The following is a 42,703-nucleotide window of genomic DNA, read 5'->3' on the forward strand; positions in this document are numbered from 1 at the left end:
CCGCACGATCCGCAGGAACGGGTCCGTGACAGTCTTGAAGAAGCGCCAGATGTAGTTGTCCCAGCTTTCGGGCACGAAGAAACCGAGCAGGAGACGCCCCATCAGCGTGTACATCACCGCGGCGAGGATGAAATTCGGTATGTGGAAATACCAATAGGACCAGAAATCGTTCATGTGGAATTTTCCAAGCAGCGGCGGCGCCGCGTTATGCCAACGCCGCGCCCGAAATGAAAGCGGGGTCCGTCGCCGGACCCCGCTTCGAGCGCCGATCGCTATCCGCAATCAGGCAATCTTTTCTTCCATCATCTGCTTGCCGCGCGGTACGCGGATTTCCTCGATGAAATCCTGCATAGCCCGGGACGGTGCCCTGGTGAGAAGGCTGACGATGATCATTACGGCGAAGCCCACCGGCAGTCCGAAGGTTGCCGACGAGATGTTCTTCACGCCCCACCACAGTTCCATGTTGGGCGTCGCCTTGTCGAAATCGGCACCGTACTGGGTCATCACCAGATAGAAGAGGGTGATGCCGAAGCCTGCGATCATGCCGGCGACAGCGCCGGCCGAGTTGGCCCGCTTCCACCAGACGCCGAGCACCAGGGCTGGGAAGAGCCCGCCGGCGGCAAGCGAGAACGCCCACGACACCATCGACAGGATGTCGGATGGCTTAGTCGACGCGACGTAGGCGGCCAGCACCGCGACCATAACCAGCAGGATGCGGGACACGATCAGACGGCGCGACGTAGGCGCGTTCTGGTCGATCATCTTGTAGTAGATGTCGTGGCTGAGCGCGTTGGCGATGGCCAGCAGCAGGCCGTCCGCCGTCGACAGAGCGGCGGCAAGGCCGCCAGCGGCGACGAGGCCCGAGATGACGTAAGGCATGCCGGCCATTTCCGGCGTCGCCAGCACGATCATGTCGGCGTTGAGGTTGATGTCGGCAAACGAAAGTGCCGTGACGCCCTTTTCGGCGCAGGCCGCGACGATCGCCGCGGTGTCTGTCGCCGCCTTGCCGCAGATCTGCACGAGCGTATTGTCGGCAGCGGCCCAGCGCATCATCCATCCGGCTTTCTCGGCGATGTTTTCAGGCGTCAGGCCCGACGCCACCAGGTCGAGCATCGTCCACTTGGCGAACGCCGCATAGGCGGGCGCGGTGAAGTAGAGGATGAAGATGAACAGCAGCGACCATGCGACCGAGACACGCGCTTCACGCACCGACGGGGTGGTGAAGTATCGCATCAGTACGTGCGGCAGTGACGCCGTTCCAACCATCAGGCAGAGGATGAGCAGGAAGAAGTTCTTCGCATCATAGCCGCCATGCGCGAATGGCGTGATGTGATGCACTGCGATGCCCTGCGCCGTCTCAAGCGCGGTGATGTTCGCCAGCGCCTGGCCTTGCATCAATTGCGGGATAGGAATGCCTGTCTTCACCGTGGACATCCAGATGGCGGGGATCAGGTAGGCGATGATCAGCACGATGTACTGGGCGACCTGCGTCCAGGTGACGGCGCGCATGCCGCCGAGCATAGAGCACACCAGGATGCCAGCGAGGCCGACATAAACTGCTACGTTGAAGTCGATCCCAAGGAAGCGAGCCGAGATCAGCCCGGTGCCGAAAATCTGCGCGACCACATAGGTAAATGAGCAGGAGAACAGAACGATCACGCCGATGAAGCGGGCAAGATTGCCGCCATAGCGCGCCGACAGGAAGTCGGGAACCGTGTAGGCGCCGAACTTGCGCAGATAGGGCGCAACGAGGATGGCCACGAGCACGTAGCCACCGGTCCAGCCGAGCACGAAACCCAGGCCGTCATAGCCAAGCAGGTAGAGCGAGCCGGCCATGCCGATGAAGGAAGCCGCCGACATCCAGTCGGCGCCGGTCGCCATGCCGTTGTAGAGCGCCGGTACGCGACGCCCGGCGACGTAATATTCGCCGACGTGCATGGTGCGGCTCAGGACGCCGATTACCGCATAGATGACGATGGTAAAACCCATGAACAGGTAGCCGATTACAACGTTCTCGACACCCATGGCGCTCAAGATAGCCATCAGGATGATGAAGGCTATGAAGCCGCCGGTGTAGATGCCGTAGATGCGGCCAAGATTGGAGGTGAAGTCGCCTCCGCCTGCCGTAGTCGCTGTCGTGTTAGCCATCGACGTTCCCCCCGATCAATCTTCATTGACATGATGCTCTTCGTCGATCGCGTTCTGGCGCCGTGCGAACCAGAACAGCATGACGACGAAGGCGATGAGCGAACCCTGGGCGGCCATGTAGAAGCCGAGCGGAAAACCAAAAATGACGATGGTGTTGAGTTGCTCCACGAACATGTGGATGACGTAACCGAAGAACACCCACAGGCCCAGCATGACGAACATGAGGCCCTTGGTCTTGTTCCAATAACTTACGCGGTCTGGCGTCGCCATAGCTTGAACCCTCCCTTGGTTGGCAGCTTGCGAACCGTCTCGACCGCAAGGCGCCGTTTAAAGCTTGCCTCTTCCGCTGACGCGGAAGCCCTCCGGCATATGTCGCGGCCAGGTATAGAATCAGCCGACCGTAACTTTGTACGAGTATCACTTTTTGTCGCAGCTGTTCATACGACTTTAGAATCGGTGAGAGGACTGAAGTATCGACGAGAGGACTTGAATCGGCAAGAGGACTGGCGGGGCGGCCTCGCGGAGGCTAAACGGTCAACATCGGTTGGAAACAAAACCGAAGGGAGAGCGCCATGGGCCTGCTGAACGACCTGTTGCCCGAGTTCCTGCGCAAGCCGCAGCCGATCGTCAGAGTCGACGACCTGGCTGACTTCATGGATTCGCGCGCCGCCTTCCTGGCCCAGAAAAGCATCGTCGAGTTCTGCCGGGTCAGGGCAGGGGTATACTGGCAGAAGCTGTTCAGCGAGGAGGAGTTCCAGGCGGTGCTGAACCATTCGCGCTGGCGCGCCTACCCTGCCTGTTACGCCATCATGGCGGAAATGGTGGAGGGCGCGCTGCGCGAACCCGCCGGCTTGCGCCAGCGAGGCCTGCCGGCGGCGCTGGAAAAAGTGGCCTTGGCAAGTTTTTCCAAATATGCCGTTCCGGAGGGCTCGGCGCCGACATTCTGGGCGGACGCCGCCGAGCTCACCCGTCAGCGCCTCGCCGCCACGCAGATCGGTCCGCCGCGGCCGGTGCGCGAAATCCCCGAGCCGCTGGCGCGAACGGTTTTCGAGATGGTCCCGATCCACCCTAATCTCCTGACCAACGACTACGACTACATCTTCAACTTCCTGAGAATGAATCTGCTGCGCGCGCATGAGGACTTCCTAGCGCAGGCTGATCGCAGCGCGCTCGTCGACGAGCTGCTTGGTGCCGCGCGCATCTGAGTTTTGTTCCGGCGCGCCGATTTCCAAGGCTTCCCCTTCGGCCTCGCGCCGTCCGAGCGTCGCCGGCTATGCGAACATCAGGTCCCGTACCAGGTTGGGTGCCGACTGTAAGCGCTTGATGAGACCCTTGAGCTCCGCCTGCTGCTCGCGCGTCAGGGCATTGATCTCGATGCGGTTGGATACCGGTATACCGGCGTAGATGTCATGCGTCTGCTGGCCGAGCAGCAAGCCGACCAGCATGGCATGGCCACTCAGCATCGCTTTCATGTCACGCTCGCCGCCAATATCCCGCGCGACAAGTTTCTCGAGCCGGGCACGCGTGCTCCGCTCGCGGATACCGTGGCGAATTGCAAGCGTGCGTGCGGTCGCAACGATCGGAAAAAGGCCATGCTTCTTGATGTCCAGCCGGCCGTTTTCAAGCTGAAAGCCGCCAAAAACAGTGAAGGGACTACCGGTCGTCATCTGCTCGCCGAGAAGCTTGGCGAACACCGGCTCGGCGTGGCCACGGTCATACGCGTGTTCGATGAACTGCGCGGCCAGCGTCGTGTCGCCATGCACCGGCCGCAGATCGTAGACGATATCGACGTTGAGCAGGTCCTCCGGCCTTAGGCGGCGAACCCAATCCTCGACGCGGCCCTTCCAGGTGTCGAGGCTTCCGCGGAATGCGGCGTTCGCGGCCATTACCCCGCCTTTGCAATACGGCACGCCGGAAATGTCGAGCATGTCGGCGAGCTTGGCGCCGAGATTCTTGAACCAGCTGTCTTCGCGCCCGCCCGGCTCGCCATCTGCAAAGACGATTGCGTTGTCCTGGTCGGGGGCCATCAGGCTTTCGCCACGGCCGCCTGAGCCGAGCACGAGCACGACGTAGGCGCAGGGCGGCGGGCCGTGGCCTTCGATCTGCATCTGCTGTTCGGCAAGCACGGCGGCGCGGCGGGTAAGCGAGCAAAGTTCATCGCTGATAATTTCCGCCACCACGCGCGGGTCGATTGCTTCGCCGATGAGCGAACGTACCACGCCCGGCAGCATCGACCAGGTGGCCGCCAGCTCGGCGTCGTCGTTGGCATGTTCGATCGTGTCGTCGAGATCGATGGCAGCGGCGGCGCGAAGCCTCAGCAGGTCACGCGCCGAAAGCACGCCGACCAGCACGCCCTCGTCGTCGCGGACGGCGAGGTGGCGGACTTTCAGCCGATCCATGCGGCCGATCGCCCGATAAGCGAAGGCGGCGGCGCGGATGCTTATCAGCGGTCGCGTAGCGATGCTTGCGACCGGCATGTCAAAAGCCCGCTCGGCGTCGGACGATATGCGGCGCATCAGGTCACGCTCGGTAACGATGCCATACTCCTCAATTGGCCGATCCGGCGTTCCTCGGTCGGACACGAGGACCGAGCTGATCTTGCGCTTCACCATGAGGTCGATGACCTGCCTTGTCGGTTTGGTCGACTTCACCACGACTGGCGGGCTGCTCATGAGGCTGCCGACGCGATGGCGATAGGCATAGGGATCGACCGGCTGAAACGCGGGAACCTGAGGCCGCGACACCGGCTCGGCCCAGCCGGCGCGATGGCCGGCTTCGAGAGCGTCCGAAAGGGCAAGGCAGGCGATTTCGACCTCTCCGAGTGTTCGGATGTTGCGCTTGCGCAATTCCGGAATCAACGCGGCAAAGATGTCTCCCGCCGCGATCGCATCGCCCAGGGCCGAATGGCGGCCAGCTATCTCCAGGCGAAGCCAGGCGGCGATCGTTTCCAGCGAATGGTCCGCCAGATTGGGATTTGCTATGGTTGCAAGAAGCCGGACGCACAGCGCCCGAGGCTTTGTCCAAGGCAAGCGGGCGCGTCGGCATTCGCGCTCCAATACCGCCAGGTCGAAGCCGATCGAGTGGCCGACGAGGATGCGGTCGCCGACGAACTCCTGGAATTGTGCCCATGCATCCGGGAAGCTGCCGGCTCCGTCAACATCGGCATCCGTGATGCCGTGGACGAGCGAGGACTCGGAGGGGATTGCTTCACCGGGATCGATGAGGAGATCGAGCTGAGCTTGCCGGATGACCTTGCCATGCGCGATGCCGATTGCGCCAATCTGGACCACGCGCGCCTTGGTGGCGTCGGGTCCGGTTGTTTCGGTGTCGACGGCGGCAGCCGCAATTGCTATCAGCGGTGTCGCGCCGGTGGCCGGCTTCATTCCCGTCGCCTTCGGCATGGCCGATTGCCTTTCTCTGCCGGAGGTTCGATCCTGCTTGCCCTGCAGCATAGAGCGCGCCGGCGGGCCGCGTCGATGGCCGAATTTCAGGCTATGGCGTTCGCAACGATGCGTCGGCGAGTTGCACGCCCGTACGTCCGTACCGAATCCCAAAGGTATACCCGTCCAGGCGGCACATTCGCCTTAAAGTGATTTGATACGGTCGCAGCGCTCGCACATTGTCGGCGGGTTTGTTGCCGAGGCGGCCGATGGATGAGATCAGGCGGGTAGCTGTGGGGTGCATCGGGCGCGCCGTCATGTTCGGATCGCTTGCCATCGGCTGCGTCATGGCCGGCTTCTCCTTCAACCCGGTATCCGCCTTCCGTTCCGGCGCGTTCCTGACGCTGACGATGGTCCTGGCACTGATGTGGAAAGCTATGACCGCAGCCAGCAAGAATCCCAAGCACACCGAAGTCTGGCTCTATCTCGATGAGAAATCGCGCCCAGCCGATGGTCCGGCGCGACGGGTGTTCGGCACCGTCATGAGCGACGTTTATAGACTCTATGCCCGGATCGCGCTCGGCGTGGCGGTCGGGTTCTTCCTGGTCTCGCTCGTGCTGATGCTGTTCGGCCTGGAAGCTTACAGGCCGCCCGCCAACTAGGCGGCCGCTCCGCCCAATCCCTGCCCCTCCGCCCGCACGACCTGGCGTTTTGCCATCGGGCCGATCGGCGCTCGGAATGCCGCGCGAAGCAGCAAACAAACCAATTTGTCATCCGGTTGGAGAAAAACATTCTATAGATCGCTGAAAATAGCACTCGACAAAGTCTACTGATTTACTAGAATAACTGCCGAGACGGAGGTCGATATGTCCTATTTACAGAACGCCCACACTGCCCGCAAAGGCCAAAGGCTCGGTTCTGAGCAGACTTGGCGGCCAGCCTATGAGGGCGCCTTTGCCTATCTCGTCTTTGCCCTTGCGTTCGTGTTCACCGGGGCAGTCGTTCTGGGCGTTATCCCCTGATCCTGGAGCCCGGAGTGATCGGTTCCTGACTTACAGGGATAGCGATCTGCCGTTTCGTAATATCGGAGTTGAATGAACCGAATGCCGGGTGTGCTTTTGCGCGCCCCCCTTGACCCCAACGTGATGGAGGAGATGGCGATGCCGATCGAGTTCACGCATGTTCCCGGTAAAACTCACCCTGCCGATTCAACCCTGCCGTTTTTCTACGATTTCGCGGAAACCGCGACAAAGCTGGCGCTGATCGAGGAGATCGGTTTTCAGAAGATCGTCGTCGACGATCCGGCCGGGCTGCTGACCAATATGGATATTGCCGCCCGGGCGCTGGACCGCACGTCCTCACTCGACGTCGTTCTCACGCACTGGGCCGGTGTGATCGAGCCGACGGTGGCGGCACGGCAATTGGCGGGCCTCGACGCAAAAGGTGGCGGTCGGCTGTCGCTCAGGATGCTCAGCGAGCCGCTGAACGACGACGATGCCGAGGCACGTCCGGTCGGCCACACGCTCATCTGGCAGCGGATCGACGAATATCTGGTGCTGCTGAAGCGGTTGTGGTCGAACAACAGGCCGTTCGATCATGAAGGCGCCTTCTATAGCGTCAAAGGCGGCTATGTGCCGCGCAAGGGACCGCATGGCGCCGACATGACCATCCGCATGGGCGGGCAGTCCGGAACGGCGCTCAGGGTCGCCGGGCGGCATGCCGATGTCTTCGAACTGGCGCCGGGTTCGCTCGACGAGATCCGGCAGCTGATGGAGCGGGTGCGCAGTGCCGCCGCCGAACACGGCCGGGCCGGCAAGCTGCGTTTCGCGCTTCCCGTCCGGGTCCGTCCGGCGGACAACGCTGCCTGCCAGAAGGCGGTCGAAATTGCCGGGCCGCCGGCGCAGATTGCGTTGTCATTGTTTCCTTACGCGGCCTTGGGAATCGAGGAATTCATGGTCGTCGGCATCGGCAGGCCGCGCGAGATCGCAACGGCGGGTCGTGAAACGATCGCGCTGATGCGCAACTCTCTGGCGCGCCGCGAGGCCGATGTCCCTCAACCCGGGGCGTTTGCGTCTCGCCCGATCCGGGAAGCACGTGTCAGCTGAGCGCGTGGCAGGACTATACGCTTTGTGGCCGCCAGCCCGAAGCACTTGGGGTGCCGCTCATTGCCGGCCTTTCCACATCAGCACCATGAAATAAGGCCCTCCGACCAGAGCAGCCAGCAAACCCGCCGGAATCTGCCATGGGAAAATGAGCATCCGGCCGGCCCAGTCGGCCGAAACAAGGATCATGCCGCCAAGCATCGCGGATGCGAAAAGCTGCGGCAAGGCGCGTTGAAGGCCGAGCATGCGGGCCAGATGCGGCGCCATCAATCCGACGAAGCTCAGCGGCCCGATGACCAGCGTAGCTATTGTCGTCGGCGCCGAAATAAGCACCAGGAGGATGACCCGGACCCGAAAGAGGCTAAGCCCGAGCCCGCGCGAGGCGGCTTCTCCAAGCGGCAGGATTTCCAGCCAGCGGGTGGTGAGAGGCACGATGGCCAGCAGAGCAGTCGCCGTCACAGCGGCGATTATGGCATCGGCGGCGGAGGCCCGGTAAGTGGAGCCGGATAACCAGCCGATGAGCGTATCGAGCCGAGGATCGCCGCTGGCGAGCATCACCGCCGAGAATGCCGACGCCATCGTCGCCACCGCGACTCCGGAAAGCAACAGTCGATCATTCGCGATGGGCTGCCGGCGGCCGGTCTGCGAAATCATCGCCAGGCTGACCAGAGCCCCGACGAGGCCGGCCGCGATCATTGCCGGGCGGCTGACATCAGAAGTCGCGACGAAAAGCAGCAGGATGCCTAGCGAGGCGCCGCCGGAAACACCCAGAACCTCGGGCGCCGCCATCGGATTGCCGGTCATCCTCTGCATCAGCGTGCCGACCACGCCCAGCATCATACCAGCGCAAACCGCGACAACGATGCGAGGCGTCCTGAGCGGCAGGAGGTCGGCAAATTCGGCGGCCGACGCCGCGTGCCAGCCGGTTGCGCCTCGTCCGACAACAAGCGCGGCGCAGAGAAGAAGTGCCATAGCGAGGAGCCCGGTCAGCAGATAGACCCACCCGCTGCGCCTGCGCACGGAAGACAGCATGGCGCCGTCCCGATCCGGGCTGTTGCGCAATTTCGGCAGAAGAAGAAACAGCAGCGGCGCACCGAGGAATGCAGTCGCCACGCCTGCCGGGATTTCGGAGGTAAACGGCAGGACCTGCACCAGCCGGTCGGTCAGCCACAACAGCGCCGCGCCCGCAAGCGGCGCCCAGATCATGCGCTGGCGCCAGGTCCGTGCGCCGGCGAGCCTGACCAGCGCCGGCGCCGCAAGCGCCACGAAGCTGATGACGCCGACGGCTGCGACCACCATGCTGCTCAGCGCGACGGCGACGCTCATCCCCGCCAGCCGTGTCACCACGGGTTTCGTCCCGAGGCTTTCCGCTCCCTCGTCGCTCAGGTCCAGAAGCCGCAGCGGCCGGAGCAGAAGGAAGGCAGCAATGCCGGCCACCGCGAGCCATGGCGCGAACCCGAGCACCACGGCGTCGCCGTTCTGGATCAGCGAACCGCTCTGCCAGATGAAAAGTTCCTCGGAATATTCGCGATTAGCCGCCATCAGCAGGGCGCTCGCCGAACTGCATGTGAGGCTGACCACCAGGCCGGAAATGATGATCGCGACCGGCGAAAAACTCCGGCCCTGGGCCAGAGCCAAGACCGCCAGTGTCGACAGGGCGCCGCCGGCGAGCGCCACCCATTCGCGACCTTGCTCCAGCAGCCACGGCGCGTAGAGCGTGGCGATCGTCAGGGCGACGGTCGCGCCTGCATTGGTGCCTATGGTCGTCGGCTCGGCGAGCGGATTGCGCAGCACCTGCTGGAGCAGCGTGCCGGTCAGGCCGAGCGCCGCGCCGGCCAGCAGGCTGATCGCCAGACGCGGCAGAAAGGCATGCCGATAAAGCAGCTGCCGCGGGTCGGCAAAGTCCGCCGCCCCGAGCGATTGCCACCACATGTCGGCGGGCAACAGGCGCAAAAGCCCGGCAGCGGTGAGACATGCGGCGAGCACCGCCGGCACGCCGACGAGGGCGACGAGCATCCAACCGCCTGCCACGAAACGAGCACGATGGTCGGCGGTGGACTGCATGATGGTCATGCCCGGACCAGCAAATTTGCAAAGCGCGCAGCGGCGGCAAGTCCGCCAAACGGCCATACCGGCGGGATTGTCCTGACGTTGCCGGCTTTGACGCAGGGAAGGTTCGCCCAGAGGCTGCTCTGGTCAATCCTGATCTTCACATGCGGCGGGATCGGATCGAGGGAAATCACGCGAGCCTCGCCGATCGCAACCAATTCTTCGATACCCAGCATGGAAAAACCCCAGCTATCGGTGGGCGCTGTCCAGGCATTGGTGAGGCTCAACCTGTCGAGCACGTCCTGGAACAGACTGCCCTTGCCGTAGACGCGGACGTGACGGTCGTCGAACATGCTGACCACAGCGAGCGGCTGGTCTGCCCGTCCTGCCAATTGTGTCCTGATCTGGGCGATTGCCGCCGCCGTCTCCTGGATGAGCCGTTGCGCTTCAGCCTCGCGGCCGAGTAGTGAGCCAAGTTTCAGCGTTTCAATTTCGGCCTGGCGATAAGGCGCTTCGGTACCGTCGTAGAACGGTACGGTGTGCACTGGCGCGATCCGCTTGAATGGTGCTTCGTCGAGCCCGAAGCCATAAGCGCCGATGATAAGGTCGGGCTTGAGTTCCAGGAGCAGTTCGAGATTGGGCTCGCCGCGCGAGCCAAGATCGATGCAGCCGGCGGGAAGCGCCGGACCCGCGACCCAGTCCCGGTAGCCCTTGGTGTCGGCGAGCGCGACCGGCCCGATCCCGAGCGAGATGACCATCTCGGCCGAGGTCCATTCAAGGCAGGCGATCCGCGGCGGCCTCGCCGCACGTGCCAGGTCGCTGCGCAGACTGAGGCTCATCGCGGCCAGCCCGGCAAGGCACTGGCGCCGCGTCAGGGGTGCCAATTGGGTCCGAGCCTGCACGCTGGGGTCACCATGTGTACTTCACCGAGCCTTTGATCCGGCGACCCTCGCCATAAAAGCAGCCGAAGCTTTCTGCGAAACAGGAGGCGACATAGCGCTTGTCGAACAGGTTGCTGACATTGAGGTTCAACTCGGCGTTCTGCCATTTGTAGTGCAGCGCGGCATCGACAAGCGTGACGGCCGGCACCTTGAAAGTGTTGGCATCATCGCCGTAGGTCGAGCCGACGTAGCGGATGCCGGCGCCGAGCCCGAGCCCCTCCAGCCTGCCGCTGCCGACAGTGTAGTTTGCCCACAGGGAGGCCGCGTGAGCCGGCACGCCAAAAGGCGTGTTGCCCTGGTTGCTCGTTCCATCCTCGTTGATGCTGGTCGGACTGGTGATCTCGGTATCGAGCCAGGTATAGGCCGCCCGGAAATCGAAGCCTGAATCAAGGCTCGCAACACCTTCCAGCTCGATGCCGCGCGAGCGGATCTCGCCGGTCTGGAAGATGTCGTTGGGCGCGCCAACACCGCCATAGCGCACGACATTCTGCCGGGTCAGATCGAACGCCGAAACGGTGACGAAGGAGTTCCACCCGACCGGCTGGTATTTCAGGCCGACCTCGTACTGCTTGCCGGTTTCAGGCACGAGCGGATTGCCGTTGCTGTCGGGGCCGGACACCGGCTGGAACGATTCGGAATAGCTGACATAAGGGGCAAGGCCGTTGTCGGCGAGATAAAGCAGACCGGCGCGGCTGGTGAAGGCGTCGTCCTTCTGGCGGGGATCGAAAGCGCCGGCCAGATTGTCGTAGACTTTCGAGTCCGCCCAGTCCTGGCGGCCGCCCAGCGTCAGCCGCCAGTTGCCCAGCTTGATCTGGTCCTGCGCGTAGAGGCCGACCTGCGATTGGGTCGTGTCCGTGTCTGTGTACAGCGTCAGATCAGTGATTGGGCTGCCATAGACCGGGTCGAAGAGGTTGATGTCACCGACGGACCCTTCGGAGGCATAGTCGCGATAGGTGTAGCGCTTGTAGTCGAGGCCAATGAGCAGCGTGTGGGCGAGCGGCCCGGTATCGAAATCGGCCTGCGCTTGGTTGTCGATGGTCACGCCGCTGAGCCTTGTGCCGCCGGCATCGGCATAGCGGGAATAGTCGCCCTCATCATTCAGAAGCCCGCCGCCGAAGACGCCTTCCTCATAGTGCTTCAGATAGACGTAGCGGGCATGCTGGCGAACCTGCCATGTCTCGTCGAAACGGTGATCGAACTCGTAACCGATCGACGCCTGGTCGTTGTTGTAGGTGTCGAAGTCCGGTTCGCCGACGAACATGCTGTTCGGCAGATATTTTCCGTCCTTACCCGGCCTGATAGTGCCGTATGCCGGTAGGTACTGCATCGCCCACCCGGACCGGTCGCGCTGATAGTTGGCGAGGATGGTCAGGCTGGTATCGGCATCAGGCTGCCAGGTGAGCGCCGGCGCGATGAAGATGCGGTCGTCTTCGACGAAGTCTGTCTGCGTATCGCCGGTGTGAGCGGCGCCGGTGAGGCGGAACAGCAGCGATTTATCGGCGTTGACAGCCCCGCTGAAGTCGAACTTTCCTTCATAGCGGTCGAAGCTTCCGGCGCCGAGTTCGACCTCGCGGAGGTTCTCCTCGGTCGGGCGCTTGCTGACATAGTTGATGATGCCGCCAGGACTTGCCTGGCCGTAGAGAACCGACGCCGGCCCGCGCAGGATTTCGTAGCGCTCGGCGCCATAGGAATCGAGCGCGGTGAACAGCGTGAAATTGCTTTCCTTGAGCTGCAGCCCGTCCTTGTAGAAGACGCCGCTGGAGTTCGAAATGCCGCGCATCTGCAGGCCGTGGCCACGATTGTCGGTCCCGTAGAGATTGCCGCTTGCGCCTGGCGTATAACGCAGCGCGCTGTTCAGGCTGTCCACCGCCTGCGCCTCCATCTGGTCTTTGGTGATGACCGATATCGACTGCGGCGTCTCGATCAGCGGTGTGTCGGTCTTGGTGGCGGTGGAGCCCTGGGTGGCGACATAGCCGTCGACCGTCCCAAAGGCGCTTTCGACGCGTTCCTGAATGTTGATCGGGTCGAGAGTGGTGGTCGCCTCCTGCGCGACGGCGTGGCCGCCAAGCAGCACCGGCAGCGACATCGCCGCGATCAGCAGGTTTCGGCGCGCGGTCATTTCGTCTCGAATTCTTCCGCGACCAGAATCAACCGCCATCTCGGCACGCTCCACTTTTCCGAATTTCGACGCAAATCCGGCGCGTCACGACATTGTTGACTCATAAGTCATCTTCATTGTTGACTATTAAACTCATGTTTTATAGTCAACCGGGCATCGGCGCCGAAAACCGGGATTGCCGAAAGCCGGATTTCGAGATGCACGCACAAAGCTGGAGGGAGGCCGAGACCGTGGCAGGAACTCATGCCCAGACTGCCTTCCATGTCGAAGCGGTGCGGTTCGCCGTCGGCGAGCGGACGCTGCTCGGACCTGTTACACTCGAGCTGCAACGCTCGCGCCTCTACGGGCTGATCGGGCACAACGGCTCGGGCAAGTCGACGCTGATCAAGCTCTTGGCGCGCCAGCAGCCGGCAAGCTCGGGCGGCATCACCTTCGCGCAGCGGCCGCTGGTGCAGTGGGGCGCGCGCGAACTCGCCCGCGCGCTGGCCTATCTGCCTCAGACGACGCCGGCGGCGACCGGTCTGACCGTGCGCGAACTGGCGACGCTCGGGCGCTATCCCTGGCATGGCGCGCTCGGCCGTTTCGGGTATGAGGACAGGCGCCATGTCGACGAGGCGCTTGTCCTGACCGATATGGCGGATTTTGCCGACCGGCTGGTGGACGAATTGTCGGGCGGCGAGCGCCAGCGCGCATGGCTGGCTATGCTGGTCGCGCAGAATGCCGGCGTCATGCTGCTCGACGAGCCGATTTCGGCGCTCGACATCGCCCATCAGGTCGAGGTGCTGGGGCTGGTCAGGGACCTTAGTCGCAAACGCGACCTGTGCGTCGTCGTCGTGCTGCACGATCCCAACATGGCGGCGCGCTACTGCGACGAATTGATCGCACTGAAGGACGGCAGGCTGCTGACGCGCGGCACGCCGGACCAGATCATGCAGGGCGACGTGCTCAAAGGAATTTTCGGTGTCGAGATGGGCGTGTTTGCGCACCCCGTCACCGGCCAGCCCATCGGCTATGTGCAATGAGGCCACTGGGAGAATAAGGAAGAAGCCCTTGTCCAAACATGGTTTGTTCGCGGCGTTGCTCGCATCCGTCATCCTGTCGGCCGGCGGCGCGGCCGCCCAGGAGCAACCGGGCACGGCCCCGGCGATCGAGGCGCCCGCGCCCGCGCCTGCAGAGGCTGCGCCAGGCGCGGCCGCGCCACCGGCGATGCAGCCCAGCGTGACCACCCCCGCCGCGACCACGCCCATCGAGATGGGTCCTTCGACGGCGACGTCCCTGACCCTGCCGCATGATCTGTCGCCATGGGGCATGTTCATGGCAGCCGATATCGTCGTGAAAGCGGTGATGATCGGGCTGGCTTTTGCGTCCTTCGTCACCTGGACGATATGGCTGGCCAAATCGCTGGAGATCCTTGGCGGCAAGCTGCGCGCCCGCCGCGCGGCACAAGCGATCGGCAATGCCGCGACGTTGAACCAGGCCGGCCGCGCGCTTGGCCACAATAACGGCCCTGGCGCCCTGCTGGTGCGGGCAGCCGAAGAAGAGGCCGCGCTTTCGGTCGGCTCGCTCGACCATGTGTCCGGCGACGGGCTGAAGGAGCGGGTCACCTCGCGCCTGTCGCGCATCGAGGCGGCGGCGGCGCGGCGCATGTCGCGCGGCACCGGCGTCTTGGCGACGATCGGCTCGACCGCGCCCTTTGTCGGCCTTTTCGGCACGGTCTGGGGCATCATGAACGCCTTCATCGGCATCTCGCAGGCGCAGACCACCAATCTCGCCGTCGTAGCCCCGGGCATCGCGGAAGCCTTGCTTGCCACCGCGATGGGCCTTGTCGCCGCGATCCCGGCGGTGGTCATCTACAACGTCTTCGCGCGATCGATAGCCGGCTACAGGCAGATCCTCGCCGACGCGTCTGCAGGGGTCGAACGGCTGGTCAGCCGGGATCTGGATTTCCGCACGGTCGCGCCGGCAAAGCAGATGGCCGCGGAATGAACACGCATTAGCGGAGCGACGGCCATGGCGGCTAGAATTCGAGAGAACATCGATGGCGATCTCGAGGAAAACCACGAAATCAACGTCACGCCGTTCATCGACGTGATCCTGGTCCTGCTGATCATCTTCATGGTTGCGGCGCCGCTGGCGACGGTGGATGTCAATGTCGACCTGCCGGGCTCGACTGCAACGCCGGCTCCCCGGCCGGAGACGCCGCTGTTCCTGACCCTGAAAGACGATCTGAGCCTGGCGATCGGCAACGACGCGATACCGCGCGCAGCTTTCGCCGCCGCGCTCGTCGGCAGGACAAAAGGCGACAGGCAGACGCGCATCTTCCTGCGGGCCGATAAAGCGGTCGGCTACGGCGAACTTATGGAGGTGATGAACCTTTTGCGGGGCGCCGGTTATCTGAAGATCGCGCTGGTCGGCCTCGAGGCGGCGCCCGGCGATGCCGCGGCGCCGCAAATCGGGACGGGCCAATAATGTCGCCGACGGCCGCCCTGCCGATGGCCGATCAGCGGCGTTTCGGCGCGCGCGAGATGGCCTGGTGGGCGGGCGCGGCTGCGCTGGTTCTGGTGGCGCATGCCGCGATTGGGTATGCGATGCAGAGCTGGCGCCCGGCCGAGCCCGATGGCGGGCCACCGCAGGCGCAGGTGATCGAGCTGTCGCCGATGGCGTTCACGCCGGCCGAGCCGGCGCCGCTGCCGGATGAGATAGGGCCCGATCAGCCGGATCCGGCCGAGGAGCCTGACGTAACCGAAACGGAGCCTCCGCCCGAACCGCCCGTCGAGCGGGCAGAGCCGGTCACCGAGCCGTCGGAAGCTGCCCCGGCCGACACAGTCGAGCCGCCGACCGTGGCGGAACGGGTCGACCAGCCGCCGCTCGAGGAAGTCGTGCCCGACGTTGCCGAGGTCGTCACGCCGGAAGTGGTCATTCCGCTGCCGCAGCCGAAACCGATCGACGCACCCCTCGAGGCCAAGACAAAGAAGCAGGCAAAGACTGAGGCAAAGGAGCTGGCTGAGGTCAAGACCATGAAGCCGGTCAGAGAGGCCAGACAGCGTCCGAAAAAGGAGAAAGCCGCACCGCCGCGGACGACGGCCAGTCTCGCTGCGAAACCCGCAGCCAAGGCGGCCGCACCGAAATCGGCCAAAGCATCGGCTTCGAGATCCGGTGTGAGCTCGTCCAAGTGGAACACGCAGCTGCATGCGTGGATCAGGCGACACACGCGTTATCCAAAGGCCGCAAAGGCCCGGCGCGAGGAAGGTAGTCCACGAGTGACCTTTACCGTCGACGGAGCCGGCCGGGTTCTATCCGCCCGGCTGGCTCGTTCCTCCGGCTATCCGGATCTCGATCGCGCGGCGCTCCATGCCTTACAGGGTGCCAAAGTGCCAGCGCCGCCGCCGGAAAAAGCGGGTACATCTGTTGCGGCGCCTTTCACATTCAAGCTGGACTAGCTCGTTCGGTATCAACTGGCCCGTCTTGGCCGAAGTCGGATACGAACCGTTGCAGTCCGCATCCAGCGACGATTTTCGACCATCCATCGTCATTTGTCTGTCATATGTCGGCCATATACATCCATAATTCTGGATTCTGGGGTGCATGATAAGAACACCGCCCTTCTCGCACTGGCAGCGCTTGGCCAGGACACCAGGCTCGAGGTGTTTCGCCTGCTGGTGCGGGCGGGCGCAGATGGTGTTCCTGCCGGCGAGATCGCCTCGCGCCTGGGTACGGTGCAGAACACCATGTCGGCGCATCTGAAGGTTCTCGACCATGCCGGCCTCGTCCGCGCCGAGCGTGACGGCCGGACGATCCGCTACGTCGCCGACATGACCGGTTTTCGCGATCTGCTTGCCTATCTCATGGAGGATTGCTGCAACGGCGCGCCGGAGCTCTGCCAGCTTGTCATCCAGGCGGTGACTTGCAAATGTTAGAGATGGGCACACCCATGGCGGCTGACCTATCCCGTCGCATTGTCGCGGAAGCGCTCGGCACGGCGATGCTCGTCGCGACGGTCGTCGGGTCCGGCATCATGGCCGACAGGCTGACGGGCGACGTCGCTGTTTCCCTGCTCGGCAACACCTTGCCGACTGGAGCGATTCTGGTGGTGCTGATCACCATACTCGGACCAATTTCCGGGGCGCACTTCAATCCGGCGGTGACGCTGGTCTTTGCCCTCAGGCGCGAAATCGATGCAACCGCAGCTTTGGCCTATGTCATCGCTCAGATTGTCGGCGGCGTCGCCGGAACGCTGCTGGCGCACGCCATGTTCGAACTGCCGATTCTACAGATCTCGCAAACCGTGCGGACCGGAAACGGACAATGGATCGCTGAGCTGGTGGCCGCTTTCGGCCTGGTCTTCACCATTCTGGCCGGCCTTCGCTTCCGTTCGGAATCCATCCCTTGGCTGGTCGGCCTCTACATCACCGCGGCTTATTGGTTCACGGCTTCGACCTCGTTTGCCAATCCGGCAGTCGCCATTGCGCGGGCGGTGTCAAACACGTTCGCGGGCATCCGTCCAGTTGACCTGCCGGCGTTCATCGTCGCCGAGCTGCTGGGCGCGCTGCTTGCCATGGCCTTGGCAGGATGGCTGCTCAGCGAGCCCAAACCAGTCAGACAGATGAGAGCCGCGAAATGACCATCACCATCTACCACAATCCCGGCTGCGGCACCTCGCGCAACACGCTCGCCATCATCCGGCAGTCCGGCGAAGAGCCGGATGTGATCGAGTATCTGAAGAATCCGCCGTCGCGCGAACGGCTGGTCGAGCTGATCGCGGCGCTGGGGATGACGCCGCGCGAATTGCTGCGCGAAAAGGGTACGCCGTACGCCGAGCTCAATCTCGGTGACCCCAAATGGACCGACGACGAGATCGTCGATTTCATGCTGGTGCATCCGATCCTGATCAACCGGCCGATCGTGGTGACGCCGCTCGGCACCATGCTTGCCCGGCCGTCCGAAGCGGTTCTCGACATCCTGCCCAATCCGGATATCGGGCCGTTCACCAAGGAAGATGGCGAAGTTGTCGTCGATGCATCGGGGCGGCGCGTCTGAAGGTTTAATCCAGTTCTTCGATAATCTTGGAAATAGCGCTTGACGGCATACGGCGGCGAGAACTACCTTATTTCCATGAAACTCGAACAAGCAGCAAAACAGCTCGAGGCGCTCGGCAATCCGACGCGGCTCAATCTTTATCGCACGCTGGTGAGGGCAGGTGAGGCCGGGCGACCGGTCGGTTATCTGCAGGAAGCCCTCGGCATCGCTGCGTCGACCCTGTCGCATCATCTCCACCGGCTTATACTGACCGGCCTGGTGACCCAGGAGCGGCAGGCAACGACGCTGATCTGCCGTGCCGATTATCCAGTGATGAGCGATCTCCTCGGTTTTCTTGCCGACGAATGTTGTGCCGATGCCGCATGCGGCCCGGCTGTCGGCGAGGCGGCTGCGTAACTCTTTTTTTGAATAGTATTTCTATAATCCTAGAAACATAGAAGGTATACCATGGTTTCTGAAAACGATCTCCCGGTCGCCATCATCGGCGGCGGACCTGTCGGCCTGGCGGCCGCCGCCCAACTTGTCAGCCGCGGCCTTTCGGTCAAGGTTTACGAGGCCGGATCCGCGGTCGGCTCGAACCTTCTGGATTGGGGCCATGTGCGGGTTTTCACGCCGTGGCGCTATTGTGTCGATGCGGTTGCCCGAAACCTTCTGGAGAGCCGCGGCTGGCAGATGCCCGAGCCGGAGGCATTTCCTACGGCCGACGAGATCGTCGACCACTATCTCGCGCCGCTCGCAAAGCTCCCCGGATTGGCACCGTCGATCGAGACCAATGCCCGCGTGGTCGCCATTTCTCGCTGGGGGGCCGACAAGGTTCTGAGCAAGGCGCGGGAGACGCGGCCGTTCATGCTTCTGGTCGAAACGGCCGGGGGCATGCGCCGGGACAGCGCGCGTGCCGTCGTCGATGCGTCCGGCACCTGGCAGACGCCGAACCCGCTCGGCGCGGGCGGCATACCGGCCGAAGGCGAGAGGGAATTTGGAGACCGCATCGCCTACGGCATCCCGGATGTCCTCGGCCGTGACCGTCATGCCTATGCAGGCCGCACGACATTGGTGGTTGGCGCCGGCCATTCCGCCGCCAATGCCTTGCTGGAATTGGCGGAGCTTGCGCAAACCGAACCGGGCACTTCGGCACTATGGGTGACGCGCGGCATCGATCTTGTCCGCATCTACGGCGGCGGCGATGCCGACGCCCTGCCGGCGCGCGGCGAATTTGGTTCGGATGTCCGGCAGCTCGCCGAAAGCGGCCGCGTGCGGCTGGTGACCGGCTTTGCCATGGTTGCCATTCGCGAGGTCGACGGCCGGCTGATTGTCGAAGGCCAGACAAAGGATGGGCTGCGCACGCTCGGCCCCGTCGACCGGATCATCGCCGCGACCGGGCAGCGCCCCGATCTTGCCTTGACCAGGGAGCTTCGGCTGGACCTCGATCCGTGGCTCGAAGGCGTCAAGGCGCTGGGGCCGCTCATCGATCCCAATGAGCACTCTTGCGGCGATGTCCCGCCGCATGGTCATCGCGAGCTCAGCCACCCCGAGCCTGATTTCTACACGGTTGGCGTCAAAAGCTATGGCCGGGCTCCGACGTTTCTGCTGCTGACCGGCTATGAGCAGGTCCGCTCGGTCGCCGCGGCGCTCGCCGGCGACATGGCTGCCGCCGATGCCGTGCAGCTGGTGCTGCCCGAGACCGGCGTCTGTACTGTGCCGGCGTCAGTTTCAGGCACGTCATCTCAGGGTTGCTGCGGCGGACCAGCGCCGGCTGCCTGCTGTGCCGACGACGCCAAGGCGAAGGCGAGCGGCAAGTCAGGCTGCGGCTGCGGCAGCACGCAGGCGATCGCAGCAGTGCGCAGCGGCGATCTCGAGATCGCCGCTCGATGAGCGACCGGAAAATCCCGGCTGCTGCGCTCTGGGCGTTGGGGCTGACGCAGATCATCGGCTACGGCACGCTCTATTACAGCTTCAGCATCCTGGTGCCGTCCATCGCGCTCGAGTTCGCCTGGCCGGAACAATGGGTTTTCGGCGCCTTGTCGGCGTCGCTGCTGGCGGGTGGGCTGTTTGCACCGACAGCCGGGCGCTGGGCCGATCGTTTCGGCGCCGGCCGGGTGATGACCTTTGGTTCGGCTGCCGCAGCGGCAGCGCTTGTCGCTTGCGTGGCAGCGCCCGGTCGGATGACCTTCGTGCTGGCCCTGATGGCGATGGAGCTGGCGTCCGCCTTCGTGCTCTACAGTGCCGCTTTCGTCGCCATCGTCCAGATCGGCGGAGCCAGGGCGCAGCGCAGCATCACCTATTTGACGCTGATCGCCGGCTTCGCTTCCACCCTGTTCTGGCCGCTGACGGCGGCACTGCACGAATACCTGACCTGGCGCGAGGTCTACCTAGTCTTTGCCAGCATCAATGTCGCCATCTGCCTGCCCATCCATGCCTGGCTGGCACGGCTGTCGCGTCGGGTGGACAAAAACGCTTCGGCGAAACCTTCGGCCATCGGGCCGGCGAGCGGTGCCTTCACGCCACGCGACCGCAGTAGAATGTTTCTGCTCATGCTTGGCGGCTTCGCCATCGAGGGCTTCGTGCTGTCCTCGATCCTCGTTCACATGGTGCCGCTGACGACGGCGCTCGGGCTTGGCTCGGCCGGGCTCGTCGTAACCACGCTTTTCGGGCCGTCCCAGGTGGCGAGCCGACTGATCAACATGCTGTTCGGCGGCCGGCTGGCGCAGACCTGGCTCGCGGTGATCGGCGCGACCTTGCTGCCGCTCGGCCTTGTCGTGCTGCTGGCGACGACACCATCGGTGGCCGGAGCCATCGCTTTCGTCATCCTGTTTGGATTGGGCTCGGGCCTCGCCAGCATCGTCGGCGGCACGCTGCCCCTGGAACTGTTCGGGCGGGAGCGCTACGGCGCACAGCTCGGCTGGGTCACGGCCGCGCGTCAGTTCTCGTCAGCACTTGCGCCGTTTGCCCTTGCCATGGCGATGGCCGGCATGGGCGTCCAGCCATCGCTCTGGCTGACCGCTGCGGTCGGCATGCTCGGCATACTGGCTTTCTCGGCAATCATCCTGATCAGGCGGCAGCATCTCGCGCAGGATCCCGTGATGCTTACGTCGGCGAACTGACGCCGCGCGCAGCGTCCAGCTGTGCGCAACACCAAGCGGCCGGCCATGCGCGCTCGACGGGCCGCGATGCGGTTGATAAGCCGTCTCCTCTAGGAGAGTCGAGACATGACGGTTGCGATCGAGATGGGCCACACGACCGCGGGCGCCCCGGCGGCACTGGATCTTGAGGAGCTGCTGGCAACCCGCCTTTTGGTGCAGGGCAATTCGGGCTCCGGCAAATCGCATCTGCTGCGCCGGCTGCTGGAGCAGAGTGCGCCGTGGGTGCAGCAGACCATCATCGACCCCGAAGGCGACTTCGTGTCGCTGGGCGACCGTTTCGGCCATTTGGTGATCAATGCCGAGGAGCATACCGAGCGCGGCCTGCAGAGCGCCGGCGAGCGCGCGCGCATCCACCGCGTCTCCACGGTGCTCAATCTCGAAGGGCTCGACGCCGAGAACCAGATGCGGCGCGCCGCCGCCTTCCTCGGCGGGCTGTTCGAGGTCGCCCGCGACCACTGGTACCCGATGCTGGTGGTGGTGGATGAGGCGCAGCTGTTCGCGCCGGCAGTGGCGGGCGAGGTTTCGGACGAGGCGCGCAAGCTCTCGCTCGGCGCCATGACCAATTTGATGTGCCGTGGCCGCAAACGCGGGCTGGCCGGGATCATCGCCACCCAGCGGCTGGCCAAGCTCGCCAAGAACGTCGCCGCCGAGGCTTCCAATTTCCTCATGGGCCGCACTTTTCTCGATATCGACATGGCGCGCGCCGCCGACCTTTTGGGCATGGAGCGGCGGCAGGCGGAGGCTTTTCGCGACCTGGAGCGCGGGCAATTCTTGGCGCTGGGCCCGGCGCTGTCGCGTCGTCCGCTCGGCTTGCGCATCGGCCCGACCGATACAAGTCCGCGCAACGGCACCCCGCGCCTGATGCCGCTGCCGGAAGCAGCGTTGGAGGATGCCCGCGCCATCATCCTGGCAGCCCCGCCGCCGGAAACTGTCCGGCCGCAGCGCCGGTCGTCGCCGGACCTGCTCGATCAGCTGATGGCGGCAAAGTCGGCGGCGCTGGAAATCCGCCCCGAAGCGGTGGAGCAGCCGATCAGCGCCGAGGATTTGGCGGAGCGGCGTGAGCGCGTCGACCGTGTCTTGCGCGCCGTGCTGGCGCAGCCCGATGCGGGGTTCCGGGTCAACGGCGTGCTCTATCAGGAGTTCGTGGTCCGCTGCCGGATCGAGGGCCTCGCCGCGGTGGTGCCGGACCTGCCCGCCTTCCGCCGCATGCTGACGCGCGCCCGCGCCGGCCTCGGCTCCGACATGGCAGGGGATGACGCGTGGCAGGACGTTTCGGCGCGCGCCTCGCTGCTGCCCGAGGATATGCAGGGCGTGTTCATGATGATCGCCCGCGCGGCGAAGGAGGGCTGGCCCTGCCCGAGCGACGCGGCGATCGCCCGCGCCTATGGCTCACACTCTCTGCGCCGCGCCCGGCGCCTGCTGACCTATATCGAGGAGCAGGGCCTCATCGTCTGCCAGCTTGACGGTCTCGGCCGGCGCACCGTGACGCTCGTCGAACTGGCCTGGGCAACGGCGCCGGGCGACCCCAATGCCGAGGAGGCGGAGCAGGGGAGCTTGGCTGTGTGAGGCGGCGGCCGACCGCGCTAGGGGAAATGCCACGCATCAAGGCTATGTATGGCCAAGCGGCAGGTATAGCGGCGAGTCTTTTTTGCACAGATAGGGCCTCGCTGGCCCGCTACAGCTCTTCTGCCCGGTCTTCATCATACGACGACGATTGGCGCGACGCAGATCAGCCTATTGCAAGTTGTTCGATGCTACAGCGCTCCCTCCTGCCAACTGCGCTTTACATATCTTCTAAATTACCCGCGGGGTCGGTTTGCCAATGAAGAGATCAGCCCCGATCAACTGACGAAGGACAAGAAATACGGCAGGACTGTAGCGCAAATATCCGCCGAAACTACGCTACCGCCGCCGATTACCCCCTTCGGTTCATTCTGTTGACATCTCCTGCTCCTGGAGAGATGGTTAGATACTACGCGGCGGCCCTTTTTCCGAAGATTTTATTCTGCAGCTTTATCAAAGGAGTTGGCAATGCGTTTGTCTCGATCGCGCCGACTTATGGCTATCGCTTTGACGGCAATCGCAGCCGTTCCCTCTTATGGACATGCCGAGGACAAGCTGCTGACGGAAGCGGTGCAGTTCAACGGTACGATCCTGTATCTCTCCACCGAGGTGCCTGGCCTGATCTTCGGCGCCGTGCGCAACGGCGAGACGGCCTTGGCGGGTTTCGGCAAGATTGCCGACGGGAGCGAAAAAGTGCCCGACGGCGACACAATGTTCCGCATCGCGTCCGTGAGCAAAGTGTTCTGCGGCAGTGTGCTTTCCTCGCTGGCGATCGACGGTAAGGTACAGCTTACCGACCGGCTGCAGGATCGCCTTGGCTGGGACGTCACGCTCCCGGAGAAGGATGGCCGCGCCCTCCGCCTGATCGATCTCGTCGCGCAAGCTTCCGGCCTTCCGCGGGAGGTGCCAGTGGCCGAGGCGCCCCCCTCCGACCCCTTCTCTACGAACACCAAAGAGGCGCAGATTGCCGCCCTCGAGGACAATCCGCTGCTGTTCGCGCCGGGCACCGCCGTTCTCTATTCGAACTTCGGATACGACCTCCTCGGAGCGGCGCTCGCGAATGTCTCGGGAAAGCCCTATGCCGAGGTCCTTCGGGAGCGTGTCCTCGATCCGCTCGGCATGAAAGACACGGTTTTCAACCCAAGACCGGAGGACGAGCCGCGCCTGATGCAGGGCCATAACTTCGACGGCAGCGCCATGCCCATCGTGCCGACGAGCACAGCCATGGAGTGCGCCGGTGGATTGTACTCGACCGCGGACGACCTGCTGCGCTGGATGAACTGGCATGTCGACAACAAGCCTTCCGCGGCCGACGCCGAGTTGCGCCTCGTGAATCACGCGGCTTTTTTGTACCGGGACGGGCTGGCGTCGGTGGTAGGGCTGGATGACGGCGGCCCGATGGACGCCATGGGTCTCGGATGGGTCATCATGCTCCCCAACGAGCATCGCCCGCTCATCCTCCAGAAGAGCGGCGGCCTGCAAGGGATGTTTCTCTATGTTGCGATTGCACCGACACGCGGCGTCGGCGCTTTCTTCGTCATGAACGAATTCAATGCCGCCGGCTTCATGGCTGGGGTCAAGACGACGAACGATCTCGTCGCAGAGATCGCTCCACGCTGATTTCCGCGCTGATCGGGGGAACCTGCGCGATGATCAATGCTGTGGAGGGGGCCTGACGGACGGCATGTTTCGTGGCAAGGCAAGCGCGACATCGACCGGCCGACCGCTTAGCTATCCCCTCCTGAGGACGACCACCCGCATGGATAGGTCGCCGCGTGCAAGGTCAGGCCCAAGCGGCGCTTTTGATCTCAAATGTGGAGCTCTCTGGTTCGACTGTTCTGAGCTTGAAAGGGTCGATTGACCAAGCTCAGATTGAGCCGTAGCTTCAGATAAGCGTGCGGCCTCGTTGTTTCAGCAGAGGCTCGCCTTGAGGGTACCGATGGCTGGCAGTGACGATGCGCGTCTGCCCAAGCAGGTAGGTGAGCCGGCGGCGCATCATTCTGCGCCGGCAACAGTGCGGCGACGCGAGCTTCTCATTGCCGTCTCGACGCTCGCCGCATTCTTCGGATTGCCCGCCGCGGCCCGTAGCCAGGTCGCCTTGAGCAGCGCGATCGACCCCGGCGCGTTTCGCGAATTGACAGGCATACTGACGGGCATGTCGCCGAGCGACGCCACGCTGCCGGAATTGTTCCTGCAGGCATTCTCCGCTGACGCCGCCGATCTCGGAAAACTGCATGCGATCGTGACGGAACAGCCCGAGACAGAATGGGACAGCGCGATTGCGTCGGCGGGGCTGAAACCGCTGTCGGAATCGCTCATCCAAGCCTGGTATACGGGTAGCATCATGCACGGCTCGGAAGAACGCGTCCTTACCTATCTCGATGCATTCGTCTGGCATGCCTGCGGTTACACCAAGCCGCCGTCGAGATGCGACACGAATTTTGGCGCGTGGGCGAACGCACCGCCGCCAGGACGGTTTTCCGAATGACCGCGCCGGCGTCCGCCGATGTCGTGTTTGTCGGTTCAGGCGTAGCCGCGGCGCTTGCCGGCGCGGCTATCGCGAAAGCAGGCTTCAGCGTGCTGTTCCTCGAGGCGGGACCGCGCGTCGATCGCGGCACCGCTGTGACACGATTCCAGTATTCGCCCTCGAAGGGCCAGAACTCGCCTTACCCCGACCAGCCCTATGCGCCGCAGCCGGAAGAATCCGACTTCTCCGCCTACTATGTCGAGGCTGGGCCGGACACCTTTAGGGGACAGCAGGCGAGGATCGTCGGCGGCACCACGTGGCACTGGGGCGGGCTCGCCGCGCGGTTCCGGCCAAACGATTTCAAGATGCACTCGAAGTTCGGCGTCGGCGTCGATTGGCCAATCGCCTATGGCGATATGGAGCCTTGGTATCAGGCCGCCGAGGAAGAGATCGGCGTCGCGGGCGACGACACCGCCGATTTCGGCGCGCCGCGCTCAAAGTCGTTTCCGATGCCACCGATCCCCATGACCTATGCCGACAAGCAGGTCGGCATCGCTGCCAAGGCGCTCGGCTACTCGGTGTTGCCATTTCCACAGGCGCGCAATTCGGTGTGGCGCGATGGCCGCCCGCAATGCTGCGGCAATGCGAGCTGCGTGCCGATCTGCCCCATCCAGGCGAAGTACGACGCGACGCATCATCTCGCCATCGCGGAGCGCGCCAGCGCGCATGTCGAGCCGCAGGCCGTGGTGTACGAGCTAGTCGTCGGTCCGGACAAACGCATTGCCGAAGTGCGTTACCGTCGCCCGGATCGCAGCGAGGGCAGCGCGACCGGAAAAATTGTGGTCATCGCGGCGCATACCATTGAGACGCCAAAGCTGCTACTGCTTTCGACGGGAGACAATGCGCCGACGGGCGTGGCGAACAGTTCCGGCCAGGTCGGCCGCAATCTGCTGTCGCAGATCGATGTCGGCATTCAGGGACTGACCAGGGATCCCGTGTTCACCTATCGCGGACCGGTCTCGACCGGCGGCATTGCCGAGCTTCGGGACGGCGATTTCCGCAACGAGCGTGCGGCCATCGGCATCTCGCCTTCCAATGAGGGCTGGGCGCGGGCGGTCGGTCCGTTCCAGGCTGCGACGACCTTCATCAAACAGGGCCTGCGCGGCGATGCGCTGAAGGCGGCAGTCCGTTCGCACGTCGCGCGGGAGCTGATCATTGGCAGCTCTGCCGAAATGCTTCCCAATCCGGACAATCGCGTGACGCTGAGCGATCAGATGGACGGGATCGGCATTCCGCGGCCGAACATCGCCTTCAAGTCTGACGACTACACGGCGCGCGGGCTGGCGGTCGCGCGCGATGTGCAGAACAAGCTCATGGCTGCACTCGGCGCCACGCAGATCAAGCAGCTCGGCCCGACCGCCGACAGCGCGATCATGGGCGGCACGACACGCATGGGAGATGACCCGCTCACCTCGGTCGTCGACAGGGACCTGAAGAGCCACGACCATCCAAATCTCTACATCGTCGGCTCGTCCGTCTTCCCGTCCATCACGGCGAATGCGCCCACGCTCACCATTGCGGCGCTCAGTGCGCGCCTCGGCGCGCATCTCATCTCCGTGCTGAAGGCGTAAATGTCATGCGCGGGCGGGGCACTGTTTTCCTCGGTTTTGTCTCCGCAATGATGCTCGACGCACGGCACGGCTTGGCGCAGGCGCCGGCGAACTGGCAGACAAGTTTCGGCGTCTCGGCCTCGGAGACGAAGGAGCGGATCGTTGCGCTGCACGACCACATATTGCTGATCGGCGTCTGCATCGTCGCGCTCGTCGCCATGCTGATGGGTTTCGCGCTCTTGCGCTTCCGGGCGAGCCGGCACCCCACGGCGTCAAAAGTCACGCGCATGCCGTGGCTGGAATTCGGCTGGACGATCGCGCCGGTGCTGGTGCTGGGCGCGATCGCCGCGCCGTCGCTCCAGCTGCTCGCCTATGAGAGCGATATTCCCGACGCACAGTTGACGATAAAGGCCAGCGGCCATCAGTGGTTCTGGCGTTATTCCTATCCCGACAATGGCGGCTTCGCATACGATTCCATCATGTTGCCGCCGGCCTCCGTTCCGGCCGGTGAACCGCGTCTGCTAGCGGTCGACAATCGCATGGTTGTCCCGGTCGGCGCTGTCGTGCGCATACAGGTGACATCGTCGGACGTCGTGCACTCCTTCTTCATGCCGGCACTGGGCCTGCAGATTTACGCGATGCCCGGGCGCCTCAACGAAACCTGGACACGCGTCGAGAAGCCGGGCGTCTATTACGGGCAGTGCAACCAGATCTGCGGTCTGAACCACTCCTTCATGCCGATCGCGATCGAGGCCATGGCGCAGCCTGATTTCGACGCCTGGGTGCGGGACGCTGCAACGCGATATCCGGTCGTCAGTGCCGCGACTATACCAGCGCAGGTGGCGAAATGAGCGCCACCGAACATAGGCGCGAGTGCCGATCGATTGCGGCCTGGCTGTTCACCACCGACCATAAGGCGATCGGCACGCTTTATCTCGGATTCGCGATCATGGCGGGGACGCTGGGTGGCGCGATGTCGGGCTACATGCGGCTCGAACTGGCGCAGCCGGGCATGGACTATGTCGTCAACGGCCAGTCCTGGAACGCGCTGATCACCGCGCATGGCCTAATCATGATCTTCTACATGGTGATGCCGGCGTTGATCGGCGGCTTCGGCAATTGGTTCGTCCCGCTGATGATCGGTGCGCGCGACATAGCCTTTCCGGGACTGAACAGTCTCGGCTTCTGGTTGCTGCCGCTGTCCTTGATCATGCTGATCGGGTCGCTGCTGGTCGGCGACGGAACGGGTACCGGCTGGAGCCTCTATCCGCCGCTGTCGGGCATAGACGGCCAGCCCGGACCGTCGGTCGACATGACGATCCTCGCACTGCACTTGGCCGGCATTTCTTCCGTGATCAGCGCGATCAATTTCGTCACTACCATCCTCAACATGCGCGAGGATCGCTTGCCGCTGTTCGGCATGCCGCTGTTCGTGTGGTCGATCCTGATTTCGTCGCTCATGCTGCTTCTCGCCATGCCGGTGCTGGCGGCCGCGCTGGCGATGCTGCTTGCCGACCGCAATTTCGGCGGCGCCTTTTTCGATCCAGCCGGCGGCGGAGACCCTATGCTGTTCATGAATCTCTTCTGGTTCTTCGGCCATCCGGAGGTCTACATCATGATCCTGCCGGCCTTCGGCATCATCAGCCAGATAGTCTCGCGGTTCTCAGGTCGCCCGATTTTCGGTTATCCCGGCATGGTGCTGGCGATGGCATCAATTGCGGCGCTGGGTTTCATCGTCTGGGCGCACCATATGTTCACCGTCGGTGTCGGCTTCGCGCCGCGTGCCTTCTTCACGCTGGCCTCGATGGTGATCGCGGTGCCGACCGGCATCAAGGTGTTCGCCTGGATTGCCACTATGTGGGGCGGGTCGATCCGCCTCACCGTTCCGATGCTGTGGGCGCTGGGCTTCATCATCATGTTCACGGTCGGCGGCACGACGGGGATCGTGCTTGCCAATGCCGGCGCGGATCAAGTGCTGCACAACACCTACTACGTCGTCGCGCATTTCCACTATGTGCTGAGCCTCGGCGCGACGTATGCGATCTTCGCCGGCTTCTATTACTGGTTCCCGCGCATGACCGGACGCATGTTCCCGGAGTGGGTTGGACGGTTGCATTTCTGGTGCTTCTTCATCGGCACCAACGTTCTGTTTTTCCCGATGCATTTCCTCGGACTGGCAGGAATGCCACGGCGCATCGCGGATTATCCGGACGGTTTCTTGGGCTGGAATATGATTGCGTCGCTCGGCGCTGTGCTCGCGCTCGCCTCCACGCTGCTGTTCCTGGTGATGCTTGCGGTCTCGCTGCGCCGTGGCGCGCCGGCCCCGCGCGATGTGTGGGGTCCGGCTTTCACGCATGAATGGGATGACGATCCCGAGATGGCGCGTCCGCGTGGCACGGCGGGCGCGGAGGCAGGCGCGTGAGCAAGACTGTCACCGAGGTCGGCGGCACGGATGGCCGATGGCCTGTCGCGATTGCTGTCTCGCTGTTCCTGCTAGCGTGCGCCGGTCTCGCGCTCTTCCACCCGTCGCTGTTCGGCACGCTGGCCGGCAGCATCGCGGTACTCGGTCCGCTCGTGATCGCGGTGGGGCTTCTGCCATTGTTCATCGCTCTGACAGCGTGGTCGCGGGCGACGAGTGGTGAGCGTGCGAATGGTCCGCAAAACACCTTTGGCCCGAGGATCGCGATCATCGCCTTAATCGCGTCCGAGATAGCGTTCTTCGCCGCCTTGTTCGCCGTCTACCTAAGATACGCGATCTATCCGGAGATCGCGGGGTTCAGCTCATGGCCACCTACGCCGATGCGCCCCGACGACCCTTGGGGCGGCCCGCTTCTCAATACAGTGATCCTCGTCGCGTCGGGGGTCTGCGTCGCAGCGGCGCATGACTGGCTTCTGAAAGAGCGATGGCAGCTTTCGGCTATCGGGCTTACCGTGGCGATCGCGCTCGGCGGCGTGTTCGTCGGCCTTCAGCTTCGGGAATTCAGCCTCGCCTCGGTGGGATTCCGCGACGGTGTCTATCCCTCGATCTTCTTCCTTACGACTGGCTTCCACGGCCTGCACGTCGTTATCGGCATCTTGTTGCTGTCGATCGCCGCATATCGGGTGATCCGCGCGCGCTCAGCCGGCGCCGGCTTCATAACGACGGCGGCATCCTGGTACTGGCATTTTGTCGATGCGGTGTGGCTTCTGCTGTTCGCCGTCTTCTACGCTTGGGCCAGCTAGGAGCGTACCGACGCGACGTCGACTAGCATCGGCATTGCTGAAACATATCTGGGAGCCGGCTGAGGGCGGCCTTCGCGGTTCAAAGTTGCATAGAAGCAAACTCAAAAGCACCCGCCTCTGGCGGAAGTGACCTTTACTCCATGGTCGATCAGTTTCCTGCAGGATCAAGTAGTGTAGTGGCTCCCGTCCTCGATCCATGCCGCCGTCGCGTGTGAGACTCTGCTTCGGGTCACAAGCGGAACAGCAGCCCCTACGGCTCGTCCCTCACATCGCGCAAATTAGACACAACGCGGCGGTTCTGCGACCTGCAGGCGGTGTCGGGGCAGTCGCGGACGAGCCTGTCCTTGCCGTAGCCCTTGGCCCACATGCGGTTGCGGTCTATGCCGCCGGCGGCGAGGTAGTCCATCACCGCATCAGCGCGCTGCTGCGACAGCGCCGTTTCACTTGCGCCGGGATCGTCGGCGAAACCCTGTAGCTTGAGCAGCCAGCGCGGATGCTTTGCTAGCCAAGCGATCTGGGTGTCGAGGGTGGCCTTGGCGACAGAATCAAGCGCGGCCGAACCTTGCGTGAAATAGGTGCGGCGGCCGACATTGAGGATAAAATCCTCCTCGCTGCCCGGCTGCACGTTCTGGAAGCCGGCAACCTGGGTGTTGGTGATGTCGGGCGTGGAAGGGGCCAGCGTGCTGCTGGTCGAGCAGGATGCGACCAGCAGCAGCAGGCCGGCGGCGAGCAGCCGGCGCGTGTTTTCAATCATGCGGTTCATGAGGCGCCAATCATTCGACAGTGGTGGAAGCGGGCGCCTGGTCGGCGATGTGCGGCAAGACCTGCACCGCGGTGCCGATCGGGCAGCGCTGGTAGAGGTCGATGATGTCTTCCGGGAACATGCGGATGCAGCCGCTGGAAGCGTCGGTGCCGATGCTCCATGGCTCCAGCGTGCCATGCAGGCGGTAGCCGGTGTCGGCGCCGTTGCGGTGCAGATAAAGCGCGCGCGGCCCGAGCGGATTGTTGGACGCGCCGCCTGCGACCATGTGCGGTAGGTCCGGCCTGCGCTTACGCATTTCGGGGGGCGGGACCCATTGCGGCCACAGCGCGCGGCGGTCGATCGTTGCGCGGCCGTACCATTTGAAGCCGTCCTTGCCGACACCGACGCCGTAGCGGATGGCGGTCTTGTTTTCCATGATGACGTACAGGAAGTGGTGGCGGGTATCGACCACGACGGTGCCGACCGGCTCGCTGCTGAAATACTTGACGATCTGGCGATGCCATCTCTTGTCGATCTTGGCGAAGTTGGTCTTGCGATAGACAAAATTGTTGTCGCTGGCGGTACCGGCGAAAAAGGATTTTGCCGCCGCGGCTTGAGCAATATTGCTGGTTGCACCCACCGCGACCAGCGCCAGGCCGCCGAGCACGACACCCCTGCGTGATAAAACCATCGGCAATATTCCCCCCCATGCCAAAAGCCTGGTGGACCATAGTTGAGAATTACTTCGCCTCAAAGTGGAAAATGCTGCGTTGCTTCAGTCCGCCGTGCCCGGACATTCGGCAATTTGGCGGCGAGTGTCCGAATTGTGACACTCTTGCCGAGGACGAACGTCTAACTTAAACCCCATCCAGGACCTTAACCAAATTGGCGCGACTGTTTGGGACCGGGCGTAGTTGCGACATTTGCCCTATCCGGACGTGAGCAATGGCGTGGGCAAACCGTGATGCATGCTTTTTTTCGTTCGGTTGCTGCGACGATTGTGGTGTCCGGCGTGGCAGGTTGCACCAGCATTTCCTACTACGCACAATCCTTGAAGGGTCACGTGGAGATCATGGCGGCGCGCCAGGATGTCGGAGAGCTGATCGACGATCCTTCGACCCCTGGGACATTGCGCGCTCGAATTGCATCGGCGAGCGCCATCCGACAGTTTGCGATAGATGAACTAGCGCTGCCGGACAACAATAGCTACCGCAGCTATGTTGACGTTGGTCGGGACGCGGTGACATGGGCCATCTTCGCCGCGCCGGAATTCTCGCTGACGCCACGAACATGGTGCTTTCCGGTGTTCGGATGCGTTCCGTACCGAGGATATTTTTCCAAAAGGTCTGCGATTGAAACCGCCGTCGAACTTCAGAGACAGGGCCTGGACGTCTATGTGACGGGCATCACTGCATATTCCACGCTCGGCTGGTCAAGTGACCCGCTGCTAAGCACCATGCTCAGCCAAGATGAAGCGGGTCTTGCAGGGCTGGTGTTCCATGAGCTGGCCCACCAGCGCGTCTACGTACAGGACGATTCCGCGTTCAACGAAGCGTTCGCTGCCGCTGTCGAAACAGCCGGTGTGAGAAAATGGCTGCGCGCGAATGGGGATACTGCCGGTTTGCGCCGTTACGAAGCCGACCGGAGGCGCAGAGCTCAATTTCTTGCGCTGGTGTCGCAGACCCGAGACGAGCTAAGGCACGTCTATGATAACAGCGCTACCTCTGAGCAGAAGCGGGCCGCAAAGATAGCCGCGATCGAACGGCTGCGGATGCGCTACCGAGAGATGCGCGACAGTCGCTGGCGTGGATACCGGGGATACGATGTCTGGTTCGATTCTCCGATTAACAACGCGAAGCTCGCCGCGACTTCCGTCTACGGCGATCGGGTGGCGACGTTTCTCCGCTTGTTCGATTTGTGTTCGGGCGACTATCCACGATTCTTCGCGTCGGTTCGGCGGATAGGAGCGTTAGACAAATCTGAACGCGCCGAAGCGCTCAAGGCGGCAGATTCATGCGATCGAGCCGGTCAAATCCGAAGGCCAGAAGCGGCGAATCGGTCGCTGATGTACTCGGCAGCCGGCGCAGGTGATTGAATTGACCATTTGTCGGCCGATTTCCTAGAGCGGTTCATCGTTTCACGGAAACGCCGAACCGCTCTATCTCTTTGTTTTTGCGCAATTCCGGACGGAAAACCGTTTCACACTTTTCCTGGAATGCTCTAGGTACTTTGACGTCGGCGGGGCCGGAAGCCGCATGTCGGCCTACAGAAGCCAAAAGCGGACTTGCCTGAACTCCCCGCGGGATCTTGGACCACAATGATTGCCGGCGGGCCGTGGCGCCTCAGCGTGCGCCCCTACGAGGCCGAAAACCTCACGCTCACGCCGCGCTGCCGAAAATAAGCCTGCATTAGTTTGCGGCCCGAACGGTTGTTCTGCGCCAGCCTGGTCGGATCGAACACCGCTTGTTCTATCCCCTCTCGCGCCAGCGCTGCTTTGAGCGCCGCGATATGTGCGTCGATATCGGTATTGTTCGCCCGGAGCGATGCATAGATGCTTTCGGTCGCCTCGGCCACGGTCGGCTCGCTCACGGGTGTACTCCTTTGGCTATTCGGGCGGCGGCTTAGCACACATCAGCGGCTTCGCCGATACCGATAAGACGGCTAGATGGGCGGCAACAGTGTTCCTTGGGGCCGGTTGGTGAGCGAACGGCGGCATTCGGGATCGAGCTGAGCGTCGACGAACGGCCGTGTGCGAGAGTCTTGCTTCGAGACAAAGCAGTTGCTCGCATCAGCCTTCCCCTACCGATCCTCAATAATCCGCAAATACGCCGCCGTCACGAACAGCACAATCAGCCCGAACAGAATCCGCCGCGCCCCTTCGGGCATCTGCAGGATGGTGAGCAGCGTTGTCAGCACGGTGAGGATGAGGGCCCCGATGATCGTGCCGGTATAGCCGCCGCGGCCGCCGAAGATCGAGGTTCCGCCGATCACCGCGGCTGCCACCGAAGGCAGCACCAGCGGTTCGGCCAACGACAGCGACGGCGCCTTGATCAGGCCGATATAGAGTAGCCCGGTGATGCCGGCGAGTACGCTCGAGATGACGTACAGCGCGGTGATGACCTGCCAGTAGCGGACGCCGGACAGGCGTGCTGCCCCTTCATTGTCGCCGACCGCGTAAAGCAGACGGCCGAACCCGGTGCGGTTCAAGGTGAAGACAATGAGGACGGCGATGGGCACGAACAGAAGCAGCGCATTGGGTACGCCATAGGTGAGGCCGGTGCCGAGCCATGCGAGGAAGGGCGGAATCTTGGCGCCCGAGGCGATGACGGTACGCTGATAGACCTGCAGGCAGCCGGTGCCGATCAGGCTGGTGCCGAGCGTCATGATCAGCGGGTGCACGCGAAAGACGCCGACGCCGATGCCGTTGATCAGGCCGATCAGCACCGCCGGCACCAGCGCAATCAGAATCGCCACCGCCGGGTCATGATTGACGACCTGCGTCGCCATGATGAAGGCGCTCATCGTCGCCACGGTTCCGACCGACAGATCGATGCCGCCGGTCAGCATGGTCATGGTCTGACAGCCGGCAAGAATTGCCAGCGGGATGGCAAATTTGACCGTGTTGGCGAGCCATCGCTCGTTGACGATGCCGGGGCGCAGGATCTGCAGGATCACCACCAGCATGACCAGCAGGATGATCAGAGGAATCAGCGGCCGGTCGGCCATGAAGCGCTTGAGGCGGCGGCCGAAGGGGACGGGTTGGATCGCGGTTATGCTCATGATGTTGCTCGTACTCGCGATGGGTTTCGCGCGATGCCGGGAGAGGATGGCGTTCTACGGCGCCCCCCTCTGTCCTGCCGGACATCTCCCCCACGGGTGGGGAGATTGGCCGGCGCGACGGCTTTCGCCAATTGTCGAGGTTGCAAGAATGAGCGAGGCGTCAAAGCTGCCAATCTCCCCCCAAGTGGGGGAGATGTCCGGCAGGACAGAGGGGGGCGCGACGGATCGCCGACTCCATAAACCAGCCTCACGGCATTGCTCATGATTGGCGGCTCCGCATTGTGATGAAGGCGCCGAACATGACGACGGCGACCATGATCGCGCCCTCGATGATTGCGGTGACGTTGGGATCGATGGCGAGCAGCGTCAGGTCGGTACGCACCAGCCGCAGCACGAAGACCGCGACGATCGGGCCGAGCAATCCACCCTTGCCGCCACCTAGGGCGACGCCGCCGAGCACCACCGCCGCTACGCTGGCAAGAAGATAGGGGCCGGGGATGGGGGCGCCGATGCCTGTGCTCATGGTCAGCGCCAGCCCGCCCATGGCAGCGAAAAGCCCCGACAGGGCATAGGCGATGATCCTGGTGCGCGCGACAGGCACGCCGCTGCGAAACGCCGCGAGCTCGCTGCTGCCGATGGCGTAGATCGAAAGGCCGAGTTTTGAGCGCTTGAGCGGTATCCAGATGATGCAAAGGCAGACGACGAGGAGCACAAGCGCCTTCGGTATCCAGGCAGAGATCTCAGGCAGCCCCGGGATCGCGACCGTTCCGACGATAGTCGCCCTCAGCCATTCGGCGACCGCGCCGCCGGGCGCACCGAGCACCAGCAGGGCCGCGCCCTGCAGGACGAAGAGGGTAGCCAGCGTGACGACGATATCGGGCACGCGGGTGACGACGATCAGCATGCCGTTGACGGCGCCCAGCACCAGCCCCATGACCAGCACGAACGGCACGACGAAAAGCGCGAATTCCTCGCTGGCGCCGTCCATCATCGAGGCGGCGGTGACGCTGGTCAGCGCCATCATGGCGCCGACGGAAAGGTCGATGCCGCCGGCGATGACGACAATCGTCTGGGCGGCCACGGCAAAGGCGTAAGGCAGCACCGCGCGCACCAGCGAGCCGAAATCGCCGCTGCCATAGCCCGGCTGGATGAGCCTGGTGATCACCAACAGGACCACGAACAGGACAAGCAGGCCGGCGACCCAGCCCTGACGGCGGACGAGGCGGGTCAAGGTTTCGCCACCGGGCTCGAATGGATATCGGCAAGGATGCCGACGTCCTGCTTGGCGCCGCGCGGCAAGCCGTAAGCGGCGCGCATCAGCGCCGGCTCGTCGGCGAGTTCGACGGGGAAGACGTCGACGACGCGCCCCCCAAAGATGACGATGACGCGATCGCAGACACGCTGCACCTCCTCGAGCTCGGATGTATAGAACAGCACCGACTTGCCCTGGTCGGCGAGTTCGCGCAGCAGCTTGTAGATCTCCTGCTTGGTGCCGACATCGATACCGCGCGTCGGGTCGAAGCAGAGGATGGTCTGTGCTTCAGCGGCGATCCAGCGGGCGATCGTCACCTTCTGCTGGTTGCCGCCGGACAGGCGCTGTACCTCGCGCTGGGCGCGCGTGTCGATCTGCAGCCGCTCGATCGCACTGACGACCCTGGTGCCTTCCTGCCGCATGTTGATCGGCCCCCAGTCGCGCAGGGCGGCGCTGAAGGGAAGCGCGATGTTTTCGCGCACAGAGCGCTGCATGGTGAGGGCTTCGGTGCGGTCGCCGGGCACATAGGCGATGCCGGCGCGGATCGCATCCGCCGGATGCGCGAACCTGACCGGCTTCCCGTCCACTTCGATCGTCCCGCCGGACGGCCGGGTGGAGCCGGCGAGCGCGGCGAAGAGCTCGTCCTGGCCTTGCCCCTCGAGCGCGACGACGCCGGCGACCTCGCCGTTGGCCAGGTCGAACGACACGTCGTTGAGCTTGGTGCCGACACGAAGGTTCGTCACGCCGAGGCGCGGGCGGCTTTCCCTGGGCGATGCGGCCTGGCTCGCCTGGCGTGCCGCCACGCGAGTCTTTTCGATCCTGGCGCCGAGCATCATCTCGACGATGCGCTCCTCGACGCCCGGCTCGATGTCGACGACGCCGACGGTCTCGCCGTCGCGAAGCACGGTGGCGCGGTCGCAAAGTGCCGATATCTCGACAAAGCGGTGGGAAATGAAGATCACCGAACGGCCGCTGTCGCCCTGGCGGCGAACGACCTCGAGCACCTTTTCGGCAAGGTTTGCCGGCAGTGCCGCGGTCATCTCGTCGAGCAGCAGAACGTCGGGCTCGACCGCCAGCGCCCGCGCCAAATCGAGCACGCGCAGCACGGCAAGCGGGATGTCGCGCGCGGTTTCGCGGATGTCGAGGTCGGGAATGCCGAGTTCGCGCACCCAGGCGCGGAAAGGCTCGACCGGCGTGTCGGTGAGGCGAAGATTGGAGGCGACGTCGAGATCGGGGATCAGCGATGGTTCCTGATAGACGGGAAGCAACCCGGCGCGGCGCGCATCGGCAGGCGAGCGCACGTCGCGGGCTTCGCCGCGGATCAGGATATGCCCGGCATCGGCGCGGATGGCGCCGGTCAGGATCTTGACCAGCGTCGATTTGCCGGCGCCATTGGCGCCCATCAGGGCGTGCACCTCGCCCGGCAGAACCGACAGCGACGCGTTGCGCAACGCCACCACGGCGCCGTAAGTCTTGACGACGCCGGTGGCGTCCAGGAGGGGGTTGGTGGTCAAAATCGCGTTGCTCTCGATTTATGTGCTCAAATCATTTCACGCTGGCGCCGCCCCTCACCTGCCTGCCGGCATCCTCTCCCCGTATAGAGACGGGGAGAGGGGGCTGTGATCGCCGGTTTCGCCAATCATCACCGTTGCAGGAAGGGCGCCGAAGTTGCGGCCAGCCCCTTCTCCCCGTCACTATACGGGGAGAAGTGCCCGGTAGGGCGATGAGGGGCGGCGCCAACCTCGACAGTCTCCGCACACGTTGGAGACGGTCTGAAGCGAAAGCCCATATTTACTCGCCCGGGCCCTTGCAGGCGATGATCTGGTCCTTGCTGTAGGTGGTCCACTCCGGGATGGAGATCGAAACCGGCCATTCCGGGCTCAGCGACGGATCGGCCACGCTCTTCAGCTTGGCCTTGCCCTCTTCGGTGGCGTTCTCCCAAAGCTGCGGCTCGACCAGAACGGTCTGCTCCGCCGGCTTCTTGCCGTTCAGGATCTGAAGAGCCAGCGTCACGCCGGCACCGCCGATCGAGCCGGGATTGGTCACCGCGGCGCCGACAAGGCCTTCGACCGAGTTCAGCTGGCCGACGAAGCCGGCATTGTCGGCGCCGACCACCGGCACCAGCGGCGTCTGCGACTCGACCAGCGCATCGACGATCACATTGTCGATGCCCGAGGTCCAGATGCCGTTGAACGGCGATCCGGTGGCGATGAAATCGAGGATCTGCTGCTTGCCCTGATCCTGCTGCCAACCGGTGAAGACCTCGTGCACGACCTTCACGTCGGGGAATTCGGCAAGCGCCTTCTTAAAACCCTTGTCGCGATCGCTGTCGGCCGAGGCGCCGGCGGCGCCGCGCATATAAACGACGTCGCCCTTGCCGCCGATCTGCTGGAACAGCCATTTGGCGCCGAGATAGGCGTACTGTTCCTGGTTGTTGGACATGATGTAGGCCGAGGGTTCGGTGACCGCCTGGTCGACGGCGACGACGACGATGCCGGCCTTGGTGGCTTCCTCGAGGGCTGACTTGATGCCGGCCGGATCGGCCGGGTTGACGACGATGGCGTTGACCTTGGCGCTGATCAGGTTGCGGATGTCCTCGAGCTGGCCGGCGGCGTCAGTGTTGCGATGGGCAATGTTGAGCTTGGTGACCTCGCCGGACGCGAGCGCCTGCGCCTTGATGGCGCAGATCATCTCCTCGCGCCAGCCATTGCCCTGCACCGTGTTGGAAACGCCGATCGTGTATTTAGCTTCAGCGGACGAGACGCCCACCGAAGCCAGAAACGCCGCGCCGGCAAGCAGCGGGACCATTGCCAGATATTTTTTCATTTCAGTCTTCCTCCACATGGATCTCAGTTCAGTTCGAAAGGGGCTCATTTCACGAAGGGGCGCAGCACGTCGCGGGCCAGCAGAAAGCCCCGCTTGACGTTTTCATCGCTCCCCTCAAACCGCCGGTCCTCGTGCTCGATGATGATGGCTCCGTCGTAGCCGACCCGATAAAGGCCGGAGAAGATCACATTCCAGTCGACATCGCCAAGCCCCGGCATGCGCGGCACCTGCCAGCCCATGCCGGCCGACAGGATACCGCGCTCGTAAAGTCCATCATGGTCGATCATCAGGTCCTTGGCATGGACATGCAGCATGTACGGGCCGAACTCCCTGATGAAGCGGGCCTGGTCGATCATCTGCCAGACCAGATGCGACGGATCGAAGTTCATGCCGACATCGCCGCCCCACGCCTCGATGATGCGGCGCCAGATATAGGGCGAATAGGCGATGTTGTGGCCGCCCGGCCACTCGTCATAGCTGAAGATCATCGGGCAGTTCTCGAAAGCCAGCTTGACGCCGTTGTCGCGCGCATGGGCTATTATGGCGGGCCAGACCTTGAGTGCCTCTTGCCAGTTGGCGTCGATGGTTTTTGAGGCGTCGCCGCCGCAGAAGGTGTTGACGACAGGCACGCCCATATGGCTCGCCAGCACGATCACCTTCTTCAAATGATCGATGACGGCCTTGCGGTGGGCGGCATCGGGATGCAGCGGATTGGGATAGAAACCGAGGCCCGAGATCGACAGGTTCTCCTCCGCCAGTGCTGCTGCGATTTCCTTGGCCTGCGAGGCCGAGGTCGAGGCGGCGTCGATATGGCTGGTGCCGGCATAGCGCCGGGCCGCGCCGGAGGATTTCGGCCAGCAGGCGATCTCCAGCGCCTCGAAGCCGGCAGAACTTGCCCAGTCGGCGACCTGGCCGAGCGGGGTATCGGCAAACGGTGCGGTGAGCAGTCCGAGCTTCATGTTGCCCTCCCCTGGTCGTGGCGACCTACTATGCCGATTGTGCGGGCCGCTTCAACCGTGCGACTGGTCGGGCAATGCGCAAAGCTGTCTGGCGAATGCCATCGGATCGTCGCTGATTAGCCGTCGAGACCGGCTGTGACAGCCGTGCGGAATTGTCGTTGACGGCGATCCAGTCCGCCAGGCTATTTCCTGCGGGGCCAGCGCCGTCCGGTCGTAAGACGGTTTTTTTGACCGCAGCGGGAAGCCGGCTAAGCAGTGCTGGGCTTAGCATTTCGAGTGAAGCAACCTTCACCGGTTCGCCCCTACGACCCATTGCTCTTGGTCGATCAGGGCGCCGGTCATCGGCCCGGAGGCATCGGAGAGCAGGAAGACGGCGAGGTTCGCCACCTCGTCGGCCGCCAGCAGGCGCCCGAAAGGCTGCGACGCGTTGGCGGCGTCGATCCAGCCCGGGCCGTATCCCAGTGTCTCAGCCTGCATGATGCGTTCGGCCGGCGTGTCGGTCCAGCCGACATTGATGCCGTTGACGCGGATGCGGTCGAAACGGTGCGCGTTGGCGGCGTTGCGGGTAAGCGTCGCGAGCGCGCCCTTGGTGGCCGAATAGACGGCGAGTTCGGGCGAGCCGCAATGCGCGTTGATCGACAGGATGTTGACGATGGCGCCGCCCTGACCTTGCTTGCGCATCTGCGTGATGGCTGCCTGCATGAGAAAGAACGGCGCCCGCGCATTGACGGCGAACAGCGCCGCCCAATCGTCGAGGTCGGCATCGAGAAACGAGGCGCGGTTGGTCAGGCCGGCGGCGTTGACCAGCGCGTCGATGCGCCCGAAGCGGCTGACGCATTCCTCGACCAGCCGCGCCGGCGCCGTGGTATCAGCCAGATCGGCGGCGATGAATGCGGTTGGCGTGCCTGCCTGGGAGAGCGCCGTCGCCACGTCGTTGCCACGCGCCGGCTCGCGGCCGGTGACCAGCAGGCCGCCGGCACCAGAACGCGCAAGCGTCTCGGCGATCGCCCGGCCGATGCCTTGCGTCGCGCCGGTGACCAGCACCACCTTGCCGTCCAGCCGAAGCTCCATTCCTCCTCCCGGAACAAAGTTTGCATTTTTTCCAGAATAGGGAACGCCAATTCCCGATAGTCAATCTTCGGACGAGAGTTTTCAGATCATGGCCTTACGCAATTGCAGACGGATCGATGTGTGAATGCTTGCCGGTCGGCATGGCGGGTGGCAGCCGCAACGCCTTTATCGGCGCCGTGCACCGGCTGGCCATGCGCCTCGACGACCAGATTGCTCGGATGCGAAAAGTGCCTGACAGGCTTGGTGCTATATCACTGCGGTGACCCTGCCTGCCGCATCGAGGCGACAGCCGACTCGCGCCTGCCGAACTTCGATGCCGCCTTGTCTTGCGTAGTCTATTCGCACCTCGATCGGCGCCGTGAGTGCGCCTCGACGTTGACGCAAGGCACCTGCGCTTGCTGCGTGGACACGGACGGCGCCAAGCGGCGTCGCGGCGGAGATGATCGCCGCGCGGCAGGCTTGCACGACCGCAGCTGGCGTACCGGGTTTCGCTTTCAGAGATCCAAAGGGATACCGCTTGGTGGAGTCACCCTCACCAGGTTTAGAAGGCATGAGGACAGGTGGCAGGGCGATCGATTGCCTGGCGGTTTTGGCAGGGGCAGTGGTTGTGGTGACTGCGGCCGGACTACCGGGAGTGCCGAGCGACACGTTACCTGCGCCGACCGAAGCTCCAACGTTTGCTCCACTCGCACCGACGCTCGTGCCCGCCCCCACAGATGCGCCTTGCGAACCGGCGCTGACGCCAGCACCGACCCCGACACCGCCGACGCTCGCGCCCGCCCCCACAGATGCACCTTGCGAACCGGCGCTCACGCCAGCACCGACCCCGAGACCGCCGACGCTCGCACCCGCCCCCACAGATGTGCCTTGCGAACCGGCGCTCACTCCAGCACCGACTCCAAGACCGCCGACCTTACCGCCGATGCCTGTGTCTTGAGCCGAGGCAGGCCCGATTGCGATCCCGATCGTCAACGCGGCTGCGATATACTTTTTCATCATCATACTCCTCTGCGGCTTCGCTCACTGGTCTTCACTGGCGTAGGTCGAGCTATTCAGTGGTCGCGTCGGGAGCAATGCGTCGGGAAGAGCGATGGTTGCCGGCAGAACAGGATGCGGTGACTTTTGGATCTTCACTTTCTTTTTTTTCGGCAAGCCCGGTTTATGGGCTGGTTGGGCGCCCGAACGCGATAGCGTACTTGCAAGTGGGGTACGTGATTTCGGCGCGCGCTCCAAAGCCGCAGTGCGGCGTTTATTCTTCACGACGTCAATTGCCTCACGCGCGGCACTGAGGCTGCGGGCTAGACCGATAGCCCTTTCACGCTCTTGCTCCAGCGCCGCACTCAACTCTGACGAGACCTGCTTTGAGGCGTCGCGTTCCTGGCGAACGATATCGAGGTCGTGTACGGCTGAATCTGCTCGTTCGCGTTCCAGTTCGAGTGCTTCTCCAGCTTGCTTTAGAGCGGTCTCGGCTACCGATCGGTCCTTTATGGCGTTGGTCTTCTCGACCGCTGCCAGGTTTGCGCCTGTCTTAAGAGCGTCGATAGTTTGGCGAGCCGTGGTGAGTTCTTGTTGCAAGCGTTGAATCTTACGCCTCTGCTCATCAAGCGCTCGCTTCGCAACACCTTGAGAGGCTTCCATGGAATCTGCTCGTTCGCGTTCCAGTTCGAGTGCTTCTCCAGCTTGCTTTAGAGCGGTCTCGACCACCGAACGGTCCTTCATGGCATTGGCCTGCTCGACCGCGGCCAGATTTGCGCCTTTCTTGAGAGCGTCGATCTTTTGGCGAGCCGTGGTGAGTTCCTGTTCTAGGAGTTCAACCTTGCGCCTCGCCTCATCAAGCGCTCGCTTCGCAGCACTTTGAGAGGCTTCCATGGAATCTGCTCGTTCGCGTTCCAGTTCGAGTGCTTCTCCAGCTTGCTTTAGAGCGATCTCGGCCACCGATCGGCCCTTCATGGCATTGGCCTGCTCGACCGCTGCCAAATTTGCGCCTTTCTTGATAGCGTCGATCTTTTGGCGAGCCGTGGTGAGTTCCTGTTCCAGGAGTTCAACCTTGCGCCTCTCCTCATCAAGCGCTCGCTTCGCAGCACCCTGAGAGGCTTCCATGGAGGGCTGCGCTCCGGCGGCCCTCTTGCGCTCTTGCTTCAGCGCCGCACTCAACTCTGCCGAGACCTGCTTTGAAGCGTCGCGTTCCTGGCGAACGATATCGAGGTCGCGTACGGCTGAATCTGCTCGTTCGCGTTCCAGTTCGAGTGCTTCTCCAGCTCGCTTTAGAGCGGTCTCGGCTACCGATCGGTCCTT

General features: G+C 63.6%; 38 protein-coding genes and 1 pseudogene (1 of these 39 only partly in view). 22 read left to right on the forward strand and 17 right to left on the reverse strand.

Annotated features, from left to right (window positions below; translation table 11 throughout):
• The 3 genes from AC0L25_RS13270 to AC0L25_RS13280 all read right to left on the reverse strand — a co-directional run.
• Window positions 1–174: the 5' portion of a hypothetical protein gene (locus AC0L25_RS13270; RefSeq protein WP_473595899.1), read on the reverse strand. The gene continues 135 nt to the left of window position 1, outside the view; 174 of the gene's 309 nt are visible here — the first part of the coding sequence; it begins with the start codon at window positions 172–174; its stop codon lies off the left edge, out of view.
• Window positions 175–282: 108 nt separating this feature from the next.
• Window positions 283–2,148, reverse strand: a complete 1,866-nt coding sequence (locus AC0L25_RS13275) for a sodium:solute symporter family protein (protein WP_473595900.1) — start codon at window positions 2,146–2,148, stop codon at window positions 283–285.
• A 15-nt stretch (window positions 2,149–2,163) separates the two neighbouring features.
• Complete coding sequence (locus AC0L25_RS13280) at window positions 2,164–2,418, reverse strand: DUF4212 domain-containing protein (protein WP_473595901.1); 255 nt, start codon at window positions 2,416–2,418, stop codon at window positions 2,164–2,166.
• A 302-nt stretch (window positions 2,419–2,720) separates the two neighbouring features.
• Between AC0L25_RS13280 and AC0L25_RS13285 the strand changes: the two genes are divergently transcribed.
• On the forward strand, window positions 2,721–3,353 hold the full coding sequence (locus AC0L25_RS13285; protein ID WP_473595902.1) for a hypothetical protein: 633 nt from the start codon (window positions 2,721–2,723) through the stop codon (window positions 3,351–3,353).
• A gap of 66 nt (window positions 3,354–3,419) precedes the next feature.
• Here AC0L25_RS13285 and AC0L25_RS13290 read toward each other — a convergent pair whose 3' ends face one another.
• Entirely contained in the window at window positions 3,420–5,549 is a 2,130-nt protein-coding gene (locus AC0L25_RS13290; RefSeq protein WP_473595903.1) for a DUF294 nucleotidyltransferase-like domain-containing protein, read from the reverse strand.
• Between the two features lie 296 nt (window positions 5,550–5,845).
• Here AC0L25_RS13290 and AC0L25_RS13295 point away from each other — a divergent pair, with 296 nt between their 5' ends.
• The 3 genes from AC0L25_RS13295 to AC0L25_RS13305 all read left to right on the forward strand — a co-directional run bounded on the left by AC0L25_RS13295 (window position 5,846) and on the right by AC0L25_RS13305 (window position 7,633).
• A complete protein-coding gene (locus AC0L25_RS13295; protein WP_473595904.1) occupies window positions 5,846–6,190 on the forward strand; it encodes a hypothetical protein in 345 nt (114 codons plus the stop codon).
• A gap of 204 nt (window positions 6,191–6,394) precedes the next feature.
• Complete coding sequence (locus tag AC0L25_RS13300; protein WP_473595905.1) at window positions 6,395–6,550, forward strand: hypothetical protein; 156 nt, start codon at window positions 6,395–6,397, stop codon at window positions 6,548–6,550.
• Between the two features lie 138 nt (window positions 6,551–6,688).
• Window positions 6,689–7,633: an LLM class flavin-dependent oxidoreductase gene (locus AC0L25_RS13305; protein WP_473595949.1), complete on the forward strand. Its 945-nt coding sequence runs from the start codon at window positions 6,689–6,691 to the stop codon at window positions 7,631–7,633.
• A 57-nt stretch (window positions 7,634–7,690) separates the two neighbouring features.
• Here AC0L25_RS13305 and fhuB read toward each other — a convergent pair whose 3' ends face one another.
• Genes fhuB through AC0L25_RS13320 form a run of 3 tightly spaced genes read right to left on the reverse strand, consistent with a single transcriptional unit; the run spans window position 7,691 to window position 12,739 of the window.
• Window positions 7,691–9,703 (reverse strand): Fe(3+)-hydroxamate ABC transporter permease FhuB, encoded by a 2,013-nt coding sequence (fhuB, locus tag AC0L25_RS13310; protein WP_473595906.1) that lies wholly within the window; start codon window positions 9,701–9,703, stop codon window positions 7,691–7,693.
• Window positions 9,700–10,563, reverse strand: a complete 864-nt coding sequence (locus AC0L25_RS13315; protein WP_473595907.1) for an ABC transporter substrate-binding protein — start codon at window positions 10,561–10,563, stop codon at window positions 9,700–9,702. Before AC0L25_RS13315 ends, fhuB begins: the two co-directional genes overlap by 4 nt.
• 25 nt (window positions 10,564–10,588) lie before the next feature.
• Window positions 10,589–12,739, reverse strand: coding sequence for a TonB-dependent siderophore receptor (locus AC0L25_RS13320; protein WP_473595908.1), 2,151 nt, complete (start codon window positions 12,737–12,739; stop codon window positions 10,589–10,591).
• A 230-nt stretch (window positions 12,740–12,969) separates the two neighbouring features.
• Here AC0L25_RS13320 and AC0L25_RS13325 point away from each other — a divergent pair, with 230 nt between their 5' ends.
• The 17 genes from AC0L25_RS13325 (at window position 12,970) to AC0L25_RS13405 (ending at window position 29,778) form a co-directional block, all read left to right on the forward strand.
• Window positions 12,970–13,761 carry an ATP-binding cassette domain-containing protein gene (locus AC0L25_RS13325; RefSeq protein WP_473595909.1) on the forward strand — a complete coding sequence of 264 codons (792 nt, stop codon included), beginning with the start codon at window positions 12,970–12,972 and terminating at the stop codon, window positions 13,759–13,761.
• A complete protein-coding gene (gene exbB / locus AC0L25_RS13330) occupies window positions 13,751–14,725 on the forward strand; it encodes a tonB-system energizer ExbB (RefSeq protein ID WP_473595910.1) in 975 nt (324 codons plus the stop codon). Before AC0L25_RS13325 ends, exbB begins: the two co-directional genes overlap by 11 nt.
• A gap of 24 nt (window positions 14,726–14,749) precedes the next feature.
• Window positions 14,750–15,208 carry a TonB system transport protein ExbD gene (gene exbD / locus AC0L25_RS13335; protein ID WP_473595911.1) on the forward strand — a complete coding sequence of 153 codons (459 nt, stop codon included), beginning with the start codon at window positions 14,750–14,752 and terminating at the stop codon, window positions 15,206–15,208.
• On the forward strand, window positions 15,208–16,179 hold the full coding sequence (locus tag AC0L25_RS13340) for an energy transducer TonB family protein (RefSeq protein WP_473595912.1): 972 nt from the start codon (window positions 15,208–15,210) through the stop codon (window positions 16,177–16,179). Before exbD ends, AC0L25_RS13340 begins: the two co-directional genes overlap by 1 nt.
• 141 nt (window positions 16,180–16,320) lie before the next feature.
• A complete protein-coding gene (locus AC0L25_RS13345) occupies window positions 16,321–16,656 on the forward strand; it encodes an ArsR/SmtB family transcription factor (RefSeq protein ID WP_473595913.1) in 336 nt (111 codons plus the stop codon).
• A gap of 14 nt (window positions 16,657–16,670) precedes the next feature.
• A complete protein-coding gene (locus AC0L25_RS13350; RefSeq protein WP_473595914.1) occupies window positions 16,671–17,360 on the forward strand; it encodes an aquaporin in 690 nt (229 codons plus the stop codon).
• Complete coding sequence (arsC, locus tag AC0L25_RS13355) at window positions 17,357–17,776, forward strand: arsenate reductase (glutaredoxin) (RefSeq protein ID WP_473595915.1); 420 nt, start codon at window positions 17,357–17,359, stop codon at window positions 17,774–17,776. The genes AC0L25_RS13350 and arsC overlap by 4 nt, the downstream gene beginning before the upstream one ends.
• A gap of 75 nt (window positions 17,777–17,851) precedes the next feature.
• Window positions 17,852–18,172: an ArsR/SmtB family transcription factor gene (locus AC0L25_RS13360; protein WP_473595950.1), complete on the forward strand. Its 321-nt coding sequence runs from the start codon at window positions 17,852–17,854 to the stop codon at window positions 18,170–18,172.
• Window positions 18,173–18,223: 51 nt separating this feature from the next.
• Entirely contained in the window at window positions 18,224–19,648 is a 1,425-nt protein-coding gene (locus AC0L25_RS13365; RefSeq protein WP_473595916.1) for an NAD(P)-binding domain-containing protein, read from the forward strand.
• The gene (gene arsK / locus AC0L25_RS13370) at window positions 19,645–20,877 is read left to right on the forward strand and encodes an arsenite efflux MFS transporter ArsK (protein ID WP_473595917.1); all 1,233 of its coding nucleotides are present in this window, start codon (window positions 19,645–19,647) and stop codon (window positions 20,875–20,877) included. Before AC0L25_RS13365 ends, arsK begins: the two co-directional genes overlap by 4 nt.
• A gap of 105 nt (window positions 20,878–20,982) precedes the next feature.
• Window positions 20,983–22,482, forward strand: a complete 1,500-nt coding sequence (locus tag AC0L25_RS13375; RefSeq protein WP_473595918.1) for a helicase HerA domain-containing protein — start codon at window positions 20,983–20,985, stop codon at window positions 22,480–22,482.
• Window positions 22,483–22,974: 492 nt separating this feature from the next.
• Complete coding sequence (ampH, locus tag AC0L25_RS13380) at window positions 22,975–24,099, forward strand: D-alanyl-D-alanine-carboxypeptidase/endopeptidase AmpH (RefSeq protein WP_473595919.1); 1,125 nt, start codon at window positions 22,975–22,977, stop codon at window positions 24,097–24,099.
• Window positions 24,100–24,418: 319 nt separating this feature from the next.
• Window positions 24,419–24,967: a sugar dehydrogenase complex small subunit gene (locus AC0L25_RS13385; protein ID WP_473595920.1), complete on the forward strand. Its 549-nt coding sequence runs from the start codon at window positions 24,419–24,421 to the stop codon at window positions 24,965–24,967.
• Complete coding sequence (locus AC0L25_RS13390; protein ID WP_473595921.1) at window positions 24,964–26,577, forward strand: GMC family oxidoreductase; 1,614 nt, start codon at window positions 24,964–24,966, stop codon at window positions 26,575–26,577. Before AC0L25_RS13385 ends, AC0L25_RS13390 begins: the two co-directional genes overlap by 4 nt.
• A 5-nt stretch (window positions 26,578–26,582) precedes the next feature.
• On the forward strand, window positions 26,583–27,407 hold the full coding sequence (gene coxB / locus AC0L25_RS13395; RefSeq protein ID WP_473595922.1) for a cytochrome c oxidase subunit II: 825 nt from the start codon (window positions 26,583–26,585) through the stop codon (window positions 27,405–27,407).
• Window positions 27,404–28,978 (forward strand): cytochrome c oxidase subunit I, encoded by a 1,575-nt coding sequence (locus AC0L25_RS13400; RefSeq protein ID WP_473595923.1) that lies wholly within the window; start codon window positions 27,404–27,406, stop codon window positions 28,976–28,978. Before coxB ends, AC0L25_RS13400 begins: the two co-directional genes overlap by 4 nt.
• Entirely contained in the window at window positions 28,975–29,778 is an 804-nt protein-coding gene (locus AC0L25_RS13405; protein ID WP_473595924.1) for a cytochrome c oxidase subunit 3, read from the forward strand. Before AC0L25_RS13400 ends, AC0L25_RS13405 begins: the two co-directional genes overlap by 4 nt.
• 250 nt (window positions 29,779–30,028) lie before the next feature.
• Here the strand turns inward: AC0L25_RS13405 and AC0L25_RS13410 are convergent, their stop codons facing one another.
• Complete coding sequence (locus tag AC0L25_RS13410; RefSeq protein WP_473595925.1) at window positions 30,029–30,541, reverse strand: OmpA family protein; 513 nt, start codon at window positions 30,539–30,541, stop codon at window positions 30,029–30,031.
• Window positions 30,542–30,551: 10 nt separating this feature from the next.
• Window positions 30,552–31,211, reverse strand: a complete 660-nt coding sequence (locus AC0L25_RS13415; RefSeq protein ID WP_127315250.1) for a L,D-transpeptidase — start codon at window positions 31,209–31,211, stop codon at window positions 30,552–30,554.
• Window positions 31,212–31,484: 273 nt separating this feature from the next.
• On the opposite strand from AC0L25_RS13415, the gene AC0L25_RS13420 reads away from it, so the two are divergent.
• Complete coding sequence (locus AC0L25_RS13420) at window positions 31,485–32,615, forward strand: aminopeptidase (RefSeq protein WP_473595926.1); 1,131 nt, start codon at window positions 31,485–31,487, stop codon at window positions 32,613–32,615.
• A 260-nt stretch (window positions 32,616–32,875) separates the two neighbouring features.
• Here AC0L25_RS13420 and AC0L25_RS13425 read toward each other — a convergent pair whose 3' ends face one another.
• From AC0L25_RS13425 to AC0L25_RS13460, 8 genes and pseudogenes are all read right to left on the reverse strand, one after another.
• Window positions 32,876–33,109, reverse strand: a complete 234-nt coding sequence (locus tag AC0L25_RS13425) for a hypothetical protein (protein WP_352953753.1) — start codon at window positions 33,107–33,109, stop codon at window positions 32,876–32,878.
• Window positions 33,110–33,319: 210 nt separating this feature from the next.
• Window positions 33,320–34,300, reverse strand: a complete 981-nt coding sequence (locus tag AC0L25_RS13430) for an ABC transporter permease (RefSeq protein WP_473595927.1) — start codon at window positions 34,298–34,300, stop codon at window positions 33,320–33,322.
• Between the two features lie 259 nt (window positions 34,301–34,559).
• Window positions 34,560–35,531: an ABC transporter permease gene (locus AC0L25_RS13435; protein ID WP_473595928.1), complete on the reverse strand. Its 972-nt coding sequence runs from the start codon at window positions 35,529–35,531 to the stop codon at window positions 34,560–34,562.
• On the reverse strand, window positions 35,528–37,066 hold the full coding sequence (locus AC0L25_RS13440) for a sugar ABC transporter ATP-binding protein (protein WP_473595929.1): 1,539 nt from the start codon (window positions 37,064–37,066) through the stop codon (window positions 35,528–35,530). The genes AC0L25_RS13435 and AC0L25_RS13440 overlap by 4 nt, the downstream gene beginning before the upstream one ends.
• 277 nt (window positions 37,067–37,343) lie before the next feature.
• Window positions 37,344–38,378: an ABC transporter substrate-binding protein gene (locus tag AC0L25_RS13445; protein ID WP_473595930.1), complete on the reverse strand. Its 1,035-nt coding sequence runs from the start codon at window positions 38,376–38,378 to the stop codon at window positions 37,344–37,346.
• Between the two features lie 44 nt (window positions 38,379–38,422).
• A complete protein-coding gene (locus tag AC0L25_RS13450) occupies window positions 38,423–39,337 on the reverse strand; it encodes a sugar phosphate isomerase/epimerase family protein (RefSeq protein ID WP_473595931.1) in 915 nt (304 codons plus the stop codon).
• Window positions 39,338–39,625: 288 nt separating this feature from the next.
• On the reverse strand, window positions 39,626–40,408 hold the full coding sequence (locus AC0L25_RS13455) for an SDR family oxidoreductase (RefSeq protein WP_473595932.1): 783 nt from the start codon (window positions 40,406–40,408) through the stop codon (window positions 39,626–39,628).
• A gap of 1,020 nt (window positions 40,409–41,428) precedes the next feature.
• A pseudogene (locus AC0L25_RS13460) lies at window positions 41,429–42,703 on the reverse strand (hypothetical protein); the annotation flags it as partial.

This window comes from Mesorhizobium sp. WSM4813, assembly GCF_055811555.1.

Coding starts and splice junctions, on each gene's coding strand:
- AC0L25_RS13275 (WP_473595900.1), bottom strand. CDS start 2,148: ATGGCTAACACGACAGCGACTACGGCAGGCGGAGGCGACTTCACCTCC.
- AC0L25_RS13280 (WP_473595901.1), bottom strand. CDS start 2,418: ATGGCGACGCCAGACCGCGTAAGTTATTGGAACAAGACCAAGGGCCTC.
- AC0L25_RS13285 (WP_473595902.1), top strand. CDS start 2,721: ATGGGCCTGCTGAACGACCTGTTGCCCGAGTTCCTGCGCAAGCCGCAG.
- AC0L25_RS13290 (WP_473595903.1), bottom strand. CDS start 5,549: ATGCCGAAGGCGACGGGAATGAAGCCGGCCACCGGCGCGACACCGCTG.
- AC0L25_RS13295 (WP_473595904.1), top strand. CDS start 5,846: ATGTTCGGATCGCTTGCCATCGGCTGCGTCATGGCCGGCTTCTCCTTC.
- AC0L25_RS13300 (WP_473595905.1), top strand. CDS start 6,395: ATGTCCTATTTACAGAACGCCCACACTGCCCGCAAAGGCCAAAGGCTC.
- AC0L25_RS13305 (WP_473595949.1), top strand. CDS start 6,689: ATGCCGATCGAGTTCACGCATGTTCCCGGTAAAACTCACCCTGCCGAT.
- fhuB (WP_473595906.1), bottom strand. CDS start 9,703: ATGACCATCATGCAGTCCACCGCCGACCATCGTGCTCGTTTCGTGGCA.
- AC0L25_RS13320 (WP_473595908.1), bottom strand. CDS start 12,739: ATGACCGCGCGCCGAAACCTGCTGATCGCGGCGATGTCGCTGCCGGTG.
- exbB (WP_473595910.1), top strand. CDS start 13,751: ATGTGCAATGAGGCCACTGGGAGAATAAGGAAGAAGCCCTTGTCCAAA.
- exbD (WP_473595911.1), top strand. CDS start 14,750: ATGGCGGCTAGAATTCGAGAGAACATCGATGGCGATCTCGAGGAAAAC.
- AC0L25_RS13340 (WP_473595912.1), top strand. CDS start 15,208: ATGTCGCCGACGGCCGCCCTGCCGATGGCCGATCAGCGGCGTTTCGGC.
- AC0L25_RS13350 (WP_473595914.1), top strand. CDS start 16,671: ATGGCGGCTGACCTATCCCGTCGCATTGTCGCGGAAGCGCTCGGCACG.
- arsC (WP_473595915.1), top strand. CDS start 17,357: ATGACCATCACCATCTACCACAATCCCGGCTGCGGCACCTCGCGCAAC.
- AC0L25_RS13360 (WP_473595950.1), top strand. CDS start 17,852: ATGAAACTCGAACAAGCAGCAAAACAGCTCGAGGCGCTCGGCAATCCG.
- AC0L25_RS13365 (WP_473595916.1), top strand. CDS start 18,224: ATGGTTTCTGAAAACGATCTCCCGGTCGCCATCATCGGCGGCGGACCT.
- arsK (WP_473595917.1), top strand. CDS start 19,645: ATGAGCGACCGGAAAATCCCGGCTGCTGCGCTCTGGGCGTTGGGGCTG.
- AC0L25_RS13375 (WP_473595918.1), top strand. CDS start 20,983: ATGACGGTTGCGATCGAGATGGGCCACACGACCGCGGGCGCCCCGGCG.
- ampH (WP_473595919.1), top strand. CDS start 22,975: ATGGCTATCGCTTTGACGGCAATCGCAGCCGTTCCCTCTTATGGACAT.
- AC0L25_RS13385 (WP_473595920.1), top strand. CDS start 24,419: ATGGCTGGCAGTGACGATGCGCGTCTGCCCAAGCAGGTAGGTGAGCCG.
- AC0L25_RS13390 (WP_473595921.1), top strand. CDS start 24,964: ATGACCGCGCCGGCGTCCGCCGATGTCGTGTTTGTCGGTTCAGGCGTA.
- coxB (WP_473595922.1), top strand. CDS start 26,583: ATGCGCGGGCGGGGCACTGTTTTCCTCGGTTTTGTCTCCGCAATGATG.
- AC0L25_RS13400 (WP_473595923.1), top strand. CDS start 27,404: ATGAGCGCCACCGAACATAGGCGCGAGTGCCGATCGATTGCGGCCTGG.
- AC0L25_RS13410 (WP_473595925.1), bottom strand. CDS start 30,541: ATGAACCGCATGATTGAAAACACGCGCCGGCTGCTCGCCGCCGGCCTG.
- AC0L25_RS13415 (WP_127315250.1), bottom strand. CDS start 31,211: ATGGTTTTATCACGCAGGGGTGTCGTGCTCGGCGGCCTGGCGCTGGTC.
- AC0L25_RS13420 (WP_473595926.1), top strand. CDS start 31,485: ATGCATGCTTTTTTTCGTTCGGTTGCTGCGACGATTGTGGTGTCCGGC.
- AC0L25_RS13430 (WP_473595927.1), bottom strand. CDS start 34,300: ATGAGCATAACCGCGATCCAACCCGTCCCCTTCGGCCGCCGCCTCAAG.
- AC0L25_RS13445 (WP_473595930.1), bottom strand. CDS start 38,378: ATGAAAAAATATCTGGCAATGGTCCCGCTGCTTGCCGGCGCGGCGTTT.
- AC0L25_RS13450 (WP_473595931.1), bottom strand. CDS start 39,337: ATGAAGCTCGGACTGCTCACCGCACCGTTTGCCGATACCCCGCTCGGC.
- AC0L25_RS13455 (WP_473595932.1), bottom strand. CDS start 40,408: ATGGAGCTTCGGCTGGACGGCAAGGTGGTGCTGGTCACCGGCGCGACG.